Origin of the sequence: Microbacterium enclense (genome assembly GCA_038182865.1) — a bacterium.
Lineage (GTDB): Bacteria > Actinomycetota > Actinomycetes > Actinomycetales > Microbacteriaceae > Microbacterium > Microbacterium enclense_B.
In genome coordinates this window covers 3,139,611-3,197,281 of the sequence record CP116226.1, presented here as the reverse complement: position 1 = coordinate 3,197,281, position 57,671 = coordinate 3,139,611, and the positions used below count along the sequence as shown (strand labels likewise).

48 protein-coding genes and 1 tRNA gene (2 of these 49 cut by a window edge) are annotated in these 57,671 nt (G+C 70.0%); 29 read left to right on the top strand and 20 right to left on the bottom strand.

Going from position 1 to position 57,671, the window contains the following annotated elements; genetic code table 11:
* Together PIR02_15000 and PIR02_14995 are read right to left on the bottom strand one after the other, a co-directional pair.
* A protein-coding gene (locus tag PIR02_15000; protein WZH39020.1) for a hypothetical protein crosses the window boundary here: on the bottom strand, positions 1-1,522 show its 5' portion. It extends 5 nt beyond the left edge of the window; only the first 1,522 of its 1,527 coding nucleotides appear in the window; it begins with the start codon at positions 1,520-1,522; its stop codon lies off the left edge, out of view.
* Between the two features lie 11 nt (positions 1,523-1,533).
* Entirely contained in the window at positions 1,534-2,994 is a 1,461-nt protein-coding gene (locus PIR02_14995) for an ATP-binding cassette domain-containing protein (GenBank protein WZH36062.1), read from the bottom strand.
* Positions 2,995-3,709: 715 nt separating this feature from the next.
* Here PIR02_14995 and PIR02_14990 point away from each other — a divergent pair.
* From PIR02_14990 to PIR02_14980, 3 genes are all read left to right on the top strand, one after another.
* Positions 3,710-4,402, top strand: coding sequence for a phosphocholine cytidylyltransferase family protein (locus tag PIR02_14990; protein WZH36061.1), 693 nt, complete (start codon positions 3,710-3,712; stop codon positions 4,400-4,402).
* Between the two features lie 90 nt (positions 4,403-4,492).
* On the top strand, positions 4,493-5,443 hold the full coding sequence (locus PIR02_14985; protein WZH36060.1) for a hypothetical protein: 951 nt from the start codon (positions 4,493-4,495) through the stop codon (positions 5,441-5,443).
* Between the two features lie 70 nt (positions 5,444-5,513).
* A complete protein-coding gene (locus PIR02_14980) occupies positions 5,514-6,842 on the top strand; it encodes a phosphotransferase (protein ID WZH36059.1) in 1,329 nt (442 codons plus the stop codon).
* Here the strand turns inward: PIR02_14980 and PIR02_14975 are convergent.
* Complete coding sequence (locus tag PIR02_14975) at positions 6,839-8,092, bottom strand: CDP-glycerol glycerophosphotransferase family protein (GenBank protein WZH36058.1); 1,254 nt, start codon at positions 8,090-8,092, stop codon at positions 6,839-6,841. The genes PIR02_14980 and PIR02_14975 overlap by 4 nt on opposite strands.
* Positions 8,093-8,135: 43 nt before the next feature.
* Between PIR02_14975 and PIR02_14970 the strand changes: the two genes are divergently transcribed.
* The gene (locus PIR02_14970) at positions 8,136-9,230 is read left to right on the top strand and encodes a glycosyltransferase family 2 protein (protein ID WZH36057.1); all 1,095 of its coding nucleotides are present in this window, start codon (positions 8,136-8,138) and stop codon (positions 9,228-9,230) included.
* A gap of 10 nt (positions 9,231-9,240) precedes the next feature.
* Here the strand turns inward: PIR02_14970 and PIR02_14965 are convergent, their stop codons facing one another.
* Genes PIR02_14965 through PIR02_14955 form a run of 3 tightly spaced genes read right to left on the bottom strand, consistent with a single transcriptional unit; the run spans position 9,241 to position 13,621 of the window.
* Positions 9,241-10,698, bottom strand: a complete 1,458-nt coding sequence (locus tag PIR02_14965; GenBank protein ID WZH36056.1) for a CDP-glycerol glycerophosphotransferase family protein — start codon at positions 10,696-10,698, stop codon at positions 9,241-9,243.
* Positions 10,695-11,969 carry a CDP-glycerol glycerophosphotransferase family protein gene (locus PIR02_14960; GenBank protein WZH36055.1) on the bottom strand — a complete coding sequence of 425 codons (1,275 nt, stop codon included), beginning with the start codon at positions 11,967-11,969 and terminating at the stop codon, positions 10,695-10,697. Before PIR02_14960 ends, PIR02_14965 begins: the two co-directional genes overlap by 4 nt.
* Before the next feature lie 41 nt (positions 11,970-12,010).
* A complete protein-coding gene (locus PIR02_14955; protein WZH36054.1) occupies positions 12,011-13,621 on the bottom strand; it encodes a trypsin-like peptidase domain-containing protein in 1,611 nt (536 codons plus the stop codon).
* A 173-nt stretch (positions 13,622-13,794) separates the two neighbouring features.
* Here PIR02_14955 and PIR02_14950 point away from each other — a divergent pair, with 173 nt between their 5' ends.
* Positions 13,795-15,000 carry an aminotransferase class I/II-fold pyridoxal phosphate-dependent enzyme gene (locus tag PIR02_14950; GenBank protein WZH36053.1) on the top strand — a complete coding sequence of 402 codons (1,206 nt, stop codon included), beginning with the start codon at positions 13,795-13,797 and terminating at the stop codon, positions 14,998-15,000.
* Positions 15,001-15,041: 41 nt separating this feature from the next.
* On the opposite strand, the gene PIR02_14945 is transcribed toward PIR02_14950, so the two are convergent.
* Complete coding sequence (locus PIR02_14945; GenBank protein WZH36052.1) at positions 15,042-15,440, bottom strand: nuclear transport factor 2 family protein; 399 nt, start codon at positions 15,438-15,440, stop codon at positions 15,042-15,044.
* Positions 15,441-15,612: 172 nt separating this feature from the next.
* Here PIR02_14945 and PIR02_14940 point away from each other — a divergent pair, with 172 nt between their 5' ends.
* Complete coding sequence (locus PIR02_14940; GenBank protein WZH36051.1) at positions 15,613-15,834, top strand: alternative tryptophan synthase beta-subunit; 222 nt, start codon at positions 15,613-15,615, stop codon at positions 15,832-15,834.
* A gap of 119 nt (positions 15,835-15,953) precedes the next feature.
* Positions 15,954-16,274: a hypothetical protein gene (locus PIR02_14935; protein ID WZH36050.1), complete on the top strand. Its 321-nt coding sequence runs from the start codon at positions 15,954-15,956 to the stop codon at positions 16,272-16,274.
* A gap of 9 nt (positions 16,275-16,283) precedes the next feature.
* Here the strand turns inward: PIR02_14935 and PIR02_14930 are convergent, their stop codons facing one another.
* From PIR02_14930 to PIR02_14920, 3 genes are all read right to left on the bottom strand, one after another.
* Complete coding sequence (locus tag PIR02_14930; protein WZH36049.1) at positions 16,284-16,529, bottom strand: helix-turn-helix transcriptional regulator; 246 nt, start codon at positions 16,527-16,529, stop codon at positions 16,284-16,286.
* A 141-nt stretch (positions 16,530-16,670) separates the two neighbouring features.
* A complete protein-coding gene (locus PIR02_14925) occupies positions 16,671-17,477 on the bottom strand; it encodes a carbon-nitrogen hydrolase family protein (GenBank protein ID WZH36048.1) in 807 nt (268 codons plus the stop codon).
* On the bottom strand, positions 17,474-17,971 hold the full coding sequence (locus tag PIR02_14920; protein ID WZH36047.1) for a DUF6328 family protein: 498 nt from the start codon (positions 17,969-17,971) through the stop codon (positions 17,474-17,476). The genes PIR02_14925 and PIR02_14920 overlap by 4 nt, the downstream gene beginning before the upstream one ends.
* An 84-nt stretch (positions 17,972-18,055) precedes the next feature.
* Between PIR02_14920 and PIR02_14915 the strand changes: the two genes are divergently transcribed.
* Together PIR02_14915 and PIR02_14910 are read left to right on the top strand one after the other, a co-directional pair.
* Positions 18,056-18,129, top strand: a tRNA-Met gene (locus tag PIR02_14915).
* 140 nt (positions 18,130-18,269) lie between these two features.
* On the top strand, positions 18,270-20,696 hold the full coding sequence (locus tag PIR02_14910; GenBank protein ID WZH36046.1) for an LPXTG cell wall anchor domain-containing protein: 2,427 nt from the start codon (positions 18,270-18,272) through the stop codon (positions 20,694-20,696).
* A 59-nt stretch (positions 20,697-20,755) separates the two neighbouring features.
* Here PIR02_14910 and PIR02_14905 read toward each other — a convergent pair whose 3' ends face one another.
* Entirely contained in the window at positions 20,756-21,406 is a 651-nt protein-coding gene (locus tag PIR02_14905) for a helix-turn-helix domain containing protein (GenBank protein ID WZH36045.1), read from the bottom strand.
* A gap of 331 nt (positions 21,407-21,737) precedes the next feature.
* On the opposite strand from PIR02_14905, the gene PIR02_14900 reads away from it, so the two are divergent.
* Both PIR02_14900 and PIR02_14895 read left to right on the top strand, forming a co-directional pair.
* On the top strand, positions 21,738-22,457 hold the full coding sequence (locus PIR02_14900; protein WZH36044.1) for an SMP-30/gluconolactonase/LRE family protein: 720 nt from the start codon (positions 21,738-21,740) through the stop codon (positions 22,455-22,457).
* Entirely contained in the window at positions 22,454-23,089 is a 636-nt protein-coding gene (locus PIR02_14895; protein WZH36043.1) for an SUMF1/EgtB/PvdO family nonheme iron enzyme, read from the top strand. Before PIR02_14900 ends, PIR02_14895 begins: the two co-directional genes overlap by 4 nt.
* A gap of 5 nt (positions 23,090-23,094) precedes the next feature.
* Here PIR02_14895 and PIR02_14890 read toward each other — a convergent pair whose 3' ends face one another.
* On the bottom strand, positions 23,095-23,505 hold the full coding sequence (locus PIR02_14890; GenBank protein ID WZH36042.1) for a MarR family transcriptional regulator: 411 nt from the start codon (positions 23,503-23,505) through the stop codon (positions 23,095-23,097).
* A 132-nt stretch (positions 23,506-23,637) separates the two neighbouring features.
* Here PIR02_14890 and idi point away from each other — a divergent pair, with 132 nt between their 5' ends.
* Genes idi through PIR02_14855 form a run of 7 tightly spaced genes read left to right on the top strand, consistent with a single transcriptional unit; the run spans position 23,638 to position 29,192 of the window.
* Entirely contained in the window at positions 23,638-24,189 is a 552-nt protein-coding gene (idi, locus tag PIR02_14885; protein WZH36041.1) for an isopentenyl-diphosphate Delta-isomerase, read from the top strand.
* Positions 24,186-25,253: a polyprenyl synthetase family protein gene (locus PIR02_14880; protein WZH36040.1), complete on the top strand. Its 1,068-nt coding sequence runs from the start codon at positions 24,186-24,188 to the stop codon at positions 25,251-25,253. Before idi ends, PIR02_14880 begins: the two co-directional genes overlap by 4 nt.
* Positions 25,250-26,119 (top strand): squalene/phytoene synthase family protein, encoded by an 870-nt coding sequence (locus PIR02_14875; protein WZH36039.1) that lies wholly within the window; start codon positions 25,250-25,252, stop codon positions 26,117-26,119. Before PIR02_14880 ends, PIR02_14875 begins: the two co-directional genes overlap by 4 nt.
* The gene (crtI, locus tag PIR02_14870; protein ID WZH36038.1) at positions 26,116-27,672 is read left to right on the top strand and encodes a phytoene desaturase family protein; all 1,557 of its coding nucleotides are present in this window, start codon (positions 26,116-26,118) and stop codon (positions 27,670-27,672) included. Before PIR02_14875 ends, crtI begins: the two co-directional genes overlap by 4 nt.
* A gap of 1 nt (position 27,673) precedes the next feature.
* Positions 27,674-27,997 (top strand): lycopene cyclase domain-containing protein, encoded by a 324-nt coding sequence (locus PIR02_14865; GenBank protein WZH36037.1) that lies wholly within the window; start codon positions 27,674-27,676, stop codon positions 27,995-27,997.
* Positions 27,994-28,311 carry a lycopene cyclase domain-containing protein gene (locus PIR02_14860; GenBank protein ID WZH36036.1) on the top strand — a complete coding sequence of 106 codons (318 nt, stop codon included), beginning with the start codon at positions 27,994-27,996 and terminating at the stop codon, positions 28,309-28,311. The genes PIR02_14865 and PIR02_14860 overlap by 4 nt, the downstream gene beginning before the upstream one ends.
* A complete protein-coding gene (locus tag PIR02_14855; GenBank protein ID WZH36035.1) occupies positions 28,308-29,192 on the top strand; it encodes a prenyltransferase in 885 nt (294 codons plus the stop codon). Before PIR02_14860 ends, PIR02_14855 begins: the two co-directional genes overlap by 4 nt.
* A gap of 258 nt (positions 29,193-29,450) precedes the next feature.
* Here the strand turns inward: PIR02_14855 and PIR02_14850 are convergent, their stop codons facing one another.
* Together PIR02_14850 and PIR02_14845 are read right to left on the bottom strand one after the other, a co-directional pair.
* Positions 29,451-32,354: a UPF0182 family protein gene (locus tag PIR02_14850; protein WZH36034.1), complete on the bottom strand. Its 2,904-nt coding sequence runs from the start codon at positions 32,352-32,354 to the stop codon at positions 29,451-29,453.
* A 43-nt stretch (positions 32,355-32,397) separates the two neighbouring features.
* Entirely contained in the window at positions 32,398-33,537 is a 1,140-nt protein-coding gene (locus tag PIR02_14845; protein ID WZH36033.1) for a PDZ domain-containing protein, read from the bottom strand.
* A gap of 126 nt (positions 33,538-33,663) precedes the next feature.
* Between PIR02_14845 and PIR02_14840 the strand changes: the two genes are divergently transcribed.
* The gene (locus tag PIR02_14840) at positions 33,664-35,094 is read left to right on the top strand and encodes a zinc-dependent metalloprotease (protein WZH36032.1); all 1,431 of its coding nucleotides are present in this window, start codon (positions 33,664-33,666) and stop codon (positions 35,092-35,094) included.
* Positions 35,095-35,834: 740 nt separating this feature from the next.
* Here PIR02_14840 and PIR02_14835 read toward each other — a convergent pair.
* Both PIR02_14835 and nudC read right to left on the bottom strand, forming a co-directional pair.
* Complete coding sequence (locus PIR02_14835) at positions 35,835-37,589, bottom strand: ATP-dependent helicase (protein ID WZH36031.1); 1,755 nt, start codon at positions 37,587-37,589, stop codon at positions 35,835-35,837.
* Positions 37,586-38,515 carry an NAD(+) diphosphatase gene (nudC, locus tag PIR02_14830; protein ID WZH36030.1) on the bottom strand — a complete coding sequence of 310 codons (930 nt, stop codon included), beginning with the start codon at positions 38,513-38,515 and terminating at the stop codon, positions 37,586-37,588. Before nudC ends, PIR02_14835 begins: the two co-directional genes overlap by 4 nt.
* 64 nt (positions 38,516-38,579) lie before the next feature.
* On the opposite strand from nudC, the gene PIR02_14825 reads away from it, so the two are divergent.
* The gene (locus PIR02_14825) at positions 38,580-40,040 is read left to right on the top strand and encodes a phosphotransferase (protein WZH36029.1); all 1,461 of its coding nucleotides are present in this window, start codon (positions 38,580-38,582) and stop codon (positions 40,038-40,040) included.
* Between the two features lie 21 nt (positions 40,041-40,061).
* Here the strand turns inward: PIR02_14825 and PIR02_14820 are convergent, their stop codons facing one another.
* Positions 40,062-43,358, bottom strand: a complete 3,297-nt coding sequence (locus tag PIR02_14820; GenBank protein WZH36028.1) for an ATP-dependent DNA helicase — start codon at positions 43,356-43,358, stop codon at positions 40,062-40,064.
* A complete protein-coding gene (locus PIR02_14815) occupies positions 43,355-46,531 on the bottom strand; it encodes an ATP-dependent DNA helicase (protein ID WZH36027.1) in 3,177 nt (1,058 codons plus the stop codon). The genes PIR02_14820 and PIR02_14815 overlap by 4 nt, the downstream gene beginning before the upstream one ends.
* Before the next feature lie 203 nt (positions 46,532-46,734).
* Between PIR02_14815 and PIR02_14810 the strand changes: the two genes are divergently transcribed.
* Both PIR02_14810 and PIR02_14805 read left to right on the top strand, forming a co-directional pair.
* On the top strand, positions 46,735-46,959 hold the full coding sequence (locus PIR02_14810) for a DUF3107 domain-containing protein (protein WZH36026.1): 225 nt from the start codon (positions 46,735-46,737) through the stop codon (positions 46,957-46,959).
* 10 nt (positions 46,960-46,969) lie between these two features.
* A complete protein-coding gene (locus PIR02_14805) occupies positions 46,970-47,257 on the top strand; it encodes a hypothetical protein (GenBank protein WZH36025.1) in 288 nt (95 codons plus the stop codon).
* A 96-nt stretch (positions 47,258-47,353) separates the two neighbouring features.
* Here the strand turns inward: PIR02_14805 and PIR02_14800 are convergent, their stop codons facing one another.
* Positions 47,354-48,070 carry a ferritin-like fold-containing protein gene (locus PIR02_14800; protein WZH36024.1) on the bottom strand — a complete coding sequence of 239 codons (717 nt, stop codon included), beginning with the start codon at positions 48,068-48,070 and terminating at the stop codon, positions 47,354-47,356.
* A gap of 150 nt (positions 48,071-48,220) precedes the next feature.
* Here PIR02_14800 and PIR02_14795 point away from each other — a divergent pair, with 150 nt between their 5' ends.
* Complete coding sequence (locus PIR02_14795) at positions 48,221-49,681, top strand: DEAD/DEAH box helicase (GenBank protein WZH36023.1); 1,461 nt, start codon at positions 48,221-48,223, stop codon at positions 49,679-49,681.
* Between the two features lie 219 nt (positions 49,682-49,900).
* On the opposite strand, the gene PIR02_14790 is transcribed toward PIR02_14795, so the two are convergent.
* A complete protein-coding gene (locus PIR02_14790; GenBank protein WZH36022.1) occupies positions 49,901-50,788 on the bottom strand; it encodes a PHP domain-containing protein in 888 nt (295 codons plus the stop codon).
* Between the two features lie 73 nt (positions 50,789-50,861).
* Between PIR02_14790 and PIR02_14785 the strand changes: the two genes are divergently transcribed.
* The 6 genes from PIR02_14785 to PIR02_14760 all read left to right on the top strand — a co-directional run.
* Positions 50,862-51,893, top strand: a complete 1,032-nt coding sequence (locus tag PIR02_14785; protein WZH36021.1) for an endonuclease/exonuclease/phosphatase family protein — start codon at positions 50,862-50,864, stop codon at positions 51,891-51,893.
* Between the two features lie 87 nt (positions 51,894-51,980).
* Entirely contained in the window at positions 51,981-53,441 is a 1,461-nt protein-coding gene (locus PIR02_14780; protein WZH36020.1) for an aminopeptidase P family protein, read from the top strand.
* Complete coding sequence (locus PIR02_14775; protein WZH36019.1) at positions 53,438-55,219, top strand: gamma-glutamyltransferase; 1,782 nt, start codon at positions 53,438-53,440, stop codon at positions 55,217-55,219. Before PIR02_14780 ends, PIR02_14775 begins: the two co-directional genes overlap by 4 nt.
* 83 nt (positions 55,220-55,302) lie before the next feature.
* Positions 55,303-55,656: a hypothetical protein gene (locus PIR02_14770; GenBank protein WZH36018.1), complete on the top strand. Its 354-nt coding sequence runs from the start codon at positions 55,303-55,305 to the stop codon at positions 55,654-55,656.
* The gene (locus PIR02_14765; protein WZH36017.1) at positions 55,653-57,371 is read left to right on the top strand and encodes a hypothetical protein; all 1,719 of its coding nucleotides are present in this window, start codon (positions 55,653-55,655) and stop codon (positions 57,369-57,371) included. The genes PIR02_14770 and PIR02_14765 overlap by 4 nt, the downstream gene beginning before the upstream one ends.
* Positions 57,371-57,671: the 5' portion of a hypothetical protein gene (locus tag PIR02_14760; GenBank protein WZH36016.1), read on the top strand. The gene runs 182 nt beyond the window's last position; the window shows 301 of its 483 coding nt (coding positions 1-301); it begins with the start codon at positions 57,371-57,373; its stop codon lies off the right edge, out of view. The genes PIR02_14765 and PIR02_14760 overlap by 1 nt, the downstream gene beginning before the upstream one ends.

The following is a 57,671-nucleotide window of genomic DNA, read 5'->3' as shown; positions in this document are numbered from 1 at the left end:
TGGCCTCGGCGAACTCCATCAGACGGGTCCCTCGACGTTCGAACAGCACCGCTCCGACCGCGACGCCCACGATGAGGACCACGACTCCAGCCCCGACGCCCGCCCAGAGCGCAGGAAGCGCGTCTTCGGCCCCGGATGCCAGAGCCTGACCGGCCAGCCAGATCGCCGGGGTCGCGGCCAGAATCGACCCCAGCAGGACGAGGGCCTGGGCCACGACACCGCCGGAGCCGGTGCGCTGCGGCTGCTGGAACGGACTGTCCCCGGGACGCGACACCGGATAGGGCGCGATGACCGACGAGATGCTGGAGAGACCGAGACCGGAGAGGAACAACGCCGCGCAGACCCCGATGAGGGCCGGCAGGATCGCCCACCGTCCGTGCGCGACGACGGCGAGGGGAATCGAGACGGCGAGGATCGGCAGACCGATCAGCAGAACCGGCACGAGTCGGCCGATGCGGTCGGACAGTCCGCGGACACCGCTGGCGATATGCATCCAGAGGGCGGTGGAGTCATAAGCGAGATCGTTGTGCGGGAGCCAGCCGAAGAACAGGGCCATGATGGGTACCGGGAGGAGGGCCGCGAGTTCGATCGGAACCCCGGCCACCACCAGCGGAACCATCGACAGCACGGCTGCGATAGGCACGATCACGATGTTCACGAGGTAGCGCCGATCACGCAGCCAGTACGACAGGCTCCGTGCGGCGACCGCTCCCCCGGGTGTCCCCGGGAGCAGGGCGAACCATCCCAGCCCGCCCCGCTCGCGGACGGCGACCGGACGCGGGGTGGTGGTGAGCAGGATCCGCACCAACGTGTACCAGAGCACGGTGAGCACGGCCACCGTGGCGACGGCCACGACCGCGCTGCCGACTGCCGCACCCGGCGTCGGCGCGAGAGCGATCCCCCACGCGGCACCCACGGGAGTCCAGGCGAGCACGTCAGCCGCCGACACCAGCTGTGAGGGCACGGTGCCCCGCCACTCGAGCGAGCCGAGGAAGACCGCGACGGGCACGACGACGACCAGGACGGCGACGAGGTACACACCCGCCAGCTCACGAGATTGCCGGGGGCGCTTCACCAAGGCGCCGAGCGCCATGCTGACGCGCGCGAGCAGGACGCACGTCGCGAGGCCGAGGACGATCGCTGCGACGATCGCGAACGCACTCGCTCCCTGCGCGCTCCACGCGACGGCGACGCTGATCGCGAGGACGAGCACGGCGAGTACGGGGACGCTGACGAACCCCGCGAGCAGCAGAGCCCCGGCGAGGGGGCGCGGTTCGGCGCCGACCACGGCGAACCGGCGTGGATCGAGCGGATCGACGGATGCCGTCACCGGCGGGCCGACCGCGAAACCGAGGGTGATCGCAGAGCCGGCGAGCACCGTCACCACACCGGCGGTGAGGCGGTCGACCTCACCGAGCCCGCTCGCGTTGACGGCGGCGAAAATGGTGCCGGCGAGAAGCACGAAAAGACCTACCGCCCGGCGAAGCACGTCGTCTCGGTCACCCCGAAGAGCTCCGAGCATCATGGCCAGCCTCAGCCGGAGAACGTGTGCAACCACTCCAGGCCCTCCACGTCGCCGAGACCGCCCGCGAGTTCGAGGAAGCGCTGTTCGAGGCTGGCCTCACCACGTACCTCGTCGACCGTGCCCTCGGCGAGCACCTGTCCCGACACGATGACCGCAACGCGCGAGCACACGCGTTCCACCAGCTCCATTCCGTGGCTGGACAGGATGACCGTGCCGCCGTGGGCGACATACGCACCCAGGATGTCGAGGATCACGGCGCTCGACACCGGATCGACGGCCTCGAAAGGCTCGTCGAGGACGAGAAGACGCGGCGAGTGGATCATCGCCCCGGCGAGCATCACCTTCTTGGTCATACCCGCGGAGTAGTCGGAGACCGGACGCGCGAGGGCGTCGACAAGGTCGAAGGCGCGCGCGAGGTCGGCGGCACGGCTCTCCACGAGGGCCGCGGGCAGTCCGCGGAGAGCGCCGTAGTACGACAACAGCTGCCGGCCCGTCAGCCGGTCGAAGGTCCGTAGCCGGTCGGGGAGCACGCCGATCATCTTCTTGGCGACCCGTGACTGACGGGCGGCGTCGACCCCGTTGATCGACACGGTGCCCCCGTCCGCGCGGAGGAGGCCGGCGATGATCGACAGCGTGGTGGTCTTGCCCGCTCCGTTGGGACCGACGAGACCATAGAACGAACCAGCGGGGATGGTGAGGTCGATGCCGTCGACGGCGCGCAGCTCGCCGAAGGTCTTCGTCACGTTGCGCAGAGTGAGGGCGGGAACCGCCTCGTCGGCGGCGGCATTCGCCTCGACCGAGGCTGCGCCGATCGCGGCCCCGGCCGATGATGCGGCGGTCGGCTCGGGCTCTCGTGCTTCAGATTCGTCCTCGTGGACGACCGGGTCGCCGGGGGCGGGCTCCGCCTCTTCCTGAGCGACCGCGTCATCAACCACCTCGTCAGGGGTATGTTCGGTCTCCACCGGGGGTTCTTCGACAGCCACCTCAGGCGGCGTCGGATCCTCGACGGATGCCGCGTCATCGGGGGCCGACTCCGGCACCTCGGACTCATCCGACCGCGTCTCGCCGACCGCGAGAGCTTCGGGCTGCACGGCATCGGATGACTGTTCTGCCTCGGGGAGCGGATTCACCTCGCCGATCGAATCGACTGCGAGGGACGTTTCGTCGTCGTCATCGCCGGACTCGACGCGCACCGCGTCTGACTGATCAATCGCCTCGGCGGCGAGGGGTTCCTCCACGGCGGCATCGGGAGGAGTCGGATCCTCCGTCCCACCGGTCTGCACGCCCTCGGCGGGCGACTCGGAGGCCTCGTCCTCAGGGGTGTCCAGAGCGCGATCCCCCTCCGCAGCGGCGGGTTCGGACGCCGCAGCATCAACCGCTTCCGCATCCGTCGCCGCGGCATCACTCGGAGCAGCACCCGACGGAGCGGCATCCGGTGCCTCTGTTTCCGGCAGCACGGCATCAGTCACCGCAACCTCTGGCACCGCCGCGTCTGACGGCGCTGTGTCGGCCGGAGAAGGGTCTCCCGCGCCGGCGGTCGCGGGAAGCGGCGGGCGCGGGGGAATGACGAGGTCGTCCGCAACTGTCTGCGCTCCGACCGCCTCAGGTTCCACGGCCGTGGTCGCGGATTTCTCCGCTGCGGTCGACCTCGGCGCGGCGGGTCGACGCGGGGCCGCCGGCTTGCGGGGCGCCGCGGGCTTGCGAGGAGTCGCGGGCTTCTTCGCCGCGGGTCGCTTCTTGGCGGGGGATGCGGGCGAAGAGCCCGTGGCGGTTTGCCCCTCATCCGGCGTGTCGGACGTCGAGGCGACACTCCGCGGCGTCCGCGCGGTCGACGTTCGCGGCGCGCGTGGGGTGGTCGATCGCGGTGCCCGCGGGGTGCGCGGTTTCGGGGTCGGAGGTGTCTGGGGTGTGGGATCGGCGCTCACCGCATCGTCGTCCGACCGAGGGGCGGACGATTCGTGGGGCTGCGGCAGCGACGCTGTCATCACTCCAAACTAGCAAGCCCCTCCGACACCACCGCACGCGGGGTGATCGTGTGCAAGACGCGGAAGCCCATCACGAAAGCGCAACGAGTGGCGCGAATCATGCCACCCCGAGGAGGGGTTTCGCTAGCATCGACAGAACACGAAGGCGTGACATTCCGGTGAACCGGACATGACGACTCATCCCCCCCAGGAGCCAGCCTTGACTGTTCAAATCGTGATCCTCGCCGCGGGCATGGGTTCGCGCCTCGGCCGCAGCCTGCCGAAACCCCTCACTCCCCTCGCTGACGGCCGCAGCATCATGCAGCAGCAGCACGACAACATCCGTGCCGCTTTCGGCGGCGCCGCACGCATCACCACGGTCGTCGGCTACCGCGCCGAGACCATCGTCGATGCCTTCCCCGACGCCGATTACGTATACAACGACCGCTACGACCAGACGAACACCTCGAAGAGTCTTCTGCGGGCGCTCGCGAAGACGGGCCGCGCCGGCGTGCTGTGGATGAACGGCGACGTCGTGTTCGACCCGCGTGTGCTCGGCCGCGCCGCTGAGCTCGTCGACGCCGATCGCTCGTTCGTGACCGTCGACACCGCGAGCGTCGGCGACGAAGAGGTCAAGTACACCGTCGACGCGGAAGGATTCGTGAAGGAGCTGTCGAAGGTCGTGGTCGGAGGGATCGGTGAAGCGGTCGGCATCAACTACGTGTCCTCGCGCGATAAGAAGGCCCTCCAGCGACAGCTCCAGCGCGTCGGTGACCAGGACTACTTCGAGCGCGGCATCGAGCTCGCCATCACGCACGACGGGCTGCGGGTCGAGCCCCTCGACATCTCCGATCTCTACGCCGTCGAGGTCGACTTCGCGGAAGATCTCGAGCGCGCGAACCTCTTCGTCTGATCCGCCCTCGGACGCCTCAGCCACGCGGAGGCCGACACCCTGCCCGTCAAGCGGCCCCCGGCGCGTGGAGTCTCGGGAGAGGATGTCGGCATGGCTGAGAAGGTGCACCGCATCCACTCCCTTTCCGACGACGCGCCCTGGAAGGGCGGGCTCCCCCCGGTCGGGTCCGAGGAACATCCTGCGCTGATCCGTCTGCTCGACCGCGCACTCGCGGTGCAGCGCCCGGTCGTGCTCGCTCACCTGCGCAGCATTCGCCTCCGCCACAGGGATGCCACCACCCAGGAGATCCTGCGGATCCTCGAACGGCGCTATCTCGCCGCGGTGACCACGGGCGGCGCCGCGGTCGGGGCGACCGCCGTCGTCCCTGGAATCACCACGGGTATCACCCTGGCCCTCAGCGGGGTCGAGACCATCGGGTTCTTGGAAGCCACTGCGCTCTACGCGCAATCGGTCGCCGAGGTCCACGGGGTGGCGATGGACGATCCGGACCGCGCTCGGGCTCTCGTCCTGACACTGATGCTCGGCAAGGAGGGCACCGATCTCGTGGCGCAGCTCGCCTCTCAGGCCGCCGGACGCGGCGCGTCCCGATCGACATACTGGGGCGACCTCGTGACGAAGACCCTCCCTCGCGCCGCCGTCGCGCCGCTCGTGGATCGTCTCAAGACCACCTTCGTACGCCAGTTCGCCGCACGCGGCGGCGCGTCCTGGCTCGGCAAAGCGCTCCCCTTCGGGGTCGGCGCGGTCGTCGGCGGCGCCGGAAACCACATTCTCGGGCGTCGTGTCCTGGTCAATGCACGGCGCGCTTTCGGGCCTCCCCCTCTCGTGCTTCCCGCCGACGTCGAGCCCCGTCCAGGATCCGAGCGGATCGAGCGTGCCGCGGTCACGGGGGTACACCGCGTCGGCGGCGCGGTGGCCGACGCGATGGGAACGGCGGGGCGGCGCACCGGATCGATCGCGCGAAAAGCACTGCCACGCCGGAAGAAGACCTCGATCGACGACCGGACCCCGACAGGCGAGACGGGTGAGGGCACGGCATCCTGAGCCCTCTCATTTCTCGCACCCCCGACGCAAGACCCGGGCGGTGTTCGCCTCGGCGGGCTACTCTCGCGGCATGGGCGACCTCCTCGATCTCCTCGCGGTCTGGATGCCGCGGCAGCGCTGGTACGGCACGAAGGGGCGCGACCCGCGGTTGACCCTCGTCGCGTCGTGGGAGGTGAGCGCACCGCGCACGCGGCTCCTGCTCGTCCGCGACGACGCCGCCGAGCCCGCGATCGTCTACCAGGTGCCCGTCGTCGCTCGCCCGGCGGGCAGCGTCCTCCCGGGAAGCCTCATCGGCCCCGAGGCGGAGGAGACGGTCTGGGCGGATGCCACGACCGACGATGCGTTCACCGATCTGCTCTACCGGGCGGTGACCCTCGGCACCCCGCTGACGGCGGAGGCGGGGCTCGAAGCCATCGCGTTGTCGCCTGCCGGGGCCGCCGCACCCACGGCCCAGGCCCGCGTCCTCAGCGGTGAGCAGTCGAACACCTCCATCATCTTCCGCCCCGAAGGCGACGGCATCCCGGTCATCTGCAAGCTCTTCCGGCAGGTGAATGCCGGGCTCAATCCCGACGTCGAACTCCCCTCCGCGCTCGCCGCGGCGGGTGCTACCTTCGTTCCCGCGGCGATCGGCGAGGTGCGCGGCACCTGGACGTCGTCGTCCGGTAGCCCGCTGACCGGTTCGTTGGCGTTCGCCCAGCAGTTCTTCGAGGGCGTGGAGGACGCGTGGCGCGTCGCGCTCACCGCGGCCGCGGCCGACCAGGACTTCCAGGAGCCGGCCCGGGCACTCGGAGAGAGCGTCGCGCGCATGCACGTCTCTCTGGCCACCGCCTTCCCCACCCGCGCAGCCGCCGAGGGCGATCGCGCCGCTGTCGTGGGCGCGTGGGAACGACGTCTTGCCATCGCCGTCGACGAGGTCCCGTCTCTCCTGCCCCACGTCGCTCGAATCCGTGAGGTCTACGCCCGGGCGGCCGCCGCCGACTGGCCTGCGTTGCAGCGTGTGCACGGCGACCTCCACCTCGGACAGGTGCTCCACACGCCGAGCAACGGGTGGGTTCTGCTCGACTTCGAGGGCGAGCCGCTGCGGCCGATGGCGGAGAGGCTCCTGCCCGATCTGGCGGTGCGGGACGTCGCGGGGATGCTCCGTTCGTTCGACTACGTCTCGGGTGCGATCGCCGACGACGACGGCGCCACGGTTCGCACATGGGTCATCGCCGCGCAGCAGGCGTTCCTCGAGGGCTATGCCGCCACGACCGGCGGCCGGATCCCGGGCGGTAGTGATCTTCTCGCGGCGTTCGAGCTGGACAAAGCCGTCTACGAAGCGATCTACGAGACACGCAACCGCCCGGACTGGCTCGGCATCCCGCTCGCCGCGATCGGACGTCTCACCGCCGCACTTTAACCGGCGATCTCTCCCTCGCGGGACTCGGAGCCTCGTCCGTGCCAGGTGTCCCAGCGACGCATGAGCTCCTCGACGGCGGCGTGGAAGCGACGTGTCGAGGCACCCGGCGTCGTGTCGCCGAAGTAGTGCTGCACCCAGTACCGGAGACGGTCGCCTACCTCGGGATCGCCCAGTACCCGATCGGCCTCCTCGATCACGGCGCCCGCACGCCCGGCATCCAGCCACTCGCACGCCGAGAGGTACCCCGCGTCGTCGACGAGGGCTTCGGGGTCGGCGGGGCGGGTGACGATGAGCGGCGCACCGAGCGCGAGCCGGTCATAGACCATCGCCGAGATATCGAGGATCGCGAGGTCGGCGACCCGCAGCTGCCACCCCAGCGTGGATGACGCGTCGTAGGTGTGGCGGGCGGAGGGGTCGGCGCGATTCGCGGCGGAGAGGGCCGCCACGATCCGGGCGTTCGCGGCTGCGTACTCGGAATCGATCACCCCGGACCGCGGGTGCGGGCGATAGATCACGCGGTGACGCCCGGAAGCGAGGAGCGCCTCCACCAGGGCTTCACCGTGGGACCGGACGGAGCCGTAATGCGCCGACGGGCGGTCGCCTTCCCAGGTCGGCGCGTAGAGGACGACCGTGCGGTCGTCCGGGTCGAAGGGCGCGTCTCCGGCGACGTGGTCGGCTTGGGGGCGGCCGATCGAGAACGTCCGCCGGTCGAGGTCGTAGTCCCAGAGCACCCGTCCGAGCCGCTCCCGCGCGGCGTCTCCGGCGATGAAGGCGTAGTCGTACGCCTTGAACTGGTTGGTGGTCATGTACATCTTGTCGGACTCGCCGTGATTGATGAACACGTGCCAACGACGCCCGTACCGGAACATCTGGAAGTTGCGCGTGTTCTGATTCACGTAGAACACGAGGCGGATGTCCTGCTCAGCGAGCACCTGTTCGACGTCGCGGACGGTCGGGGCGAATGCCACGGGGAGCTCTCCGTCCTTCAGCAGAGCGTCGGCACCGCGGATCGAACGGCTGATGACGACGACGGGCCACGTCCTCGCGAGGTCGCGCAGGGGCGCGTACCACTGACGCATCTGGTACATGTTCACCGCACCGTCGGCGAAGTACACCGCGATGCGGAATGTCGCGTGCGGAAGTGGCCCGCGCGCGGCGAGGGCGCGGTGCAGATCGCGACGGGCGGTGCGTGTGGCCAGAGCCTTGCGCAGGAGACCGACCGCGAGTCGGGCGTCGCGGGCGAGGGGCATCGTTCCAGGGTACCGGCCAGGCACGGCGTGAAAGGATCGACGGATGCTGCTCCCGACCCCCGGCGGAAGAGACGCGCCCGTTCCCCCCGACGACGCCGGCGTGAGCTTCATCATGCCCGTGTTGAACGAGGAGAGGTATCTGCGTCGCGCGGTCGGCTCGACCCTCAGCCAGGATGTCCCCGGCCCCGTCGAGATCGTGCTCGCCCTCGGACCTTCGACCGACGGCACCACCGCGATCGCACGGGAGCTCGCCGCGGAGGATGACCGCATCGTGCTGGTGGAGAATCCGGATGCCGACATCCCGGTGGGTCTGAATCTCGCGCTCGGTGTGAGCCGCTACCCCACTGTCGTCCGCGTCGATGCCCATTCCGAGCTCTCCCCCGGGTACACGCTCCGGGCGCTGGCCACTCTCGCGCGCACCCGCGCGGCCAACGTCGGCGGTGTGATGCGCGCCGATGGTCGCTCGCCTTTTCAGAGGGCGGTGGCGCGGGCGTACAACGCGCGCGTCGGCCTCGGCGGCGGGGCCTATCACGGCGGTTCGCCCGAGGGGCCGGCGGAGTCGGCCTATCTCGGCGTGATGCGTCGCGCGGCCATTGACGAGGTCGGAGGATTCGATCCGTCCCTCCGGCGCGGGGAGGACTGGGAGCTCAACCTCCGGCTGCGCCGTGCGGGGTACCGCGTCTGGTTCGACCCGGCACTCTCGGTCGTCTACTGGCCCCGCGAGAGCTGGACCCGCCTGGTGCGGCAGTTCCGTGCCACGGGGGCGTGGCGCGGCGAACTCGTCCGACGCTACGGTCGCCGCAACTCGTTGCGTTTCTTCGCCCCGCCCGCCCTGGTGGCAGCGACCGTGCTGTCGGCCGCGACGGGCGTCTGGCAGATCGGTCGCCGCGTGCGGGGTCGGCGGTCGGCTGCGGCATCCGTGGTCCATGTCCCGGTTGCCGCGTACGCTGCCCTCGTCGCCCTGGCCGCGCTGGGTCGGGCGGGAGGAGGAGGATGGCGCGACCGGATGTGGACGGCGGCGGTGCTGCCCTCGATGCACCTCTCGTGGGGAGCCGGGTTCGTGGGGGGCGTTCTGCGCGGGGCTCGCGACACCGTCGACACGTCGCGGCTGAACGGCCGCAACACGCCCCTGCCCTGACGCGCGCGGCTCACTCGCGATCGACGAACCCGCGATCGAGGATGCGTGCGACGACCCGCTCGCTCGCACGGCCGTCGTCCCGCGCGTTGAAGATGCGCTGCCATCGTGCGTACCGATCGGCGAAGATCGACGGGTCGACCTCCTCGATCGCCCGTTCGAGGTCGTCCTGCGATCGGACGATGGGACCGGGTGCCGCGTCGAGCAGGTCGAAGTAGAACCCGCGCAGGGCTCCGCGGTAGTGCTCGAGGTCGGGGACCAGGAAGTACAGGGGCTTCCCGGTGATGCTGAAGTCGAACATCACGGACGAGTAGTCGGTGATCAGAGCGTCGGCCGCGGCGAGCAGGTGCGCCGTGTCGGGGTACCCGGTCACGTCGATGACGCGGGGGCCTCGCGCGTCCTCGCCGGGGAGGAGCGTTCGGGAGTGGCCGCGCACCAGCACGACCGAATCGGTCGCGCGGGCGAGCGCCGCCGGGTCGACGAAATCGACGATGGCCTCGCGGTCGTCCCGCCATGTGGGGGCGTACAGGAGGACGCGCTCCTCGGCCTCGATGCCCAAGGCCTGCCGGGTGCGTCGCCCGTCGTCGCTGTGGAGGACATCGTTGCGCGGGTAGCCCTCGATCCACACGGGCCGACGGAGGAACGCGTACGCCTTGGTCAGCACGCGCGCCGCGTACGGGCTCTGCGCGAGGAGAACGTTCCACCGGAGCGCCTCGCGGACCACGGCGACCGCGCGTCGCGGATCGAATCCGGGGCGGTGCAACGCCAGCCGCTTCAGGGGGGTGCCGTGCCAGGTCTGCAGAACGACCTGCCCGGGACGACGGACGAAGCGTCGACGCAACCAGTCGTTGACGACGAGCAGCCGGGCCGTTCCGCGGGCCCGCCACCAGGCGGGGCTCCCCTCCACGACGGCCACGGCCCCCGGGGGAACCGCCACGGACGGGTCGACCACGCTCCAGTACCGCGTGACCCCCGGGGCAACCCGCGCGAGCTCGCGATCGATCGCGAGCGGATTGCAGCTCGCGTTGCGTCCGTAGAAGCTCTCGAAGAACACGGCGTTCTCCAGCGGTTCGCGACTCGCGGAGTACCTCTTCTCGAGGATGGCCTGGCCTTCGCGTGAGGTGAACGCCGGATCGACCGGCGGCCCGACATGCAGGATGGCGCCTGTCCACGCCGCGCGCAGCCCCGTCAGCATGGTCAGCGGAATGGCGGCATCCGGGACGGCGGCATCCGTCGCTTCACCCGCATCGACGCGTACGCGGTACTCCCCCGTCGGCAGGGGAAGCTCGGGCCCACCCCAGCGCGGCGCCCGCAGAGGCAGCTCGGCTCGCCAGCTCCGCCCCCGCCCGTGCAGACGCGCGGTGACGCGAGCACGCCGCCCGATCAGCTGCACGGAGGCGGGGCGCGGCCCGACACCGCTGATCTCGAACACCGTGCCGGTGCCGTCGTCGACGAATCGCGCGTCAGTCATCGCTGCGCCCTTCTCGCGCCCCACGGGACGCTGCTCGGTGTCTCGCGGTCGAGGCGGCGGCGAACCTCGCGATAGACGCGCTCGGCGTTCCTGCCGTCGCGGTGGGCGTGGACGGTCGCGCTCCGCCGGCGGGAGGCCTTCACCGCCTCGGTGGGATCGTTCAGGATGCCGTCCAGGTGGGTGAGCGCCTCCGCCCAGGTGCGTGCCGGATCGGTGCCGGCGACGTCGGCGTAGCGCCCGTACAGCCCTCGCCGCGCCGTGTACGCCTCGAGGTCGGGGGCGAAGAACAGCACCGGCAGCGGCACGAGCGCCGCGTCGAACACAAGGGAGGAATAGTCGGTGATCAGCACGTCGACGCCCGGCAGCACCGGCGTCACGTCCGTTGCCCGGTCGGCCCCGAGGGACGCCACGCGGTCGATCGGAGTCGGCGGCGTGTAGTCCCCCTCGCCCAGCGGGTGTGACCGTACGAGCAGGACGGCGTCGAGCCGGTCGAGCACCGCGGAGATGGCATCCCACTCGCCGCCGCTCGGGACGGCGGGGTCGTCCTCGCCGTCGCGCCACGTGGGCGCGTAGAGAACGACTCGGCGGTCACCCAGCGACAGCCCCGTCGTCTTCTCGAGTTCGGCGCGTGCGACGGCTCGCCGATCCTCGGCACGCCCGCGCGAGAGCACGTCGACCCGGGGCTCGCCCGTGACGGGGAGTCGCTCGTCGGAGAGAGCGAAGGCCGTCTCGAGCCGCCCGCGCACGAGATGCGACGCGGCGGGGAGCAGGGAGATCTGACGGGTCGTCCGGCGGTAGAGCGCCGCGACGATCGGGCGGAGCACCTCACCCGCCGGACCCGACGACGTACGGGTGGTCTCGGCGGAGTCGAGCCCGATCCGCTTCAGCGGGATCCCGTGCCAGAGCTGGACGATGAATGCGCCGGTGACCGCGTACCTCTGCACATCGCCGAAGCCGTGCGTGACCACGATCACGCGTGCCCGGGCCGTACGCCACAGCCCCCGCAGGGAGTCCTTTCGCACCCAGGGGATGCCGAGCTCGTCCGCCTGCCGCGCCTGGGCGGTGTCGGCCACGAGCCACACGCCCGTCTCGCCGTGCGCCGCGGCGACGCGCCAGAGCGCGAGAGCGCCGTCGGTCACGCCGACCGCGCAGCCGAACACCCATTCTGCGCGCGACCGCGGGGTGGCGGCCGTGAGGAGCCGACCCGCGACGTACACCGGGATCCGACGGAGTTTTCGCGCGTTTCCCGCCCCGAACGAGAAAGACGCCACCCCGCGAGCCTATCGCGGGGTGGCGTCTTTCGTCCGGGACGTCAGTTGGTCGGCATCTGGCCGAGCGTGACCTCGACGGTCTTCTCCTGACCGTTGCGGACGTAGGTGACCTCCGCCTTGGCGCCCGCCGCCAATGCGCGCACCTGAGCGGTCAGGTCGGCGGAGTTGGTGATCGGGATGCCGTTGAACTTGGTGACGATGTCGCCCTTCTGCAGTCCCGCAGCCTGGGCCGCACCTCCACTGACGGCCTCGGCGATCACGGCACCGGTCGTCGTCGCGCCCTGGATGTTCGCGGCATCCTGGACGTTCGCACCGAGCAGGCCGTGGGTGGCGGCGCCGTTGTCGATGATCTCCTGCGAGATGCGCTTGGCCACGTCGGACGGGATCGCGAAGCCGACGCCGATGTTGCCGGACTGGCCCCCCGACGATGAACCGCCGGCACTGGCGATGGCGACGTTGATGCCGATGAGCTTGCCCTCGTCGTCGACCAGCGCGCCGCCGGAGTTGCCCGGGTTGATGGCGGCGTCGGTCTGAATGACGGCGATCTTGATGGACTGCGACGTCTGCTGCTGGCCCTGCTGGCCTTCACCGAAGTCGAAGAAGAACGGGGTCTCGTTTCCTCCCGATCCCGAGCCGTCCTCCGACTCGGTGCCGTCCTTCGGCGCAGCCGACGAGGCGACCAGGATCGACCGGTTCAGCGCGCTGACGATGCCGGTGGTCACCGTGTTCGGCAGGTCGAGCGGGGCCCCGACGGCGCTGACGTTGTCACCGACGTTCAGCTTCGACGAATCCGCCCAGTCGATCGGCGTGAGGTTCGAGGCACCGTCGAGCTTGATCACGGCGAGGTCGTAGGTCGGATCGGTGCCGACGATCTTCGCCGAGAACACGCGGCCGTCGGAGGTCGTAACCGACACGGTGGGATTCGCCGACTTCCCACCGATCGTGACCACGTGGTTGTTCGTGAGGATGTAGCCGTCCTTGCTCAGGATGACGCCGGAGCCGGTGTCACCGGTCTGGCCTTCCATGGCCTGGATCGTCACGACGCTCGGAACCACCTTCGCGGCGACTGCCGTGGTGTTGTTGACGTCCTCGGGGTTGTTCACGGTGACCGCGGTGGGACCCGACACGGCGGCCGAGTTCGATCCGCCCCACAGCGTCAGTCCGGCGTACGTACCGCCGAGACCGGCACCGCCGCCGACGAGCGCGGCGGCGACGAGCAGCGCGGCGATCCGAGGCGCGGCGCTCTTCTTGCGGGGCTGCGAGGGCGAAGCACCCTCGGACAGGTTCAGGGTGGGGTGCTGCCCGCGCGGATCGTGACCGCCGGCTGCGGGCCCGAAGGCGTGACCGGTGGGACCGGTCGCCCCCGACGGGGCGGCGGCATAGTCCTGAGGGCGAGTCGCGCCGTCGTGCGTGCCGCCGGGGTGAGCACCCGCGGCGGGGGTGTGCGCGGGTGGCGGCCATGCGGCCGCTGCGGCGGCGGGCGACCGGGTCGGCACGGGTGGGACGGCACCGGCGGGCGCGGCGGCATCGCTCGCGTTCCCCGCAGCTCCGTGATCGGTGCGAGGCGACGTGGGCACGGCGTTCTGTGCGGCCGCGTCGGTGTTCCGGCTGTTGTCGTTACCCTCGGGACGATTGTCCGTGGTGTCGCTCATGTGATGCTCCTTCTTCCAGGCGATTCCACGATGACCCTGGATGCTGTGTGCTGCCTATGACCACGTTGAGCCACCTCTATGGGTCTGGCAGGAACGCCCCGCGAGCCCCATGGCCTACGGTGAGAGCGAACAGGTCCGCGCGCCCCGCGCATTCCCCGAAGGCACTCTCCACGATGCAGATCATCCCCGGCGCCTGGCAGCGCACCGCCCGCGGAGCGGGCCTCCTCGCCCCTGACGGTCACGCCGTGCCCACCATCTTCGCCGAGATGACCGCCCTCGCGACCTCGACCGGTGCCCTCAATCTCGGTCAGGGTTTCCCCGACGAAGACGGGCCCGAGGTCGTGCTCGAAGCCGCTCGTCGGGCGATCGCCGACGGGGTGAACCAGTACGCCCCCGGCCGTGGATTCCCCGAACTTCTCACCGCGATCGCCGAGCACCAGCGGCGCTTCTACGGGATCGACCTCGACCCCGGGAGCGAGGTTCTCGTCACCGTGGGGGCGACCGAGGCCCTGGCGGCGACGTTACTCGCGTTGATCGACGGCCCGGACGACGAGGTCGTCGTGTTCGAGCCGTACTACGACTCCTACGCCGCGAGCGTCGCCCTCGCGGGCGCCCGACTCGTGCCGGTCCCGCTGCTGTGGCCCGATTTCCAGCCCGACCTCGAGCAGCTGGCATCCGCGGTCACCGATCGCACCCGTGTCATCCTCGTCAACGATCCGCACAATCCCACCGGAACGGTGTTCTCCCGTGAGGTCCTCGACGAGGTCATCCGGCTCGCCCACCTCCACGATGCGATCATCGTGACCGACGAGGTGTACGAGCACCTGGTCTTCGATGGACCACACGTGCCGATCGCCACGCTTCCCGGCGCCGCCGAACGGACGGTGTCGATCTCGTCCGCCGGCAAGACGTTCTCGCTCACCGGGTGGAAGACCGGGTGGGTCACGGGACCGGCCGAGCTTGTCACCGCGATTCTTGCGGTGAAGCAGTTCCTCACGTACGTCGGCGGGTCACCCTTCCAACCCGCGATCGCGAGCGGGCTCCGACTCCCTGACGCCTTCTTCTCCTCCGTCGCGGAGACCATGGCCGCCAAGGCTCGGATTCTCGCGACCGGCCTGCGCGGCGCCGGCTTCGCCGTCTCGACGCCCGGGGGGTCGTACTTCACGGTCGTGGATGCCGCGCCGCTGGGCGCCACGGATGCCGACTCTTTCTGCCGCGAGCTGCCCGCCCGCGCGGGAGTGGTCGGCATCCCGCTGACCGCCTTCGTCTCCCCCGGGCACCGTGACCGTTACGCGACCCTCGTCCGCTTCGCCGCCTGCAAACGCGTCGAGGTGTTGTCGGAGGCCGCGCGGCGGCTCTCCGCGCTCTCGGAACTCTGAGGGCAGCGCGACGCACCACCGGCCCCTCACCAGGATCGTCTTCACTCCTCGTCGTCGTGGGTCGTCTCGCGGACGTGGCTGATGAGACCTCCCGCGAAGTCGTATCCGACCAGGCGGGACCACTGCTCACGTCCGCCGTGCGGGCCATCGAGCGAGCACTCCACCCGGACGAGAAGTCCCTCGCCCTCCCACGAGAATGCCGCGGCACGGATCACCGGCGCGCGGCGGACGAATTCGCGAAGGCTTCGCGCGATGTCCGTCCGTCCGGTCGCGACCATGTGCCCACCCGAGACATGACCTCCGGCGTAGCGGATGCGCATGATGTGCGCGTCGTCGGCGAACAGAGCCACGGCCGCTCCCACGTCGGCGCGTCTGAGGGCGGCGAAGAGAGCCTCGACGTGACGCTCCCGCTCCGCGAAGGAGGGATCGGTCGGCCCCATGCATCCATCTCCCTTGTGAGTGCGACCCGTCTCGTTCTCGTTCGCCGCATCAGACGAGTTCCGGAGACAACGGTCGACGGAGAGAAATTACCATGTATAAATGGTATTCTGCGGATACTGCGACGCCCCGGACCGGCACCGTCCGGCTTCGATACATGACGGGAAAGACCACATGTCTCGCACACCACGCACGCGTGAATCGCGCCCCCTCCGCATCACCCACGTGTACGGGCCGTCTCTGAAATGGACGAAGCTCCCCGGTACCGCCCGCCTGACGCGCGAGACCGGCCTGCGCCTTCGCCGCGAGGGCTACACGATGGTCCGCACACGGGCGGGATGGCGGATGGTGCGCGAGATCTCGCTGCTCAGGTTCGCCGACGCACTCGACCACTAGCCGCGACCGCCGTCGACCGACGCGGACATCCCGTCATCCGGGATCACCGCTCGCCTCGGGAGCGATTCCCTCGGAAACGGGGACGCGGTCCCCTCGTCACCCAGGAGAGAAGGGCGTCCATGAGTCCGTCGGACCCACGGGAGGACCCTTGCGCATGTCCCCCGTGGTGCACGGGCGAGCACGAGGCGACCTCGGACCTGCGTCTCGTCCATCGCAGCGAGGGGGTCATCGTTCCCGGTGTCGAACGCCTCGTGAATGCGCACGGCGGCATCGATGCCCCGACCATCGTCGAGATCGCAATCGGCCTCGAACGCACGTGCGGCGAGACCTGGGTGTGGATCGGACCCGACCACCCCTCCCGGTCGTCGGCGATCTTGAGCGTGGGGACGGCGAGACGCCTCATCCGAGCGACAGAGGCACTGTTGCGGTGGTTCCCGTAGTCCGGCGGATCAGGGCGACAGCGAGCCCTGCCAGCGCGAGAGGTCGGGCACGAGGTCTTGAACCGGAACCCCCAGGACGACGGAAAGCGCCAGCAACGTCTGGAGACGGGGGTTCGCCGGAGTTCCTGGATTCGATTCGCCCTTTTCGAGCTTCTGATACGTGAAAAGCGAGATCTTCGCGCGCAGAGCCACGTCTTCTTGCGTCAACGCCACCGCCAGGCGCGCCCTCCGGAGATTCGATCCGAACTCACGCATGTATGGCATCCACGGGTAGTCAGTCGCCAAACTCGTCATCTACACAGATTGCGGCATCTGATCACTCGTTCCCACGACTTGCAAAAAGATGCCGGACAGGTCAGGACCGACACCACCGACGCCCACCGAGCGCGCTCTCGATCAGCGCGGGGTGACGCGGAAGCGCCGGAGCTCCAGAGCGGGGTTCACGCGACGCACGCGGGCGATGGCGTCCGGGTCGATGTGGGCAACCGCGACGTCGGTGGTCGTGCCCACCGTGGCGATGATCACGCCCTGCGGGTCGACGATCATGGAGTGCCCCACGCCGAGCGGTGGCGGGTGATCGGCCCCCGCCACGAAGACCGTGTTCTCGATGGCCCGGGCCTGCACGAGCGTTCGCCAGTGATGTTCCTTGAGGGGTCCGCGCACCCATTCGGCCGGTACCAGGACGACCTCGACGCCGGCGTCGGCGAGGGTGCGCGAGACCTCGGGGAAGCGCAGGTCGTAACAGGTCATGAGACCGAATCGGAGCCCGTCGACGTCGAAGGTCTCGGGCGGGGCGATCTCCCCCGGCGCCACCCAGTCCGACTCCCGCTGACCGAACGCGTCGTACAGGTGCAGCTTCCGGTACACGGCACGGATGCCGTCATCCGCCACCGCCACGACGGTGTTGCGCACGCGACGGCCGTCGTCCGCCTTCTCGAGCAGGCCGGCGACCACGACGAGGCCGAGTTCCGTCGCGAGCGCCGTCAGCGCGGCAGTGAAAGCGCCCTCGAGGTCTTCAGCGTTATCCGCGAGTGAGGCGTCGAAGGGGTCGACGAAGTAGCTGGAGTACTCCGGGAACACCACGACCCGCGCCCCGCGTGCCGCGGCGGTGCGCGCCCCCTCGGCGATCGCCTCGAGGTTGGCCGCACGCGAGGCTGCGGGCGCGAACTGCGCGACAGCCAGGCCGAATCCTGCGTCGGTCACGGTCGGTCCTTTCCGCTGCGGCGCCGGAGCACTTCCGGCATCACCACCCACAGTACGAGGATCGCCGCGGCGAGCACGACTCCCGCGATCACGCCGGCGGTCACCCCGACCACGATGCCGAAGACGAACACCACGACACCGACGAGCAGCAGCGACACGAGGGCCAAGGCGCCGCGAAGCGCATGGTGGCCGAACCTCACCAAGGCGGGTTTGATGCCCCGCTGAAAGACGGCTCGGTGCAGAGCCACGGGCGCCAAGGCGACGACCGCGCTCAGGGCGGAGAGACTCACCAGCGCCAGATAGAACCCTCGCCAGCCCGCGGCGAGGTCGGCGAAGGCGGACTGGAAGGCGAGGGCGAGCAGGAATCCGGTGAGGATCTGCGTGCCCGTCTGCAAGACGCGCAGCTCCTGCAGCACGTCGTTCCAATTGCGGTCCGCACGCTGAGCAGGGCTCTCCGGCCTGCCGTCGTCTCGATCGTCGAAAGGGGTACTCACCCGCAACATCCTGCCGCGACACTCCCGGGCGGTACGTCCGGATTTGCGCCCGCGTTCATCTCCGCGTAATGTTTTCTCTTGTGCCGCGGGGTGGAGCAGCTCGGTAGCTCGCTGGGCTCATAACCCAGAGGTCGCAGGTTCAAATCCTGTCCCCGCAACAAATGAAGGCCCCGGATCCTCGGATCCGGGGCCTTTTCTCTTCGGTTCGGCAGCCGCGAGTGCACCGCCGACATTTTCCTCGCCCCCGGCGCATCGTTCCCCCTACACTGACCGAAAACCTGGGGGATCAAAAACGAAAATGAATCGCGCATTCCGCGCGGTGGCCATCAGCGCCGCCGTTCTCTGCTCACTGAGCTTCGCCCTTCCCGCCTCGGCACAATCGACACCGCCCGCCGGCAGCAACGTTCCACTCGTCGGCACTCTCGCCCACGCGGTCGAGAAAGCCGTCATCGCGGGCGCCGACTCACCGGAGGCGATCACCGCCGCGGTGGGACTGCCCGGCTCGGGTCGGGGTTCGCTCCGCTTCGACGACGACGGACGCCTCTCGGTCACGGTCACTTTCGAGCGTCGTCCCGATACCGGACTCCTGGATGAGGTCGGACGAACGGCGGAGATCGTCAGCGTGCAGGATCTGACCTCCTCAGCGACAGTGTGGGTCGCTCCCGATCGACTCGATGCCCTGCGCGGCCTCGACGGCGTCCGCGCGGTGTCTCCGGTGGTCCAGCCGGTGGCCATCCCCATCACCCCTCCCGCGATCCCCGACGTGCCGTCCGCCGAGCGCAGCGCGGCCGAGAAATCGTGCCGGGCGTTCCCCAGCGACGCCGACACGCCGCTGCACACGGCCGAGGCGCGCTCGGACTTCGGTGTGGACGGAACCGGCGTCACGATCGGCATCCTGTCCGACTCGTACGACGCGTGGACCGACGCCGAAACCACTCCGGAAGACGACGTCGAAGCCGGCCTGCTACCGGGACCGGGAAACCCGTGCGGGTACGAGACTCCGGTCACCGTGCTGTCCGACATCACCACCGAAGAAGGCGGCCACGACGAGGGACGCGCGATGGCGCAGCTCGTCCACGGCATCGCTCCGGGCGCCCGCATCGTCTTCTACACCGCGTGGCGGAGCTCGCAGGACATGGCAAAGGGCATCGTCGCGCTCGCGGACGCGGGAGCGAACGTCATCGTCGATGACATCGGATGGAGCGAAGAGCCGCTCTACCAGCAGGGGTGGATCTCGACGGCCATCACCGATGTGCAGTCGCGCGGTGTCGCGTACTACACCTCCGCGGGCAACGGTTCGGCGATCGGCGAGAAGGGCACGAGCGGCGCCGGACGGCAGATCAACGGCTGGCGCACCCCGGCCTACCGCTCCATGTCCTGCCCGAGCTGGGTGATCGCCCCGGAGGGCTTCACGTCGTACGACTGCCTCGACTTCGACCCGTCGGCAGCTCAGGATGCCACCGACACGGTCACTTTCCCCGAAGCCACCACCGCCGACCTGGTCGCGCAATGGGGCGACCCCGTCTTCGGCCTCACCACCACCCTGATCCCGCAGTACTACGTCGACCAGAAGCTGGTCAGCGAGTCGTACATCGACGGGATCACGCCGACCGTCTATGCCACGGCGCCGAAGGGCGTCCCCGCCGGGGACATGGACGTCGTGGTGGTCCGCGACACCTCCTCGGGCACGACCTCGACGCCCGCCTTCTCGATGGCGTTCTGGAACCCCACGATGTCGGAGATCGAGTACGACCGCTCAGCGGGCCCCGACATCGTCGGGCTGACCTCCGTAGGCCACCCCGCCGACGGTTCGGGCATCGGTGTGGCCGCGGTCTTCTCGCGCGAACCCGGCGTCCCCGAGTCGTTCACCTCCGCAGGCGACACGCCCGTGCTGTTCGAGCCGGTGCGCTACGTCGACGGACAGCCCGTCGTCTCGCCGGCCTACCCCGAGCCGCTGCGGGTCATGGGCCCGCAGATCGCTTCGGTCGACGGCATCCGCACGAGCTTCTTCGCCCAGCGCATTCCTCAGCTCGACAACAACTGGTACTTCTTCGGCACCTCAGCGGCGGCTCCGACGGCTGCCGCCGTGCACGCACTCGCGCTCGAGTACGCACCCGAGAAGTCGGCCGCCGACATCTCTCGCACGGCGTTCGCAACCGCGGGCCCGCTGAAGAACCCGACCTCGTCGACCGTGACGGACCAGCAGCTGTTCGGGGCGGGACTGATCGACGCGGAGGCACTGCTGACGGCACTGCCGGCCCGCCCGGTCACCGACCTCGAAGCCACAGCCCTCTCCCCCACCTCGATCGCGGTGTCGTGGACGAACGCCAAGGGCTCCACGGGGTCCGAGGTGCAGGTGCTCGCCGCCACCGAGGTCGTCGCCTCGGCCGCCCTCGAGGCCGGCGCGGATGCCACCACCTTCCGCGACCTGCCGTCGGGGACGACGCTCACCGTCACGGTGACCGCCCGCGGCGCGAGCGAGAATTCGACCGCGGTCAGCGTCGCGGTCGACACGCCCCCGGTGCCCACGCCGACGCCGACGCCGACCGCGACTCCCACGGCCACGCCGACGCCGATCCCCGCCCCGGACGACAACGGCGGCCTCGCGAACACCGGTGCAGACCGATCAGCCGCTCCCGCGCTCGCGGGGGGCGCAGCGCTCCTCCTCGCGCTCGGAGGTGGCCTGCTGCTGCGACGCCGCGCCCTCAGGCGTCGCTCCAGCTGACGAGAGCAACGGGGCGGTGGCGTCGGAGTGATCCGCGCCCCCGCTCCGCTCGTCGTCGCTCAGGCCACCTGAAGCTCGTCGGCGCGGCGTGCGAGGAGATCGTGGAGGGTGCGCTCCAGCCACGCCCGATAGTGCGTCACCGTCCACGCGGACCGTGTGACGAAGAACGCGAACGTGTCGGGGCCGAACAGGTAGCAGAGCTCATCCGTGACCTCGTCGATGTGCTCGGGGCGGAGAAGTCCCCGCTGGACGAGCCATTCGGCGGCGATGCGGATCTCGCGGCGACGACGCGCGTCGAGAACAGCCACGGCGTCTGCGGCCACGGCATCCGTCTCTCCGGCGACGGCGATGGCGCGAGCGAGGCCAGCCGTCCGCGCGTGAGCCTGAGTGACATCGTCGAGCCACGCGCGCATCGCCTCCTGGGCGTCGAAACGCTCGAGGATGTTGGCCACCGCCGGCCGCTCGGCGGGATCGTCGTCTCCCTCCGCGCCCGTGAAGGTGCGCTCGAAGGCGGCGACGAGGAGTGTCGCCTTCGATCCCGCCAGGTGGACAGACTGCACCGACACGCCGGCCTCGGACGCGATCCCCTTCATCGTCGTCGCCGCGTACCCGTCCCGCGAGAACAGCATCGCCGCCGCGTCGAGGATCGCCGCCCGTGTGCGCGCGGCTTCCGCTCGACGCAGCGGGGAGGCGTACCGCCTGGGACTCATCGCGACCGCCTTCCAAACATTAGAGCGACCATCTAATCATTCGAGTCCGCGCCGAACGAGGGCTTGACGCGAGCTCGACAGCACGATGCCTCCCCCGTCAACCGGCCCGTGGATGCCACGTACACCCGGTTGACTGGAGGCATGATCGGCGGACGCGTTCTCCAGCAGGCCCAGCGCCCGCGCCCGGTAGAGGTCGCCCCGCCCCGCGTCCACGATCCGCGGCTGCGTGCAGTCCTCCCCCGTGAGGCTCGCTTGCTCTCGGTCTACTCCGGCGCCACGTGGGCCGAAGGTCCGGTCTGGTGGGCGTCGGAAGAGGCACTGGTGTTCAGTGATGTCGTCGGCCGTCGCACGCTCGCGTGGCGCGAGGACGGCAGCGTCATCACGGTCGTCGACCCCTCGGAGTTCGCGAACGGCAATGCCGTGGACGCGGCTGGCCCGGCTCCTCCACGCCGAACACGGGCGACGGGCGATCAGCCGAACCGACGACGATGGGACGCACGTGCTCGTCGACTCCTATGGGGGCGTCGCCCTCAACTCCCCGAACGATCTGATCGTGGCCGAGGACGGCGCGGTCTGGTTCACCGACCCGCTGTACGGCATCACTGACCCCCGCGAGGGCTACCCCGCTTCGCCCGCTCTGGGACACGAGAGCGTGTACCGGTGGCAGGACGGAACGCCCCTGCGCCGCATGATCGACCTCGACGCCCCCAACGGCATCGCTTTCAGCCCCGACGAGCGCGTGCTCTACGTCGCCGAGTCACGGGCCGACGCTCTCCCGCGGATCATCTCGTGCACGTGGAACGGCGAGACCTTGGGGCCCCCGGAGACGTTCGCGACGGTGGATGCCGGCATCCCTGACGGATTCGTCGTCGACCGCCGCGGCTGGCTGTGGGTGAGCAGCGGCGCGGGAGTGGTGATCTTCGACGAGAGCGGCGCGCGTCTCGGGGTCATTCCGACGCCCCACGTCGTGAGCAACTGCGCCTTCGATGTCGACGAGCGGCGCCTGTTCCTCACGGGGAACGCCGATCTCTGGATGGTCGAGCTCTCATGATCGACGTCGAGATGGCGCGGATTCCCGGTGGACGCGTTCTGCGCGGCGATATGCGGGGGACAGAACGTCGTGAGATCGTCGTGTCCGCGTTCGAGATCGCGGTCTACCCCCTCACCGAGGAGCAGGCCGCGGAACTTCTGGGCGTGCCTTCCCGCCACCCACGGCGCCCCGCGGTCGAGCTCAGCTGGTTCCGCGCCATCCGCCTGTGCAATGCGCTGTCCGAATGGGAAGGCCACGACCCCGCCTACGCGTTCGACGGGGAGGCGGTCTCCCGCGATCCGGAGAGCGACGGCTTCCGCCTGCCCACCGAGGACGAGTGGGAGTACGCGTGTCGAGCCGGTGCCACCGGGTCGACGTACGGGCCCATCGGTGAGATCGCCTGGACCGCCGCCGATGGGCTGCGCTCCCCGGTGGATGTCGGGGCACGCCTGCCCAACCTCTTCGGCCTGTTCGACATTCTCGGCAACGTCTCCGAGTGGTGCGAGGACCTCCTCGACCCCGACCGTGGGACGGCCCGCGTCTTCCGCGGCGGAGGCTGGAGCGACGCCCCGGCCGTCGTGCGCGCGACGACACGACGTGGCGCCGGGCCGCGAGACAGTTTCGACGACGTCGGCGTACGGGTCGCGCGATGACGGCGTCAGTCGGTGGTCGTGATGGCCTCGGTCAGGGATCCCAGGAAGCCCGCGATCGTGGCGAGCTCGCTGTCCGTGTACCGCGCAGCCACCTCGCGCATCGCGCCGAGGTGACCCCCGAGGTGGTGGAAGAACTCGCTGCGCGACTTGTCGGTGAGGATCACGACGCGCGCGCGCCCATCGGAGGGGTGGGGACGTCTCTCCAGGTGTCCCGAAGCCGACAGCCGGTCGAGGAGTTTCGTCGTCGACGCCGTGGAGATACGCAGGTGCGTGGCCACGTCGTGGGGACTCACCGTCTCTCCGCGTTGCTCGCGGATGATGAGCATGCGCAGCGTCGCGAGGTCGCTGGCGTTCATGTCCATCTCCCCCTTCATGCCACTGTGCATGCGGTCGAGGGCATCGCTCAGGGCTCTCACGGCAGTGAGAGTCTCGATGACAGCCGGCCTTCTATCAGGAGCGGAAACGGCGCCCGTCACAGTGGACACCCCCTTTCGGCGTAGGTATATTGAGGCTCACATCGCTAGCTAAACTAGCAAACAGGAGGAACGATGAGCGAGACCGAATACGTCGTCCTTCTGGACGATCATGGCAATGAGATCGGCACCGCACCGAAAGCGCGTGTCCACGGTGCCGACACCGCTCTGCACCTCGCGTTCTCCTGCCACGTCATGAACGAGGCCGGTCAGGTGCTCGTGACGCGGCGCGCCCTCGACAAGAAGACGTGGCCCGGGGTGTGGACCAACTCGTTCTGCGGTCACCCGGGCCCGGCGGAGCCCCTCGTCGAAGCGGTCCACCGCCGCGCGGGATTCGAGGTCGGTCTGCGTATCCACGACCTCCAGCTGACTCTCCCGCACTTCCGGTACCGCGCGGTCGACGCCAGCGGGATCGTCGAGAACGAGATCTGCCCCGTCTACGTGGCCCACACCGACGACGAGCCCCGCCCCAACCCTCGCGAGGTCGCGGAGTACCGGTGGGTCGATCCGATGGATCTGGCCGCCTCGCTGGAGGCCACACCGTGGGCGTTCAGTCCCTGGCTCGTCCTGCAGTCTCAGCAGCTCCCTCTCTTCGGGTCTCCCTCGGCTGTCCGGCGGGCGTCGTGATCGCCTTGTCGACGACCCCCGCCGCGCGCCAGGAGATCGACGCTGCCATCGACGGTGCGCTCCTGCGCCTCGACGGACGTCTGGGCCGACTCGGCGACAGCGCGCGCGCTCTGGCATCCGCGATCCGCCGAGCGGCCGACGGCGGAAAGCGCTTCCGCCCGCTTCTCGTGGTGTCGGCGTTCGACACCCTCGGCGGACCCGACATCGCCCGCCCCGCCCTGTTCCAGGTGGCGGCGGCCTTCGAACTGCTGCATACCGCGTTCGTCGTGCACGACGACGTGATCGATCACGATGTCGAGCGACGGGGCATGCCCAACGTCGGGGGCGAGTTCCGCGCGCGCGGAACAGATCGCGGCGCAAACGCGTCGGGAGCAGCCCTCCTCGGCGACGCCGCCGGCATCCTCGCGGGTGACCTTCTCCTGCACGAAGCCGCGCGTCTCGTGGCGATGGCGGAGATCCCCGCAGAACTGCGCAGCGAACTCCTGCTTCTCGTCGAGGACGCCGTTCTCGTGTCGGCGGCGGGAGAACTGGCCGACGTCGAGAACGCCGTCTCGGCCGACGACGTCGACGCGGAGACGATCCTGCGCACGACCCACGACAAGACGGCCGTGTACTCGTTCTCGGCGCCGCTGGAAGCCGGTGCGGTGCTCGCGGGAGCCGACGCGCCGATCCGCCACGCGCTTCGGCGATTCGGGCAGCCACTGGGCCTGGCGTACCAGCTCGTCGACGACCTCATCGGTGCCTTCGGCAGTGCCTCGACGGCCGGGAAGGGCGAAGGCTCCGACCTCCGCGAGGCCAAGAAGACGCATCTGATCGTCTTGGCGCGCGAGAGCGAGAACTGGCCCGAAGTCAGCGATGCTCTCGCGCACGCTCATACCGGACCCGTCGCGATTCGAGCCGCACAGCGCGCACTGTCGGCGTCCGGCGCACGCGTGCGGCTCGAGCATCTCGTGCGCGACACACTCGACGAGGCGCGCGGTATCGTCTCGGCCTCGACCCTCCCGTCGGAGTGCCAGGCCATGCTCCTCGACCTCGTCGACGCCGTCCAGGAGCGCGTCCCGTGAGCCTCGGACCCACCGGGCTCGCGCTGTACTCCCGCACCGCCGACGATGCGGCCGCCGCCGTCATCCAGAGGTACTCGACCTCGTTCGGGCTCGCGACGCGGCTCCTGGGAGCGCGTCCCCGCCCGCACGTCCGCAACATCTACGCCCTCGTGCGCGTCGCCGACGAGATCGTCGACGGCCCCGCCCACGATGCCGGCCTCACGCCCGAGAAGGAACGCGCGGTCCTCGACTCCCTGGAGGCGGACGTCATGGATGCCATCGACACCGGCTTCAGCGCGAACCTCGTCGTGCACGCCTTCGCCCGGACGGCGCGAGAGTGCGGGATCACGCGCGAGCTGATCGCCCCGTTCTTCGCCTCGATGCGCACCGACCTCGACACCGCCGCCCACGACGACCTGTCGCACGACGCCTATGTCTACGGGTCCGCCGAGGTGGTCGGGCTCATGTGCCTGCGGGTGTTCCTCAACGCGGGGATGTCCGCCCCCGCACGCCCCGCGGCCGATCTCGCCGACGGCGCCCGCCGTCTCGGCGCCGCCTTCCAGGACGTGAACTTCCTCCGTGACCTCGCCGACGACGCCGACAGATTGGGCCGTGACTACCTCGACGGCGCGGCCGACGATGAGCGACGGATCTCGGTGCTCGACCGCATCGATGCCGATCTGGCCGCCGCGGCATCCGTGATCCCGCACCTCCCCCCGGACTGCCGCGCCGCCGTGACCACCGCGCACGACCTGTTCGCGGAGTTGTCGCGCCGGCTGCGCGCCTCTCCCGTCGGCGCACCCCGCGTCCGCGTGCCGGACGGCGTCAAAGCCACCCTCGCCGCCCGCGCCCTCCTCGGGCGTCCACCGAAAGGCACCCGCCCATGAGCGCCCAGCGCATCGTCGTCGTCGGAGGCGGGATCGCCGGTCTCGGCACCGCCGCTCTTCTCGCCGACCGCGGCCACGACGTCCAGCTCTTCGAGGCCCGCGACGCTCTCGGCGGTCGCGCGGGGTCCTGGGAGCGCGATGGCTTCCGTTTCGACACGGGCCCCAGTTGGTACCTCATGCCCGAGGTCTTCGACCACTTCTTCCGGTTGTTGGGCACCAGTGCCGCCGAGCAACTCGACCTCGTCCGCCTCGACCCGGCGTACCGCGTGTTCGGTCCCCCCGGTCAGGGCGAACCCATCGACATCGTCTCCGGACGCGAAGCCGTGCGGGCGCTCTTCGAGGAGCACGAGCCGGGTTCGGGCGACAACATCGACGCGTACCTCGACTCGGCGAAGGACGCGTACGAGCTGTCCACGTCGAAGTTCCTCTACGACCCCTACTCGTCGACGAAGGGGTTGCGCGACCCCGCACTGGTGAAGCGCCTTCCCACGCTCATCCCGCTTCTGACGCGCACGCTGTGGAAGCGCGTCACCACCGACTTCCAGAACACGCGTCTGCAGCAGATCCTCGCCTACCCGGCGGTGTTCCTCGGCGGATCACCGTTCGAGGTGCCGAGCCTGTACCACCTGATGAGCCACCTCGACCTCGGCGACGGCGTGCTGTACCCCAAGGGCGGCATGACCGAGATCATCGCCGCCATCGAGAAGCTCGCGCGCGAGCGCGGGGTGCGAATCGAGACCTCGTCTCCCGTCGACGCCATCATCACTGAGTCGGGCTCAGCCCGTGGTGTCCGCCTCGCCGACGGACGAGTCATCGCGGCGGATGCCGTGGTCTCGGGTGCCGACCTCCACCACACCGAGAATGCGCTCCTCGAGGAGAAGGACCGGCAGTACCCGGAGAAGTGGTGGAAGGACAAGGTGCCCAGCCCCGGTGCTCTGCTCCTCCTGCTCGGGGTGAAGGGCGAGCTGCCCCAGCTGACGCACCACACGCTGCTGTTCACCGACGACTGGCAGACGAACTTCGACGCGATCTTCGGCGAGGAGAAGAAGATCCCGGACCCGGCATCCATCTACATCTGCCGTCCCAGCGCCACCGACGACTCGGTCGCGCCCGAGGGACACGAGAACCTCTTCGTCCTGGTCCCGGTGCCCGCCGATCCCGACAGTGGCCGCGGGGGCGTCGACGGTGCGGGCGACGAGCGCATCGAGCAGGCCGCCGACCGAGTGATCGCGCAGATCGCCGAGTGGACCGGCATCCCGGATCTGGCCGACCGCATCGTGGTGCGTCGCACGATCGCGCCGGAGGACTTCAGGAACGACCTGAATGCCTGGCACGGCAACTCGCTCGGGCTCGCGCACACCCTCAACCAGAGCGCGATCTTCCGACCGAAGAACCGCTCCCGGAAGGTGCGGAACCTCTTCTACGCGGGCACATCCGTGCTGCCGGGGATCGGACTGCCGATGTGTCTCATCTCCGCCGAACTCGTCGTCAAGCGCATGACGGGCGACACCTCTCCCGGCCCCCTCGCCGAACCCGTGCGCGCGGCGGTCTGAGGTGCCGGGGATCTACCTCGGCGCGATCCTCTTCTCTCTGGCCGGCATGATCGCGATCGACGTGAAATTCTCGCTCGCGCTGCGTGCAGCCCCGGTGCGAACGACGATCGCGGTGCTGATCGCGACGGCGTTCTTCCTGGCGTGGGATGTGGTCGGCATCGTCACGGGAGTGTTCGTGAAGGGCGAGAGCCCCCTGTTCGTCGGTGTCGAGCTGGCACCGCACCTGCCGCTCGAGGAGATCTTCTTCCTCCTCTTCCTGAGCTACCTGGCCATCGTGATGTTCGCGGTGTTCGAGCGACGTGCGCGCACCCGGGAGCGAGCATGACGTATCCGCTGATCGTGCTCCCCTTCGTGATCGTGACGGCCCTGGTGACCGTCGCCACGATTCGGCGACCACGGTTCGCGCGGCGGATGTCCTCCTCGAGTCTGACCGCCCTCGTCCTGGTCGGACTCACCCTCGTCTTCGACAACCTCATGATCGCCGTCGATCTCTTCTCATACCCTCAGCAGCACCTGAGCGGGCTGCGCCTCGGCCTCGCCCCCCTCGAGGACTTCGCGTACCCGGTGTGCGCGGCGTTCCTGGTCCCGGCGGTGTTCACGCTGCTCTCCCCCCGCCCGTCCCCGAAGGATGCCGCATGACCCCCCTCACCCCCGGACGCGTCCTGCACGAGCTCTTCGTCTCCTCCCGACCGGTGAGCTGGATCAACACGGCCTTTCCGTTCGCCGCCGCCTACCTGCTCACGACCCGGCAGATCGACACGACGCTGATCGTCGGCATCCTGTTCTTCCTCGTGCCCTACAACCTGGCGATGTACGGCGTGAACGACGTGTTCGACTACGAGTCCGACCTGCGCAACCCGCGCAAGGGCGGCACGCACGGCGCGGTGCTCGAGAAGAGCATGCACGCGATCACTCTGTGGGCCGCGGCTCTCTCCTGCCTGCCGTTCGTCATCTTCCTCGTCATCGTCGGCTCGCCGATGTCGTGGCTCGTGCTGGCGCTGAGCCTGTTCTTCGTCGTGTTCTACTCGGCTCCTCCGCTCCGGCTCAAGGAACGCCCGTTCGCCGACTCGATGACCAGCAGCATCCACTTCTTCTCCCCCGCGGTGTACGGACTCGTGCTGGCGGGAGCGGTGTGGACGCCTCAGCTCGTGCTCGTGCTCGTCGCTTTCGCGCTGTGGGGAATCGCCTCGCACGCGTTCGGCGCCGTGCAGGATGTCGAGGCTGATCGCGCCGCCGACATCTCGTCGATCGCCACCGCGCGCGGGGCACGCTGGACCGTTCGCTTCGCGCTCGCGGCCTACGCCCTCGCCGGGGTGGCGATGCTGTTCACGGCGTGGCCCGGCCCGCTGGCCGCGGTGCTGGTGATCCCGTACCTCGTGGTCTGCTGGCCGTATCGGAGCGTGACGGATGCCGAGAGCGACCGGGCCACCGCCGGGTGGAACCGATTCCTGTGGCTGAACCAGATCGCCGGCTTCGGCACCACGCTCCTGCTGATCTGGTGGTGGTTCCTCACGGCGTGATGGGTTCGCCCCCTCGCCCTCACTCGTCGCGGTCGGGCAGCGCGCAGGGCGCCGCCTTCACCGTTGAGTGTCCACAACACCCGGAGGGAAGAGCCCTCTCGTCCGGGTTTCCTGGACACCGAACGAGAAGCGGAGGCCGCGGGAGCTAGGGATGCCGCGGGCCCGATCCCGCGACGCCCGCCACGGTCCGGGTGCCGCGCCGTTCACGGCGAAAGGCCGGCACCCCCCGAGCGGGGCGCCGACCTTTCCTGAGGGGACTCAGCCCTGGTTCTGCGCGTCGCCGCCCGCGGCCTGCAGTTCGATCAGACGCTGTACGGCGGCGTTCAGTCGCGCGTCCTGCGTTGCGAACTCGGAGAGGTTGCCGCTGGTCAGGGCCTGTTGCTTGGCCTGCAGGGCCGCCTGCGCCTCCTGCAGCGCCGCGGCGTAGTCGCCCGCAGGTGCCGTCGGTGTCGACGGAGTCGTCTCGCCCTGGTCGGTGGGCGTCACGGACTCGTCGCCTGTGTCGGCGCCGGAGTCGCCACCGAACAGCGAGTCGAGGGCCTCGCTCAGAGTGTTCTCGAAGGCGATCTTGTCTCCGAAGGCGACGAGGACGCGGCGCAGCTGCGGCAGCTTGGTGTCGCCCGAGGACTGCACGAAGACCGGCTGCACGTAGAGCAGACCGCCTCCCACGGGCAGGGTGAGCAGATTGCCGTTGAGCACCTGCGACTGCCCCTGTTGGAGGATGTTGATCTGCGACGACACCGCGGTATCGGAGTCGAACGTGTTCTGCACCTGCCCGGGACCGGGCACCGTCGTGGCCGCGTCAATCACGAGCATTCGCAATCGTCCGTAGTCTTCGCGTTTCGTCCCCTGCGCGTCTCCCGCGTTGGAATCGACCGCGAGATAGCCGGTGAGCACGTTTCGTGCCTGTCCGCCCTGGGAGGCCGGGATGAAACTCGTGAACATGGAGTACGTCGGAGCGTCCTGACTCGGCATCTTCATCGTCAGGTAGTACGGCGGCTGCAGTTCGTTGGCGTTCTGCGGGTCGTTCGGCGTCGCCCAGCGGTTGTCCTGCTGGAAGAACGACCGCGCGTCGTCGACGTGGTAGACGCCGAGCATCGACCGCTGCACCTTCATCAGGTCGGTCGGGTACCGGACGTGGCTCATGAGGTCTGCCGACATCTGGCTCCACGGCTGGAGCGTCGACGGGTAGATCTTCTGCCAGGTCTGCAGCACGGGGTCCTGGTCGTCCCAGGCGTACAGCGTGACCTCGCCGTCGTAGGCATCCACCGTCGCCTTGACCGAGTTGCGGATGTAATTGATGTCATCCAGCGCGTACGTGGGCTGCGGGTTGTTCGAGTCGGCGATCGCGCGCGAGAGCGAGACGCCCGTCGAGTACGGGTAGTTCGCGCTCGTGGTGTAGCCGTCGACGACCCACTTGATGCGTCCATCGACCACCGTCGGGTACGGGTCGCTGTCGAGCGTGAGGTACGGCGCGACCTTCTGGACGCGCTCCTTGGGGTTGCGGTCGTAGAGGATCTGCGAGTCCTGGTTGACGTAGTCCGAGAAGAGGATCTGCTCCGACTGGAACTTCAGCGCGTAGATGAGGCGGTTGAAGACGTTGCCCACACTCGGACCGCCGTCTCCGCGGAACGTCGTGCGCGTCTCCGTGCCACCGTCGGCCCCGAGCGGGTAGTCGAGCTCGATGTCTTCGCCGCCCTCGGGGCCGCCGACGATCGAGTACTGCGGCGACTGCTCCCCGAAATACACGCGCGGCTCGTAGTTGAGATCGGTGAGGAAACCAGTGCCGGGAATCGCGCGCTCCAGGAACACGGGGTCGCCGTCAGCAGTGCGCTCGTTACCCGCCGCCGCGACCATGCCGTAGCCGTGCGTGTAGACGAGGGTCGAGTTCTGCCAGGTCGCGGCGTCACCGAGCTGACTGGTGTTCAGCTCGCGCAGCGAGACGACGGCATCCTGACTCTGTCCGTTGATCTGGTAGCGGTCGACGTCGAGCGGCTCGGCGAACTGGTAGTAGGAGCGGTACTGCTCGAGCTGGCGCACGGTGGGGCCGATGATGGCCGGGTCCATGATGCGCAGCTGAGCCGTGGATGCGGCGTCGTTGCGGAGCTGGCCGGCCTGGGCCTGCGTCGCCGCCTCGAAGTTCTCCTTCTCGACCTTGTCGATGCCGTACGCGGCCTTCGTGTTGTCGAGGTTGCGCTGATAGAACTGGCTTTCCAGCGAGAGCTGGTTGGGGCGCACCTGGAAGGTGTTCACCGCCCACGGAATGGCGGCGCCGACCACGATCGCCGATACCACGAGCAGGGCGGTCGCGATCAGCGGGTAACGCCACCGGCCGATGAACGCGGTGACGAAGAAGGCCAGGGCGACGATGACGGCCGCGATCGCGAGGATCGTCTGGCCGGGGATGACCGCGTTGGTGCCGACGAAGCCGGGGCCGGTGATGCGATCGTCGGGCTCGACGAGGGTGCGGTAGCGGTCGAGCCAGAGGCTCGCAGCCTGCAGCAGCAGGTAGATGCCGGCGAGGACGGCCAGCTGGATGCGGGCGGCCTTGGAGATACGCAGTTCGCGCTGGCCGACGCGCACCGAGCCGTAGAGGTAGGACACGACGGCGGTCAGCAGGAGCGACACCAGGGCCACGGCGGAGGCGAAGCCGATCGCTGCGGCATAGAACGGCATCGCGAACATGTAGAAGCCGGTGTCCAGGCCGAACTGCGGATCGGTGACCGAGGTCGAGACGCCGTTCGCCCACAGCCAGGTGGTCTCCCACTGTGCGGACGCGGCGAAACCGGCGAAGAAGCCGAAGAAGATCGGGATGCCCCACATCGCGAGGCGACGCAGCGGCTCGACGACCTCCTGATAGCGGTCGAGCTGTGAGCTCAGCCGCGCGTACACGGGACGCAGCCGGTAGGCCAGCTGGATCGCGGCCCACACCGGCACCGCCATCGCGAGGAAGCCGACGGCGAACATCACGGCGCGCGCGATCCACTGCGTCGTCAGGACGGTCGTGAATCCGAGTTGCTCGAACCACATCCAGTCGGCATAGAGGTTCGCGAAGACGAAGAACGCGACGACCAGAGCGGCGATGATCGCCAAGCTGATCGAGATGATCCGTCGGGAGCGGTTCGGCGGCGTGGCCTGGTTCGGCGCTGAGGTCGTGGTCACCCCCTCATCCTAGGCGCGGCCCACTGTGGGTACGCCGTGGATACTACGATGCCGGGGAGTTCCCCGCCGCGCACGTGGGCAAAGCGTCGAAGTCGCCGTTGTCACGGATGGTTTCGAGCACCTTCAGCGAATCAGACAGAGTCGACACCGCGAACACGCGGATGCCATCGGGGACATGCCCCACGACCTCGTTGCAGTTCGCCGACGGCGCGAGGAACCAGGTGGCGCCGGCATCCCGTGCCCCGTACAGCTTCTGTCGGATGCCGCCGATGGCACCGACCTGGCCCTGGTCGTCGATCGTGCCGGTCCCGGCGATGTGCTGCCCGCCGGTGAGGTCGCCCGGCGACATCTTGTCGATGATGCCGAGCGCGAACATCATTCCCGCACTGGGGCCACCGACGTCGTTGAGCTGGATCTGGACGTCGACGGGGAGGTCGAAACCGAGGGCCAGCACGATACCCACGAGCCACTGCTGCTGCCCGTCGAGCTCACCGGTACGCGGCGTGACGGTCACCTCCGTCGCGGTGCCGTCGCGGTCGATGCCGAACGTGACCGGCTGACCTCCGGCCGCCTGGATCGCCGCCTTGACGTCGTCCGCGGTCGCCGCCGACGCGCCGTTCACCGAGGTGATCACGTCGCCGGGCTCGAGGATCCCCGCCGACGCGCCATCGCCCGTGACGCTTCCCACGACGATGCGCTGGGGCACGTCGTAGCCCAATTGGCGCAACGCAGCCGCCGACGCTTCGAGCTGGGAGTCGGTCATGAGAGCGGCGTTCTCGGTGTTGCGTTGCTCCGTGGACTGTCCGGAGGGGAAGATCCGGTCGATCGGCACCACCGCGCGGGAGGGATCGAACCAGGCGAGCGCGAGCTCGATCCACGTGGGGGTGCGTTCACGGTTGCCGTTCACCTGCACGGTGAGCAGATCGAGCTGGCCCGTTGTGGGGTCGGCCTTCTCGTCGGGAACGGTGATGAGCGGAACCTCGACGCCGTCGGCGTTCGGCGACGTCCCCAGCGTGTTCAGCACGGGACCGGGCTGCTGGATGACATACGCCGTCGGCAAGAACGTGAGAAGGAACAGCACCACCACGGCGATGGCGAGCGACCACAATCCGACGAGGGTGGTGCGGGTCCATCGGCGCGCGGGGGCGGGCACGACGGAGACGTTCTCGTCGAAAAGCGTCACGGGTCCTACCTTTACCGGGGGTCGTTCGCGCGCGGCGTAAGCGGCGTGGGGCCGAGCCGGGGAGAGCGAGGAATCGTGCGACTAGCGTAGATCCCGTTCCCCTTGACCTGGCTGAGAGGCGAAGAAGTGGCAGACGACGACCGGAACCCTGAAGAAGAGTTCCAGGAGCTCATGCGTCGCCTGATGTCAGGCGACATGTCCGGAATCGATCCTGAACAATTGTCGCGCCTGTCGGGCATGCAGATCGACCCCGCGATGCTGCAGGCGGTCATGAACCAGCTCCAGGGTGCGTTCGCGGGCACCCAGGAGGGTGTGGACTGGAGCCTCGCCGAGCGGCAGGCCCTGCACATCGCCAACCAGGACGGCCTCGGGGTCACGGCCGGGCAGAACACCGGTCTCACGCAGGCGTTCTCTCTCGCGAGCCTGTGGCTCGGCGAGGCCACGACGATCTCCGACCTGCCGCACCCCGCCCGTGCCGTGACGCGTGGCGCCTGGGTCACCGCCACGCTGCCGGTGTGGCAAGAACTCGCGGAGCCCGTCGCCACGAGCATCGCCGACGCGCTGACCGACGCGCTCGGTCAGCAGGCTCCGGACGACATGCAGGAGATGATCGCCGGCGCCGGCCGCCTCATGCGCACGGTGGGCGGATCGCTCTTCGCCACCCAGCTCGGACACGTCGTCGGGCGACTGTCGACCGAAGTCGTGGGCGGCGGGGATGTCGGGATCCCTGTCATGCCCGACGGCGACGCGGCCATCCTCCCCCAGAACTTCGCGGACTTCGGTCGCGATCTCGAGATCCCCGACGATCAGCTCGCGTTGTACCTCGCGACGCGCGAACTGGCGCACGCGCGCCTGTTCCGGCACGCGCGGTGGCTGCGTCTGCACGTGATCTCACAGGTGCGCGACTTCGCGCACGGCATCCGTGTCGACACCGATGCCCTCGAGGAGCTGGCGTCGCGGTTCGATCCCTCGCAGCCGGAGGAACTGCGCAGCGCCCTCGAGAGCGGTGCGTTGCTGCCCGCGCGGTCCGAGGAACAGACCGCGGCTCTCACGCGGCTGGAGAACCTCCTCGCCACCATCGAGGGCTGGGTCGACGTGGTCACCGAAGACGCCACCTCCCGCCTCCCGGCTGCGGCCCGGATCGCCGAAGCGGTGCGACGCCGGCGCGCGGTCGGCGGACCCGCCGAGCAGGCGCTCGGCTCGCTCGTCGGTCTCGAGCTGCGCCCGCGGCGTATGCGTGACGCAGCGGCGATGTGGCGCGCGGTGACCGACGCGGTGGGCGTCGCCGGACGCGACGCCCTCTGGGACTACCCCGACATGATGCCGTCCGCTGAAGACATCGACGACCCGGCCGGACTGGTCGCCCGGGTGGTCGCCGCGTCGCGCGGGGAAGCGGCGCCGGCGGATGCCATGGACGACGCTCTCGCGCAGCTGCTGGCCGAGGAGAACGGGGGCGACGCCGGGTCGTCGCAGCGCGGCTCGCAGCCCGACAGCGCATCGACCGACGACGACTCCTCCGGCGAAGACGGCACCCCGGGAGACCAGCGCCCGGTCTGACTCGTCCTCCCCACGGAGACCGAGGGGGCGCCGGGGTGTGGACAACCCTCGGCGCCCCCTCGGTCGCCGCGATGATCGGGGCATGATCCGACTCGACCACGCCGCTCCTCCGCTGTTCCGCACCGACGGAACGATCCAGTTCGGGGCACCCGCGCGTGCGCAGCTCGATCTCTCCGCGCCCTGGGTGGAGACCGCCGTCACCGCGCTCGAGGCCGGGACGACGCGCAGCGCACTGCGCGCCCTCGCTCGCCTCCACCGAGCCCACGACGCCGACGCCGATGCCCTCTTGACGCGCCTGGCTCCAGCTCTCGTCCGCGCTCGTCGCCGGGCGACGTTCGTGCTGCAGACCGCCGACGACCTCCCGCTGTCCGCCGTGCACGCCGTGCGCGCCGCGCTCCCCGCCCGCTCCGATGTCGTGGCGTGGGCCGGTGCCGACACCGCGCCCGTGGCGACCGATGCGCGCGTCATCCTGCTCGCGGCGCACCGGGTCGATCCGCGGCGCACCGCGGCTCTGCTGCGCGAGGGTGTCGTGCACCTGCCGCTCGTCCTCGACGGCGCGAGCGCGCGCATCGGTCCGGTCGTCCGACCGGGGCGCTCCGCGTGCCTGTCGTGCCTGGATGCCACGGCCCGACGCCTCGACCCGTCGTGGCCCCTGCTCGCGGCTCAACTGCTGGCCAGGCGTACACCGACCGTCGATCCCGCGCTCGCGGCCGAAGCGGGCCGCGCGGCACGACATCTCCTCAGTGCGCGTCCCGAGGGCCCTTCGCGGTCGCTGCACCTGCGCGTCGACTCGATCCGGCGGGTCTGGGAAGCCCATCAACCGAGCGCAGACTGCCGTTGCCGATCTCTCGAAGAAAACGCGACGGTTCGCGATCCGATCGTCCCCGACCCCGTGCCCAGCTCAGCGAGAGAGCACGAGCGGCCCGAGTGACGCCGACGTACGCGAGGCGCCGTTCTTCGTCGACGGCCTCGAAGGTCGTCGCGTACGAGATCGGGAGCAGGCCCTCGCTCACCCCGATCAGGAAGACGTGATCCCACTCGAGGCCCTTGGCCGCGTGCAGCGTCGAGAGGGTCACCGTCCGGGTGGCGGGTTCGTGCTGGTCGCGTGCTCGGGCCTGGAGGTCGTCCGTGAAAGAACGCAGGTCGGTCTCCGCCGGGGCCTCCTCGGCGAGACGCAGGATCGCGCCCCGCGCCTCCCATCCGTCCCGCAGCGCGCCGCCGGCCTGCGGGGGCTCGTCCGTGAGCCCCACTCCCCGCAGAACGTCTCGAACGGTTGCAAGGAAGCCCGTCTCCATAGGGGCCACGGATGCCGCCCGCAGCGCCATCAACGCCTGTCGCACCTCGGGCAGGTCGAAGAACTTCCGCCCACCGAGCACGGTCGCGGCCACGCCCACCGACGCGAGGGCGTTCAGCACGACGGCCGACTGCGCGTGAGAGCGATAGAGGATGGCGATCTCGTCGGGATCGGCGCCACCGGCAATCGCGGCGTGCACCTGCGCGGCCACTCCCGCTGCTTCGGCCTCGTCGTCGTCGTAGGCGCGGACGAGGGGGGCCGGCGCCTCCCCCTCATGGGCCGCGACCAGTTCGAGAGCTCCCGCGCGCCCGCGCATGAGGTCGTTCGCGACGGCGAGGACAGCCGACGTCGACCGATAGTTGCGTTCGAGACGCACAACTCGTGCATCTCGGTGGGTCCGCTCGAACTCGAGCAGGTATCGCGCGTCCGCCCCGGTGAACGAGTAGATCGTCTGGCTCGCGTCACCGACCACGCACAGGTCACGGCGGTCACCCAGCCACAGCTCGAGGAGACGGTTCTGCAACGGCGAGACGTCCTGGAACTCATCCACGGTGAAGTGCCGGTACTGCTCGTGCACGGCCGCGGCCACACGCGGCTCTGCCTCGATCATCCCGGCGCAGGTCAAGAGCACGTCTTCGAAGTCCATCTGCCGCCGCTCGTCTTTGAGCTTCTCGTACGCCCGCTGCAGGTCGACGACCTGCTCGACGCGCAGACGCCCTACGCCCTCGGGGCGCGCAGCCGCATACTCCTCGATCGAACGCATCGTCACCTTGCGCCACTCGATCTGGGATGCCACATCCCGCAGCGTCGCCGTGTCGGGAGCGAGTCCCACCCCGTCTGCGGCGTGCGCGAGCATCCTCACCTTGTTGTCGATGATCGACGGCGCCTGGTCACCCGCGAGCGTGGGCCAGAAGTAGTTCACCTGCGACAGGGCCGCCGCGTGAAAGGTGCGCGCGGAGACCCCGCTCACGCCGAGGGCGCGAAGGCGCCCCCTCATCTCGCCTGCGGCCTTCGCCGTGAACGTCACCGCCATCACGCGTTGCGGAGAGTACGCCCCGGTGTCCACGCCGTGCGCGATGCGCCGCGTGATCACGCGCGTCTTGCCCGTACCCGCACCGGCCAGCACACACACGGGCCCCCGCAACGCGCGCACCGCCTCGAGCTGGTGCTCGTCGAGTCCGGACAGCGCTTCCGAACTCACGCGTCGTTCCCGTACCAGTCGTCGATCAGGCGGCGCGCGATGGACGAAGTGCCGGGCAACTGCACCGTTCCCTCGCCGCGGAGCGCGGCGCCGATCTGCTCGCGGTCGAACCACCGCACCTCGACGATCTCGTCGCCGTCAGCCCTCGCCTCAGCATCGTCGACGATGCGGGCCCGGAATCCGAGCATCAACGACCGGGGGTATGGCCAGACCTGGGAGCCGCGGTACTCCACGTCGCTCACGCGGACACCGGCCTCTTCGAAGATCTCCCGCGCGACCGCGTCTTCGAGCGACTCCCCCGCCTCCGCGAAACCGGCGAAGCACGAGTACCGGCTCCCTCCCCACGCGGCGTTGGCGCCCAGCAGCACACGGTCGGGGTCCGTCGCCGACGACAGCAGGACGATGACGGCGGGGTCGGTGCGGGGGAAGTGCTCGCGACCACACCGCGGGCAGTGTCGCGACCACCCCGCGTGGCGGACCTCGGCGAGAGCGCCGCACGCGGGGCAGAAGGCGGCGTCGCGAAGCCACCCGGCCAGAGCGACGGCCGTGCCGAGGATCTCCGCCTCCTCTGCGGGCAGGTCACCACCGATCGTGCGCAGACGCGCCCATTCGACCGTCGGAGCCAACGCGGGGGCGTCGCCCTCCTCGTCCGCGATCGCCAGCAGCAGAGAGCTCCCGTCGGCCGCTCGACCGAGGAACGCCCACTCGACGGCATCCGTGACCTGGTCGACCGTGAGCAGGAACAGTCGTCCCCCCACGGCAGGAGCCTGGTCGCCGCGCACGAGCAGAACACGTGTGGCGGCCAGCGCGCGCTCGCGCTCGATCAGACCGAGGATGACACGATCGTCGCCGCGACGGTCCAGCGCACCGCCGGGCCACCGGGCGGGAGACGAAGACGGGGGCGGCACCGGAACGGGCAGCGGCATCGAACACCTCTCTCAAGGGCGTGGCGCAGGGGGAACGAGCGAGCACGCGACCTACCCTGGGGGCATGGCCCGCTCGCCCCTCACTCTAGCCGCGTCGGTGACGGCCGCTCTGCCTCGGACCGGTGTCACCCGCGTCGCCGCTCTCACCGAGAACGCGTCCGGCCGCTTCGACGCCGCCATCGTCCATCTCGACGACGAGCGAACCGCCGTCGTCCGCCTGCCCGCGGCCGAGGAGTTCGCGTCCGATCTGGCCGCGGAGTCGCGAGCCCTGCACGCTCTCACCCCCGGAGTTCGCGCGCTACTGCCCTTCGCGGTCCCCGAGGTGCTCGGGGAGAACGGGTCGGGGCTGCACCGTGTCCTCGTGACCACTCATCTCGAGGGCTACCGCATCGACCCCGCACACCTGCCCAAAGGCCCCGGCTATGCGCCGGCGATCGGCGGTGCACTCGCGGCGATCCACGCCCTCCCCGTCTCGATCGTCCGGACGGACGGCCTCCCGGTCCGCTCTGCCGAGCAGATCCGAGACGACACCGCACGGCTGCTCGACCGCGCCGACGGGACGGACCGTGTTCCCGACGGCCTGATGCTGCGGTGGCGGAGGGCGCTCCGTGTCGACGAGCTCTGGCGCTTCGAGTCTGCCGTGGTTCTCGGGGGCGCCACGAGCGCGTCCGTCCTGCTGGAGGACGATGACGCGGGAATCCCTCACGTGACCGGAGTTCTGGACTGGGCCGGGCTGAGCGTCGGTGACCCGGCCGTCGACCTGAGATGGATGGCATCCGCCCCCCTCGCTGCGGACGACGTCTTCGAGGGCTACACGGTCGCAGGCGATCGCTCGCCCGACCCGCTCCTTCGCGAACGGGCGCGGCTGTACGCCGAGCTGGAGTTCGCCCGCTGGCTCGTGCACGGATACGACGCGGGCGAATCCGCCGTGGTCGCCGACGCCGTGGCTCTGCTGGAGGCGCTCGTGGAAGGTGTCCGCGGCGATCACATCGTCGGAGACTCCCGGACGGACATCGACGATGCGCTCGCGCTCGTCGACAGAGTGCCGCCCGCGGTGGTGAGCACAGTGGACACGTCGATGCAGACGGATGCGTATGATCCCGAGGCGCTCTCGCTCTACCTCTCCGCGGAACGGGACCGCGAAGCGGCAGCTGCGGGACTCGCCGCAGCGCTCGCGAACGATGACCTGCTTGATGTCGCCACCGATGCGCCGACCGACGCGCCGACCGATGCGGTCACGTTCGACCTCCCCACCGAAGAGACGGAAGAGCCTGGACCGACGGCACCGATCGATCTCGACGGGTGGACCGACGGACCCTGGCGCAGCGCGGAGTCCTCGAACGGAACGCCGAGCGTCAGGGAACCGGAGGAGGGGACGCGTTCCGACACGCCCTCCCCCGACGAGACGACCAGGAGTCCCGCCGTCGGCGCAGCACCCCCTGCGTCGACGGACGACGAAGAAGACGCCGCCCGGGCCAGTCGGGCCGCCCTGCGCCGTTGGGGCGTCACGGGCGACGGGGCCTGAACCGGGTCGCACCTCTGCCGATCACCCTCGGATGATCAGCTCGTCGCCGACGTAGAACAGCGCGACGTCGATGGCATCCAGAGGCACCCCGTGCTTGGCGTGGTACGCCTCGCGGTAGAGCTCGAGCTGCAGCATGCGGGACCGACGTTCTTCTGCCGACACCGGCGGCTTGCCCGTCTTCCAGTCGACGATCTCGTAGCGGTCCCCTCGGCGGTACACCGCGTCGAGCTTGCAGATCACGACGTGCTCGCGCCCGTCGAGTCGACGCGTGACGAAGTCGATCTCGGTCTCGACCTCGAGAGGCTGCAGGGCCGCCCACTCGGAGCGCTCGAAGCACTCGCGCAGGCGCTGCAACTCGGCAGCATCCGCCGCGGACGCGCCGAAGTCGTCGTCATCCCAGAGGCCGCCGTCGTCGAGGCCCACTCCCGCACCGACGATCCCCGACCGTTGCTCGACCCATGCGTGGAAGAGGGTCCCGAGACGGGTCTGCCGGTACGGCCGCTCCGGCATCGGCCGTCGCAGCTCGTCGACCGCGCCGCCGTAGTCGGCGACGAAATCCTTGAACCGCGACGCGGGGATACGAGTCGGTGCCGGAGTACGGACCGGTTGCAGACGGGCCGCGCGATCCGCAAGAAGCAGCGCGAGATCGGCATCCGGGGTCGCCGGCGGGTCGGCCCGGGCTGCCGCGACCTCCGCGACAGCCGCGGTGACGGCGGTGCGTCGCGAGCCCAGTGGATCCAGCGGCCACTGCAGGAGCCGTCGTTCGCCGTCATACGGATCCTCGCCGGCATCGCCGACCTCGAGATCCCTGCCGAGCGCGCCGAGCGCCTCGTCGAGGAAGACGCTGGGGCGGCGCGGCTTCTTCGTTCCCGACCATGTGGATCCCGACAGCAACAGGTGGTCGCGCGCACGCGTGAAGGCCACGTAGGCGAGACGCCGGTCCTCGTCGAGCTGACGGGCCCGGTTCGCGGCGACGAAGTCGTCGATCGCCGCTTTGAGCTCCTGCTGCGTCTGCGCACCCCGCCACCCGAGCACCGGGAGCCATGCCGCGTCGCCGCGGAAATCGGAGGGCAGGATACCGAAGCCCAACCACCCCTTCGTGTCGCGCGGGAGGGAGGGGAGCTCGTCGGTTACCAGGCGCACAACGGCCACTGCATCCCACTCGAGGCCTTTCGAGCCGTGGATCGTGAGCAGCTGCACGACGTCGTCCTCGGGAGGCTCCGTGCGGGGGGCGAATTCATCGGCCTGTTCGGCGTGATCGAGCCACGCGAGCAGGCTCGACACCGACCCGGACTCGTCCGCGGCGAGGAACCCCCGGATCTCGTCGACGAAGGCTCGCAGCTGTGCCGAGGCGATGCGAGCCGGCCCCCTCGACTCGTTCGCGGCCAGCTCGATGTCGAGACGCAGCTCCTCCTCGATGAGCCGGATCAGTTCGGGGATGGGCGCCCCGATGCTGCGACGCAGACCCGCGAAGACCACTCCCGCTTCGCGCAACCGTGCCCGCCCGTCGCCGGTGAACTCGGCGAGCCACCCGTGGCCGTCGGGCTGCCGGGCGATGAAGTCCACCGCGTCGACCAGGGAGGCCCGGTCGGCTCCGGGGGTCGAGCGCAGGCGATCGACGACGTCGGCCTCGAGGGGCTGGAGCGAGACGTCGTGGGTGGCCAGCCGACGAGCCACCTGAGCGAGCACTCGCAGATCGGCGAGACCGATGGCCCACCGCGGCCCGGAGAGGAGCCGGATCAGGGCGGAGCCCGCCTCCGGATCGCTGATGACGCGCAGCGCCGAGACGACGTCGACCACCTCGGGCGTGGCCAGCAGACCGCCGAGGCCCAGAATCCGGTGCGGGATGCCACGCCTCCCCAACGCGTCACCGAAGCGCACCATGTGCTTCTTGCTGCGGAACAGGATGGCACCGGTCGTCGCCCGGCCCTGAGCCTGACGCGCGGCCCGGACGCCTGCGAACCAGGACGCCACCCGGTCGGCTTCGGTGTCGAGGTCACTCTCGAAGGTGATGTCGACGACACCGTCCGGCGCATTCGGCCGCGCGCGCAGCCCTTCCACCGCGACCGGCGAACGGTCGGCGAGGGGCGCGAGGACGGCGTTGGCGACATCGAGCACCCGAGCGCTGTTGCGCCAGCTCGTCAGGAGGGAGAAGTGGCGGCATCCGCCTTCGGGAGAGAACGCGGCCGGAAAGCCGCCGAGGTTACCGGCGCTCGCACCACGCCAGGCGTAGATCGCCTGGTGCGGATCGCCCACCGCCATGACGCCCGTTCCGCCGAAGAGGGTCGACAGCAGGTCGGTTTGAACGACCGAGGTGTCCTGGTACTCGTCCAGCAGAACGACGCGGTATCGCGCACGAAGCTCCTCCACGACAGCGGGATGCTCCCGCGCGATCCGCAAAGCACCGGCCACCTGATCCGCGAAGTCCATGACCCCGAGACGAATCTTCTCGCGATCGTACGCCGCGACCAGCGTGGCGAGCAGGCCGAGAGCCGACACACGCGCCGCCGCGTCGGCGACATCTTTGTAGACGGTGACGCGGCCCGACGTCGACGGGCGATCCACGATACGACCGAACTCATCGGGGAAGGCCGCGAGCCGGTCGAGGTCGACGAGGTTGTCGACACCGTCGCGCGCGATCCGCAACGCCGCGTCGATCAGCGTGCGCGGGGACTCCTGCCGCTCCTCCAGCCGGGGGTCGTCCGAGGTGAAGACCACACGCCGCATCAGGAGCCACGCCGCCGATTCCGACAGGATCGCCGACTCGGCGTCGCGACCGATCCGCAGGCCGTGCTCGCGCACGAGGGAGTCGGCGAAGCTGTTGTACGTCGAGACGGTCGGTCGGTGCAACAGCTGATCGCTGTCGTCGTCGCTCGCGGTCGGGGTGGCGTGCTCATCGGCGAGAGCATCGAGCACCTCGCGTCGGGCCGCGTCGCCCCGTGCTCCCTCGAGGGCCTCGAGGGCCGCGAGATCAGCGAACACCGCGAGCCGGCCCGCCGCGTGAAGAGCGGGAAGGACGGGAAGGAGCCCGCGCGTCTCGAACTCGGACAGACGCTGCAGCCGTCGCTGGATCCGTTCGGCCAGTTCTCCGGCCGCCTTGCGCGTGAAGGTCAGGCCGAGCACCTCATCGCGGCGGACGATGCCGTTGGCCACGAGCCACACGACCCTGCCCGCCATGGTCTCGGTCTTTCCGCTCCCCGCCCCCGCCACGACGAGCGCCGGGGCGAGCGGAGACTCGATGACAGCTGTCTGCTCGGGCGTCGGCGGAAACTGTCCGAGCGCGGCCGCGATGGTCGCGGCTGAGAGTCGCGCGGTCATGAGGCGCTCACCGCCGACACGGTGTGGATGCGACACAGACCGTAGGAGAACTCATCGCGGCAGTGCACCTCGTAGGGCGCGGCGAAGCGCGTGCCCCTCATGACCCCGACCGCGCGCTGGACGCGTTCGACGAACGCGGAGTGCGCGGCATCGTCGAAGGGCGCCTGGAGAGGTTCGGCGTAGTCCTTCGTCGCCGCGGTCGGGCGGAGCACCAGGAGTTTCGCTCCCCCCGGAGCCAGACCCTCGGTGTTCTCGATCGCCCCCGACGCGAACGCGAGCTGGTACGCGGCGAGTTGCGGGTTGTCCGCGACTTTCGCATCGGTCTGCGGCTCGTTCTTGCCGGTCTTCAGATCGACGATGACCACCTCGCCTGACGGGGTGACCTCGACCCGGTCGATATCGCCGCTCACCACCGCCCCGTGCGCAGCCGCGTCGTCGAGCGGGATCGGCATCTCGAAGTGCCGCTCGGCGCCGATGAGGCGACCGCCGGCGTCGTCGAATCGTCGGAGATAGGTCGCCAGACGCCGCACGAGGTCGCGTGCGCGGGTGCGTTCTGCGCGCTCCCGCCACGCGGCGTCGAACACGAGCTCACCCCACCGCTCGTCGACCACGGCCCACAGATCGTCTTCGGACGCCGAGGCCGCGGTCTCCAGCGCCGCGTGGATGATCGTTCCGATCCCGGCCGTGGTCCCGCTGCGGTCCCCACCCAGGTCGGCGATGACCCAGTTCAGCTCGCATTCCTCGAGAGCGTGCAGGCGCGAGGGGGAGACGCGGACGTCTTCGCGATCGAGGTCCCGGAGCGGAGCCGTCGAGCTGGGCGGGGTCACCCCGTACCACTCGTCGGGCGCGGCACCCGCCACACCTGCCGCCGCGAGCAACGCCAGTTGCCCCGCGGCGTGCCGACGCTCGGGCGCCGGGACACGCGGCACCGTCAACGAGCGCCGATGTCGTGCCACCAGGCCGCGCAAAGACAGCGGATGCTCCGGGATGGCGGACGCGGGCTCGGGCGTCGGAAGCATCTCGAAGAGCACGCTCGGCCCGGTGTCATCGTCGTCCACAGCGGTCACGATGAGACGCGATGCGGCGCGCGAGACCGCTCTGACGAAGAGGCGCAGCTCGTCGTGCATCGCCGCACGCCGGCGGTCGAGCATTCCCGCGGCCGGCAGGTCGGGGAAATGCACGGCATCTGCCAGGCGCCACGTCTCCAGGAGTCCCCCGCGCAATCGCGTGTTGGGCCAGACACCGTCCTGCACGCCGGCGACGATGACCGTGTCGAACGCCGTCCCGGCCGCGGCGGCGGGGGTGAGGATCTGCACCGTGTCGACGACCGCCGGCTGCTCGATCCGATCCTCGGCGACGTCGCTGTCGAGGACGGCACGCAGGAACACGGCCGCTTCGCCGTCGGGCTCACGCTCGGTGAAGCGCTTCGCCGCCTGGAACAGCGCCACGATCGCGTCGAGGTCCCGATCCGCCTGCTCGGCGAGGGGACCATGGCCCCGCGCGGCTTCCCTCCACGTTCGAGCGAGGCCGCTGCGCTCCCACGCCGTCCAGAGGAGCTCATGAGCCGTCGCGTGCTGCGCGGTCTGCACGCGCAGCACCGCGAGCGTCTCCCCGAGCCGGGCGGCGCGGCGCGCCTCGCGTGAATCGATGGTCGCGAACTCGAGGGGATGCCGAAGGCCCGCGGCCAAGATCTCCCCCGCCGACCGTGTGCCCCCCTCACTCAGCTCGTCGTGCCGGAGCGCGGTGCGAAGGCGCCGAAGTTCGATGGGATCGAGGCCCCCGAACGTTCCGAGAAGTGCGTCCGTGACCACCTCCGGGGTCCACTCGTCGGGGTCGACCATCCCCAGCTCGACCAGCGCGACGAGATCGCGGACGGGACGCTGTGCCCCGAGCGCTTCACCGGGTCCGCTCGCGCGAGCGGGAACTTCCCGCGCCGCGAGCTCCGTCTCGAGAGCGGCGACTTGGCGAGAGTCGTGGGCGATGACCGCGCAGTCGCTCCACGGCACGCCCTCGAGAACATGCCTTTCCCGCAGCAGCCGAGCGATCGCGTCGGCCTCCTCGGCGGGTGAGCGCAGGAGGAAGGTGCGGATCGACCCTGACGGTGCCGCTCCCTCGGGCGGCCGCCGATGGGCCACGACCCCCGCCGCCCCGATACGTGCGGCGACCGCGCGCACGAGGTCGACCTGTTCCGGCGTCCCCCTGTGAGGCGTGGTCAGCGCGGCGAGATCTCCGAGGTCGCGGCTGAGCCGAGCGAAGTTCTCGGGGGTGGCTCCGCGGAACGCCCCCGACCCGACGTCGGGGTCGCCGAACGCGACGACACCGATTCCGAGCATCCGACACGCCCGGAGCAGATCGACACCGCCGCTCGTGAGCTCTTGCGCGTCGTCGACGAGGATGCAGCGCAGCGCCGCAAAGCGGCCGAGCAGGTCCGGTTCGCGGATCGCATCCGTGAGCACGCCGACGGCCTCCCGGGCCAGGTCCGCGGCGTCGCGGTGGGCGCCGCGCATGCGCCGACGCACGTGCCGGTACTCGCGGAGGAACGACGCCAGGGACTCCCACACCTCGACCTGATGCTCGACGGCGAGGGTCGAGAGATCCTCGGGACCGATGCCCAGGTTCGTGCACTCGGCGAAGAACGCCCGGAGGTCGCCGCGGAACCCGCGAGTCGCCCGGATAGGAGGGCCCAGCCATTCCGGCCACCGCGAAGCGCCACTGGTCTCGTCCATGGCGTCGCCCTCGAGCAGATCCTTCACGATCTGGTCCTCGTCGCCGCCGGTGAGCAGCTGCGGCGGCTCGTTCCCCCGTCGCACCTCGGCTCCTCGCACGAGCTGGAACGCGAACGACGCGAGCGAGCGAGCGAGCGCCCCGGAGGTGGCGCGGCCCACCGCGAGCGCAAGCGGATCACGCAGCGCCGTCGCCGCCGGGCGCGTGGGGGTCAGGACGAGGATGTGATCCGGGTCGACACCCGATCCGACGAGGGTGCGTACCCGGGAGACGAGGGTCGACGTCTTGCCCGTCCCGGGCGCGCCGACCACCACACCACTCTTCTCGGGCGCCCACTCGACGACCACGCGCTGGTCGGCGTCGAGCCGCCGTGCGACGCCGTCGTTCGATGCTCCGCGGTCGGTCCCGGAGCCGCCGGGGGTGGCCGACGGGGTATCGCGATCGAGCATGTGTCCCACGCTAGCCGGGGCCGCCGACACGGACCCGACGCGCGGGTTGCGTCCCGTGACTGCGGACGGGCGATCGACCGGGGGCGTCGAATCGCGTTCGCCATCCGCGAAGCGCGCCTCCGCACGCGACGTGGCGTCTGAGGGCTGCCCTAGAGTCGTAGAGCGCGCCGGGCCGACCGCGACCCGGGCGGAAAGGACGCATCGTGGAGATCCGCATCGGCATCACCAACACCGGCCGCGAGCTGAGCTTCGAGACCAACGAGAGCTCCGATGTCGTGAAGTCGTCGGTCGCTTCGGCTCTCGACAGCTCCGCCAGCCACGTGACCTTCACCGACGTCAAGGGCAACTCGTACATCGTGCCCACCGCCAACCTGGCGTTCATCGAGCTGGGGACCGAAGAGTCCCGCCGCGTGGGCTTCGTCGCCTGAGCTGCCGCGGATGGAAATCCTCCTGGGGCTGATCATCGGCGCTGTGGTCGGTCTCGCCGCCCACTTCTCCCTGCCCCATCGCTCGGCCCGCGGCGTCGCACTCGCCCCCCTTGCGGGGGCCGCGGCGTCCGCGGTCGTGTGGACGCTCCTCACCTGGGCGGGGCAGACGACCTCTTCGCCGCTGCTGTGGATCGTCGCCATCCTCGCCCCCGCGGTGACCACGTTCGCTCTGGTTCCGCTCCTCACGCGCGTGCGGATGCGGCGAGACGCCGCCGATCGCGCGCGCCTCGGAATCTGACGGCGGCAGACGGCGAGACGCTCGTCACCGAAGACCTGCGACCCGGCGCCGACCTGATTCAGCTGTGGGATATCCCGCGCGGACAAGTGGTCCAGCTCACGCCGCGAGGCCCATGGCATCCATTCGCCGTGCATGCGCGCCCATGAGCTCGGTGAACACGGGTTCCACCTTCGCTTCCTCCGCTCGATCGAGTCGCGGATGCCGGAGAGCGGCGCGCGCCACCAGCAGGGTGTCGCCGACGAGACGACGGCCCCACAGGGCGAGCAGCCAGCGCCACTCCTCGTCGCTCTCGATGGCGGCACCGAGGATGTCGACGATGGCCTGACGGTCGTCGTCCGCCTGAAGGATGCGCGCCACCCGACGCCCGGTCTCGCCGTAGCTCGATGACAGGGCGAGGTAGAAGTCGTCCAACATGCCCGCCGTGATGTGGACCGACAGCATGGTCTCCTGCGGTCGCACCCCATGGGTGTTCCGCCGGAAGGCGTCGAGCGACTCGCGGAAGGGCAGCATGAGCTGCGTCGGGTCGGCGCCGCGATCGCGGATCACGGCGACGAGCTCCTGGTGCTTGATGAGAGCGGCACCCGCCGCGCGCGAGAGCGACTCCTTCTCGGCCAGCTCGGGCGTCGAGGCGATCAGCTCGCTCAGAGTCTCGAAGAACCCGAGCTGCAGATAGGCTGCCTGCCCGAGGAAGGTCTCGACCTCGGGCGCAAGCTCGGCGAAATCGACGCGCATCGCCTCGCCGAGATCGCCCCGGGAGCGCAGTTGCAGCGTTCGACCGACCGGGCGCTGACGACGACGGAACCACTCGAACACGCTGTACAGCCTAGGCGTCGGGGGCGTGCGAAACACGTTGGGTAGAGTGGACACGCCCCGGCGATGGATCGGGGCCCCGCGCCTGTGGACGAGTGGAGGGCGTGGATCCGACTCCCCAGGCGGTTTCTCACCGCCGGAACAGGCACGCTCATGACGACATTCGCCGAACTCGGCGTCGATCAGGACATCGTCGATGCCCTGGCATCCAAGGGCATCGTCGATGCCTTCCCGATCCAGGAGCAGACGATCCCCCTCGGCCTCCCCGGCCAGGACATCATCGGTCAGGCCAAGACCGGTACCGGCAAGACCTTCGGTTTCGGCATCCCGGTGGTCCAGCGCCTCGGACCGAGCCCGGAGCCCGGCGTGAAGGCCCTCGTCGTCGTTCCGACGCGCGAGCTCGCCGTCCAGGTCTACGAAGACATGGACATGCTGACCTCGAACCGCCCGACGAGCGTCGTCGCCATCTACGGCGGCAAGGCGTACGAGGGTCAGATCGACCAGCTCAAGGCCGGCGCGCAGATCGTCGTCGGCACACCCGGTCGCCTCATCGACCTCGCCAACCAGCGCCTGCTCGACCTGTCGAACGCGACCGAGGTCGTCCTCGACGAGGCCGACAAGATGCTCGACCTCGGCTTCCTCGCCGACATCGAGAAGATCTTCTCCAAGGTTCCCGCCGTGCGTCACACGCAGCTGTTCTCGGCCACGATGCCGGGACCAATCGTCGCGTTGGCCCGCCGCTTCATGTCGAACCCCATCCACATGCGCGCCAACGACCCCGACGAGGGCCTCACGCAGGCGAACATCAAGCACCTCGTCTATCGCGCGCACTCGCTCGACAAGGACGAGGTCATCGCCCGCATCCTCCAGGCCGAGGGCCGTGAGAAGGCGGTCATCTTCACGCGCACCAAGCGCGCCGCCCAGAAGCTCGTCGACGAGCTCGGTGACCGCGGCTTCAACGCGGCCGCGGTGCACGGCGACATGAGTCAGGAGGCGCGCGAGCGTTCCATGGCCGCGTTCAAGGCCGGGAAGAAAGACGTCCTGATCGCCACCGACGTCGCCGCCCGCGGTATCGACGTGAACGACGTCACGCACGTCATCAACCACACGATTCCCGACGACGAGAAGACGTACCTGCACCGCGCGGGCCGCACCGGACGTGCCGGGCGCACGGGCATCGCGGTGACGTTCGTCGACTGGGACGACGTGCACAAGTGGGCGCTCATCAACCGCGCCCTCGAGTTCGGCCAGCCCGAGCCCACCGAGACCTACTCGTCGAGCCCACACCTCTACACCGACCTCGACATCCCCGAAGGCACCAAGGGCCGCCTTGTGACCGCCCCGAAGGCCGTCGCGCCGAAGCCCGAGAAGAGCAGCGAGAGCCCGGATGCCGAGGGCGAGCGCGCTCCGCGCCGTCGCCGTCGTCGCGGCGGAGCGTCGTCGACTGCCGCCGGTGCACCCGAGGGCGAGAGCACACCGCGCTCCGAGGGGGGTGCGGGAACGCACGACGGTGCCGGCAAGGAACACCACGACGGCAACGCCGCCCCGCGTCGTCGCCGCCGTCGCCGCAGCGGCGGGGGAAGCTCCGGGGCTCCGACGGCTCCCGTCGCCTGACGCGAAGATCCGCCGGCGCCGGTTCCCCGAGGGAGCCGGCGCCGTTCGCGTGCGGAGCGTCCGCGGCTTCCGCTCTCATCGCCCCTGACGCTCCGCCGCCTTCACGCCCTCGCGCAACGCGATCCACGCAGGGGAACGCGTGCTCCACGCGTGCAGGTGAGTCCGCAGCGTTGGTGCGTGGCGTCCCCACCGACACCCGAGCCAGATGCGGCCCGGACCCTACGGGAAGACGGGAGCGGTCCCGCGACCGAGCGCGAAGATCCGCGCGACCATGTCGTCGACTGTGGTGTTCTCGCCCGGGACGTTGGGCTTGCCGAGACCGTGGTAGTCGCTCGACCCGGTGACGATCAGCTCGCGCTCGGCGGCGAGATCCGCGAGAAGCGCGGTCGGTTCGGGCAGGTTCTCACGATGACCGAGCTCGAAGCCCGCGAGGCCCGCGTCGAGCATCGCCATGGTGACGCTGTCGGGAAGAAGCGCGCGACCGGCCGGGTGCGCGATGATGGGCACTCCCCCCGCCGCCACGACCAGCTCGACAGCAGTCACCGGGTCCGGCGCGAAGAGCGCGACGTAGTAGTCGTTGGACGGGTGCAGGATGCTCGCGAAGGCTTCGGTGCGGTCGGCGACGATGCCGCGCGCGACAAGTGCGTCGGCGATGTGCGGGCGCCCGACGGTGGCGCCGTCGGTGGTCTGAGCCACGATGTCGTCCCAGGCGATGTCGTAGTCGCGGGAGATCCGCTCGGCCATGATCTGCGCACGATCCAATCGCGACGACCTGATCCGGTCCGTCATGGCGCGCAGGCCCCCATCATCGGGGTCGATGAGGTAGGCGAGGACATGAACGCTTCGCCAGCGATGGCGGGCCGACAGCTCCATCCCCGGCACGAACGTCATCCCGAGCGAGGTGGCCGCGTCGGCCGCCTCCGCCCACCCCGAGGTGGTGTCGTGGTCGGTGAGCGCGGCGGTGCGGAGTCCGTGGCGGTGCGCCGCCGCCATCACGAGCGCGGGCGCCTCGGTCCCGTCGGAGTGTGTGGAGTGCAGGTGCAGGTCGCTGGGTCCCTCGAATCGCCGTTCGTGCTCCACCCGTCGAGCGTAGCGCGGGGTCGTCATGACGGTTCCGCCGCCGGCCAGCGCGGTCGCGGCATCCGTGGATCTCCCAGGAGGCTCGCCTAGGGTCGAGCACGTGCGTCGCCTGTTCGGATTCATCGTCGCGCTCGCATTCGCTGCGGGTGCCGCGGTGCTCACGTGGCCCGGCGTGTTCGGACTCGAGCGGACCTTCCCGCTCGTCCAGGTCATCTCCTTCCGCGCTGCGCTCGGAGCCGCCTTCGCCGCCGCGACGGTTCTCGCTCTGCTCTTCGCACTCATCCGGCCGCTCCGCGCCCTGTCGCTGATCCTCGCGCTCGTGTTCGGCGTCGCCGCCGGTGCGAACGGGCTCATGATCGGGCAGCGCGGCACCGGAACCGAGACCCTGCCCGACAAGACGGCGACGAGTCTTCGCGTCATGACGTGGAACACGGCGGGCGCCGCCACCTCGGCGGAATCGATCGCGCAGTTCGCCGTCGACATGCAGGCCGACGTGGTCACCCTGCCCGAGACGACGATCGACACCGGCGCACGCGTCGCCGAGCTGATGCGCGACAAGGGCCAGCCGATGTGGGCCCACCACGCCGAGTACGGCGAGTACGGGATCACGGGGTGGGATGCCACCTCGACCACCGTCCTCATCCGCCCCGAGCTCGGCGACTACTCCGTGATCGATTCCTCGCTCGACGGGTCGAGCAACACCTCGACGGTGCCGAGCGCAGTGGCGATGCCGGTCTCCGGAGACGGACCGATCATCGTGGCGGCCCACGCGGTGGCCCCGCGCCAGGAGTACATGACGCAGTGGCGCTCCGACCTGCAGTGGTTGGCCGATCAGTGCGCGAGCGACAACGTGATCCTCGCGGGGGACTTCAACGCCACCGTCGACCACATGACGGGTCTCGGGGTCGAGGGCGGCACGCTCGGTCGCTGCCGCGATGCCACATCGCAAAGCGGCAACGGCGGGGTGGGCACGTGGCCCACCGACGCGCCCGCGCTGCTCGGCGCGCCCATCGACCATGTCATGGCGACACCCGATTGGACCGTGTCGGGCTCGGTGGTCATGCGCACGCTGGACGGCTCGGGAAGCGACCACCGCCCGGTCGTCGTCCAGCTGGAGCGCACCGCCGGCTGACGTACGGGGCCGGGATGCCGCCCGCCAGGGCGCGCGACACGCTCGATCAGGGGAGCGCGAGGCGGCGAGCAGTGCGAAACTGGTGTGATGGACTCCCCCGCCACCGGCGAGACGATCGCCCCCTCCGAGCAGACCGCCACCCCCGTCACCGCGGAACCGCAGACGAGCGACGCGGCTCCGGAGAACTCCACGACCAACCGCAAAGCTCCTTTTCCCCGCGGCTTTCTCGACACCATCTCCACCGGCTGGGCCGAGCGCGACGAGCTGATCCCCGAGCCGCGCGAGCAGGCGGCCTGGGCAGCGCGCCGGCGCGACAAGGTGTCGGCGGCGTTCCCGGGCCAGCGTCTGGTCGTCCCGGCTGGTGCGCCGAAGCAGCGCAGCAACGACACCGACTATCCGTTCCGCGCCCACTCGGCGTTCGCGCACCTGACCGGGTGGGCGTCCGACGCCGAGCCCGATTCCGTGCTCGTCTTGGAGCCGCGCGAGGGCGGCCACGACGCCGTCGTGTACTTCCGCGAGCGTGCCGACCGGACGACACCGGAGTTCTACGCCGACGCCTCGATCGGCGAGTTCTGGATCGGACCCCGCGCTGCACTGGCCGGAGTCGCCTCCGACCTGGGGGTCGCGACCGCGCACATCGACGACTTCACCACGACCGAGGCGGATCGAACCGTCGGCGACGACGATGAGCTGACCCGCTTCGTCTCGGAACTGCGTCTGGTCAAGGACGAGTACGAACTCGCCGAGATGGTTCATGCCGTCCAGGTGACGGCGCGCGGCTTCGACGACATTGTCGCCGAGCTCCCCCGGATCGTCGAGCATCCGCGGGGTGAGCGCGTCGTCGAGGGCGTGTTCCACCAGCGTGCCCGCGCGGACGGCAACGCCGTCGGCTACGACACGATCGCGGCGTCCGGTCCCCACGCCTGCTACCTGCACTGGACGCGCAACGACGGCGCGGTCGCGCCGGGCGACCTCATCCTCATCGACGCCGGCGTCGAGGTCGACAGTCTCTACACCGCCGACATCACCCGCACGCTCCCCGTCTCGGGGCGCTTCACCGACGTGCAGCGCCGGGTGTACGAAGCCGTCCGCGAGGCGGCCGATGCGGCGTTCGAGGCCGCTCGACCGGGCGTGCCGTTCCGTCGTATCCACGAAGCCGCCATGGAGGTCATCGCCGCACGCGTGGCCGAGTGGGGCCTTCTCCCGGTGACGGCCCAGGAGGCTCTGGATGCCGACACCGGCGGCCAGCACCGTCGTTACATGGTCCACGGCACGAGTCACCACCTCGGCATCGACGTGCACGACTGCGCGCAGGCGCGTCGCGAGATGTACTACGACGGATTGCTCGAGCCGGGGATGGTCTTCACGATCGAACCGGGGCTCTACTTCCAGATCGACGACCTGACCGTCCCCGAGGAGTTCCGCGGCATCGGTGTCCGCATCGAAGACGACATCGTCATGACCTCGGACGGCCCCGTGAACCTCTCGGCCGACATCCCTCGCACGGCCGACGAGGTGGAGGACTGGATCGCTCGGCTGTCGCGGTGAGCTTCACCCCTCCCGCGTCGTTCACGACGCGGCCGACCCTGCGCGGCACGTTCGGCATGTCGGCATCCACCCACTGGACCGCAACAGCGACCGCGCAGGCCGTCCTCGAACGAGGTGGCACGGCGTTCGACGCCGCCGTCGCCGCTGCGTTCGTGCTGCACATCGTCGAGCCTCACCTGAACGGACCCGGCGGCGATCTGGTCGCGCTCGTGCGCGCGGGCGGGAGCTCGGAGCCCGTCGTGCTCATGGGCCAGGGCCCCGCCCCCGCCGCCGCGACGATCGAGAACCTCACGGGACTCGGTCTCGACCTCGTCCCCGGGGCGGGCGGTCTCGCCGCGACCGTCCCCGGCGCCGTCGACGCCTGGCTTCTCCTGCTTCGCGACCACGGCACGTGGGAACTGGCGGACGTCCTGGCCTACGCGATCGGCTACGCGCGCGACGGCCACCCGCTCGTCACCGGAGCCGCCGCGACGATCGCTCGCGTCGCCGCCCTCTTCCGCGACCACTGGCCGACCTCTGCCGAGCGATGGCTGGCGGACGGTGACGCTCCGACCCCCGACACCGTGGTGCGCAATCCGGCATACGCCGACGTGCTGCGCGGCCTGATCGCTGCCGATGCATCAGAGCCGGATCGGGAGCACCGCATCGACGCGGCGCGCACGCACTGGGCCACCGCCGTCCTCCCCGAGGCCGCCGCGTTCATCGCCCGACCGCACCGACACTCCGACGGCGGCGATCACCGCGGCGTTCTGAGCACGGCCGATGTCCGCGAATGGAGAGCCGACGTCGAACCCGCCGTGTCCGTCGCTTTCCGCGGATGGCAGGTGTACAAGCCGGGCGTCTGGTCGCAGGGGCCGGCCCTTCTCCAGACGCTGAGACTGCTCGAGCCCTTCGACGACCGCGACCTCGACATCGCGCGCGGCTCCGGAGCGCACACGGTCCTCGAGGCCCAGAAGCTCGCCTACGCTGACCGCGATGCGTGGTTCGGCGACGGAGACGGCGCGGCCTCGGCGATGTCGCTGCTCGCCGACGACTACATCGCCGCGCGTCGTGCGCTCATCGGTGCGGAGGCGTCGCGTGAGCTTCGCCCCGGAGCGCCGGAGGGGCGGCATCCGGTCATCCCTCCCCTTCGCACCCATTCGCCGGTCACCGCCGGGGCAACGGGGGAACCCACCGTCGATCGTTCGGGCCAGACCCGCGGCGACACCTGCCACATCGACGTGATCGACCGGTGGGGAAACGCCATTTCGGCAACGCCGTCGGGAGGGTGGCTGCAGTCCTCGCCGACGGTGCCCTCGCTCGGCTTCTGCCTCGGCACCCGGCTGCAGATGACCTGGCTGGTGCCCGGACATCCGTCGTCGCTCACACCGGGCAGGCGCCCGAGGACCACGTTGACGCCGACGCTGCTCACGCGGGGTGATGAGATCACGGCTCTAGGGTCTCCAGGTGGTGACCAGCAGGACCAATGGCAGCTGCCCGTGCTCTTGCGCACCCTGGTGGGCGGGTACACGGCACAGCAGGCGATCGATGCCCCCACCCTGCACACCACGGCTATCGCGGACTCCTTCTGGCCGCGCACGTGGACGCCCTCGGGGGCGATGGTCGAGGGGCGTATCGGTGACGACGTCGTGGCGGAGCTGGAACGGCGCGGACACCGCGTGACGGTCGCCGGCGACTGGTCTCTGGGGCGGGTCAGCGCGGTCGGCCGCGGGGCCGACGGCCTGCTCTGGGCCGCGGCGAACCCGCGAGGGATGCAGGGCTACGCAGCCGGGCGCTGAGGGCCGGGCGGGCGCGGGTGAAGCGGCCCTTCACCATCCACAGGAAGAAATCCGCGGGACGCGAAACTGCCTAGCATCCCGGCATGTCCTACGCGCTGCAGCCCGACGAGATCATCGGAATCACCGACCGCGTGCGGCGTGCGCTCGATGAGACGCTCGACCGGTCCGACAGGCTTCGCGATGCCGTCGACACGCTGAGCACGGCGTTGGCGCAGGCGGCGCCGGCGCGCGCCGCGTTCGACGGCGTCGCGGATGCCCACGTCGCACTGTCGCGAGGGATGGTGTCTCACGGGCGAGCCGCGGTGGCGGCGCTTCGCGCGGTGGTGATGGCGTATGTCACCGCCGACGAAGAGATGGCGGACACCACCGCGGCATCCGATGCCGGCTCGTCGGCACCGCTCTTCGATCCCTCGAGGTTCGGGGCACGGCTCTCATGAGTGTCGACCTCACCTCGGTCCCTGTCGCGCCCGCCGATCCCACCGAACTTCGTCGATGCGCTCAGGCCGTCCGCCAGGCAGGCGCGCCCCTGCGGCTGAACGCCGAGGAGATTCTGTTCGCCTGGGGCCTGCTCCCCGCGGTCTACCGCGCGCCGGAGGCGAGCGACCTTCAGGGGGCGATGGTCCTGATCGGACCCGCAGCGGTCGAGGTCACCACAGGGCTCGCACTCGCCTGCGACGCCGTCGAGAACCTCGCAGACGAGCTGGACGCCGTCAATCGTGAACGAGATGCCCTCGTCCTGCGTCTGGAACGGCGGTCCCTTCCCGGCCTGCGCGAGCCGCCGGTCTCCGACGATCCGTTCGCTCGCCGGCTGGCCGATGAGGCGCGAGCCGACGCAGAGGCCGAGTTCCGACGCCAGTGCACCGCACTCGTGGGCCGGTGGGAGGCGGCCGTCGACGCGTGCGCGGCAGCGCTGCGTGCGATCCCCGACGTTCCCTGGTCGCTGTCGAGCAGCCTCCGCGTCGATGAGCAGGCCCTGGAGAGCGAGTCGACCTCGATCACGGATGCGGCTGCCCTCCCTCTCCTCGACCGGCTGACAGCCCAGGGTGGCGCGGGTGCCGCCGCGCTCATCGCTGCCCACCCCGAATGGGTCGCCGTCCTCCGCCGCGCTCACCCCGAGGCCGTTGCACGGTGGTGGAATTCGCTCCCACCGACGACCGCCCAGGCCCTTTCCATGTCGATCCCCGCGGTCATCGGAAACCTGGATGGCGTGGACATCGCGGCACGCGTCGCGGCGAACCGTTCACGCGCGGCAGAGCGGCTGGAGGAGTTGCGCGGGGAACGACTCGAGGCGATGGCGGTCGCTGACCGGGTTGGGCCGTCGCTCCGCACTCCGCTCGCGGAAGCGAACCGTCGCGTGCGAGAGCTGGACCTGGAGATCGCCTATTTCCAAGCCGTGCAGGCCGGCCGTAAACAGCTCTACGCCTGGGATCCCGCCCACGGCTCGCTGATCGAGATGTCGGGCGACCCCTCTCACGCGAGATCGGCGCTCTTCGTGCTGCCAGGCACGAACACGCGGGCCGAGTCATTCTTCGGCGACGATCCGATCACGGGGTTCGCCGACTGGCAGGTACGCAATGGAGACTCGAGTGTTGTCGCATTCACCGCTTTGGCAGGTCCCATGCCGCAACTGGACGAGCTTCCCATGGGCGGCCCTCAACTCAACACTTACGCGACCACCCTCGCGCCGACATACGCGTCTGTCGTCCAGGGAGTAAAAGCGACACGACCCGACCTGTGGACCATGAGCTACGAACATTCCTACGCGGGTGCCGTTGGGAGCGCCGCCGAGGCATCTGGCGGGACGGTGAATGCAAGATTCCTGGCAGCTGCGGTCGGCGCTGTGGGGCCATACACACCTGCGCCGGGCACGGTCTACTACGCCGCGCAGGCTGTAGACGACATCAACCGGTACTACGCCGGACTACGCGCGGGAGATCTGGGATTCGACGTCCGGCCGGAGTCCTTCCCCGGTGTTCACATCGTCGATCCACACCTGCCCGGACCAGACCTGTGGAAGCTCGTCGTGGGCCCGGGGCCAGGGATCGTCCTCGACAGCGTCCAGCATCACAACGCGTTGATGAGCGACGACGAGAGCGTGAACGGGAGTGTCCTGCAGAGCGTACGAAAACTTCTTAAAGACGGAGGAAACTGATGAAGCGTGTAGTCGGTGCCGTTCTGGCGGCGGGTGTGGCCCTCGGCACCGGAGGTTGTTCGGCCGCTTCGCCGTCATATGACACGGTTCGTGACGAAGCCGTCGAGGCACTGAACCAGATCGTCGCGGTCGTGCCCGAGCCCAAGGAGGTCTTCCGTGGCACCGAGCAGGATCCCTCTTCCTGTGCAGACACCCTCCTGATTTCCCGCCACGAGGGTGCCTTCTCGACCGCGCACTGGTTCGTGTTCGTCCCCGGTACGTTCGACATCGAGACGTTCGTCGCCTCGCTGTCCGCGCGCC

Excerpts from the sequence above, each read along its gene's own strand:
- PIR02_14985 (WZH36060.1), top strand. The coding sequence starts at position 4,493 with ATGGCTGAGAAGGTGCACCGCATCCACTCCCTTTCCGACGACGCGCCC.
- PIR02_14980 (WZH36059.1), top strand. The coding sequence starts at position 5,514 with ATGGGCGACCTCCTCGATCTCCTCGCGGTCTGGATGCCGCGGCAGCGC.
- PIR02_14975 (WZH36058.1), bottom strand. The coding sequence starts at position 8,092 with ATGCCCCTCGCCCGCGACGCCCGACTCGCGGTCGGTCTCCTGCGCAAG.
- PIR02_14970 (WZH36057.1), top strand. The coding sequence starts at position 8,136 with ATGCTGCTCCCGACCCCCGGCGGAAGAGACGCGCCCGTTCCCCCCGAC.
- PIR02_14965 (WZH36056.1), bottom strand. The coding sequence starts at position 10,698 with ATGACTGACGCGCGATTCGTCGACGACGGCACCGGCACGGTGTTCGAG.
- PIR02_14955 (WZH36054.1), bottom strand. The coding sequence starts at position 13,621 with ATGAGCGACACCACGGACAATCGTCCCGAGGGTAACGACAACAGCCGG.
- PIR02_14950 (WZH36053.1), top strand. The coding sequence starts at position 13,795 with ATGCAGATCATCCCCGGCGCCTGGCAGCGCACCGCCCGCGGAGCGGGC.
- PIR02_14945 (WZH36052.1), bottom strand. The coding sequence starts at position 15,440 with ATGGGGCCGACCGATCCCTCCTTCGCGGAGCGGGAGCGTCACGTCGAG.
- PIR02_14940 (WZH36051.1), top strand. The coding sequence starts at position 15,613 with ATGTCTCGCACACCACGCACGCGTGAATCGCGCCCCCTCCGCATCACC.
- PIR02_14935 (WZH36050.1), top strand. The coding sequence starts at position 15,954 with ATGAGTCCGTCGGACCCACGGGAGGACCCTTGCGCATGTCCCCCGTGG.
- PIR02_14930 (WZH36049.1), bottom strand. The coding sequence starts at position 16,529 with ATGCGTGAGTTCGGATCGAATCTCCGGAGGGCGCGCCTGGCGGTGGCG.
- PIR02_14910 (WZH36046.1), top strand. The coding sequence starts at position 18,270 with ATGAATCGCGCATTCCGCGCGGTGGCCATCAGCGCCGCCGTTCTCTGC.
- PIR02_14905 (WZH36045.1), bottom strand. The coding sequence starts at position 21,406 with ATGAGTCCCAGGCGGTACGCCTCCCCGCTGCGTCGAGCGGAAGCCGCG.
- PIR02_14900 (WZH36044.1), top strand. The coding sequence starts at position 21,738 with ATGTCGTCGGCCGTCGCACGCTCGCGTGGCGCGAGGACGGCAGCGTCA.
- PIR02_14895 (WZH36043.1), top strand. The coding sequence starts at position 22,454 with ATGATCGACGTCGAGATGGCGCGGATTCCCGGTGGACGCGTTCTGCGC.
- idi (WZH36041.1), top strand. The coding sequence starts at position 23,638 with ATGAGCGAGACCGAATACGTCGTCCTTCTGGACGATCATGGCAATGAG.
- crtI (WZH36038.1), top strand. The coding sequence starts at position 26,116 with ATGAGCGCCCAGCGCATCGTCGTCGTCGGAGGCGGGATCGCCGGTCTC.
- PIR02_14860 (WZH36036.1), top strand. The coding sequence starts at position 27,994 with ATGACGTATCCGCTGATCGTGCTCCCCTTCGTGATCGTGACGGCCCTG.
- PIR02_14855 (WZH36035.1), top strand. The coding sequence starts at position 28,308 with ATGACCCCCCTCACCCCCGGACGCGTCCTGCACGAGCTCTTCGTCTCC.
- nudC (WZH36030.1), bottom strand. The coding sequence starts at position 38,515 with ATGCCGCTGCCCGTTCCGGTGCCGCCCCCGTCTTCGTCTCCCGCCCGG.
- PIR02_14825 (WZH36029.1), top strand. The coding sequence starts at position 38,580 with ATGGCCCGCTCGCCCCTCACTCTAGCCGCGTCGGTGACGGCCGCTCTG.
- PIR02_14820 (WZH36028.1), bottom strand. The coding sequence starts at position 43,358 with ATGACCGCGCGACTCTCAGCCGCGACCATCGCGGCCGCGCTCGGACAG.
- PIR02_14815 (WZH36027.1), bottom strand. The coding sequence starts at position 46,531 with ATGCTCGATCGCGATACCCCGTCGGCCACCCCCGGCGGCTCCGGGACC.
- PIR02_14805 (WZH36025.1), top strand. The coding sequence starts at position 46,970 with ATGGAAATCCTCCTGGGGCTGATCATCGGCGCTGTGGTCGGTCTCGCC.
- PIR02_14795 (WZH36023.1), top strand. The coding sequence starts at position 48,221 with ATGACGACATTCGCCGAACTCGGCGTCGATCAGGACATCGTCGATGCC.
- PIR02_14790 (WZH36022.1), bottom strand. The coding sequence starts at position 50,788 with ATGACGACCCCGCGCTACGCTCGACGGGTGGAGCACGAACGGCGATTC.
- PIR02_14780 (WZH36020.1), top strand. The coding sequence starts at position 51,981 with ATGGACTCCCCCGCCACCGGCGAGACGATCGCCCCCTCCGAGCAGACC.
- PIR02_14770 (WZH36018.1), top strand. The coding sequence starts at position 55,303 with ATGTCCTACGCGCTGCAGCCCGACGAGATCATCGGAATCACCGACCGC.
- PIR02_14765 (WZH36017.1), top strand. The coding sequence starts at position 55,653 with ATGAGTGTCGACCTCACCTCGGTCCCTGTCGCGCCCGCCGATCCCACC.